A 55,071-nucleotide genomic window follows, 5' to 3' on the forward strand; every position below is an offset into this window, starting at 1 on the left:
GTGGGAATCACGCGAGGTCCGATCGGCACCAGACCGCTGTCATCCACCGGCCCTTCCACATTGGGCGTTGGTGTGGGGGTGGGATTGGGCGGCAGAGTGAAATCCTGCGGGTTCTGCTGCGCTGCCAGCGGGGTGGCAGCAAGGGCGAACACAATCGCGGCAAGGGGCAGGTTGGGGCGGGTCATTATCGGCACATGGTGGGCAAAGCGGGAGCGGCGCTGAATAGGCACTTAACCTGCGGCGTTCCAGTCAATAGCTTGCGCTGGGCGTAACTTCGCGGCAACAGCGCTGCATGAGCGACACACCATCCCCTCAGTTCCTGGGCAAGCAAAGCGAACTGCCCGCTTCGCCCGAACAGGCTCAACTCGATTACGTGCCCAACCCGCGCGAGGGCGCACTGTATCTGGTGCGGTTTGCCGCGCCCGAGTTTACCTCGCTATGTCCGGTGACGGGGCAGCCCGACTTTGCGCATCTGGTGATCGACTATGCCCCAGGCAAGACGATCGTCGAATCGAAAAGCCTCAAGCTGTTTCTGGGCAGTTTTCGCAACCACGCCGGTTTTCACGAGGATGTGACTGTGGGGATCGGCCAGCGGCTGACGGCGGAAATGAAACCGATATGGCTGCGCATCGGCGGATACTGGTATCCGCGCGGCGGCATTCCGATCGATGTGTTCTGGCAAAGCGGGCCTGCTCCCCAAGGGCTGTGGGTGCCCGATCAAGGCGTTGCGAGTTATCGCGGGAGGGGTTGAGTCCTGAACTCCTGGCCCCGTGAAGCAAATGGTGCCGGCTGGAGGATTCGAACCCCCGGCCTGATGATTACAAATCAACTGCTCTACCAACTGAGCTAAGCCGGCACGTTTCTTTTCGCCCTATCGCTGCGCTGCTTGAGGGCGCTTCTTGTTGCCCTATCGCTTCGCTGCTTGAGGGCGTTTCTTGTTGCCCTATCGCTTCGCTGCTTGAGGGCGAGCGCCCGCTAGCCTTAAAGCGCACCAAATGTCCAGCCTTCAGTGCGCGCGATGTCAGGCGTCAGGTCCCGCGGCTGCCAATAGGCCGGCTTGTGTGCAACGTGCCGCAGCCAGGCGGCGGTAACCAGCGCATCGGAGGAATGATCGTCAATCGGGCCATGCCCGGGTACAGGCGGCGAATCGAGTTGGCCCAGCGCGGCGTTGAGTTCGGCATAGCTCCTGAGCTTGGTTTTGCCCCCGCCAACACTTCCACCCCCAACACCGCAGGCACGCGCGGCAATGGAGGTGTACATCTCTACCAACACGGGGCCTTGAGATGGCAGCGGGTCAACCGGCCACACAGACACGTGCCCGCGCAAACGGTGCAGCATGCGCATTCCGGTGAGCGAGCTCTTGCCGACCTGTGCCGCACCAACGAGGTTGAAATTGCTCACCGGGCGCACACCCTGCTGGCGCTGGGCCGCCTCCGCTATGCGGAAGCGCCCTTCGCGGGTTGGCGCATCGGGCAGGTGGAACCGGTCACCAACATGGTCCCTGGAATGGCGGAAATAGCGCGCGGCCTGCGGGTGGCTGACGAAGCTGCCGCATTCGAGATTGGGATCATGGGCGCAGATGTCGTCAATCAGTGCCCACAGAGCCTTTGCGTGTTGTGGGCTCCCTTTCCAACCGGGAAAGAAGGCACCCGCGTCGGCATGCGGCAATGAAATGCCCAGATCCATGCCCACCAGCGTATCTTGCGGGATGCCGTCGCGCAGCAGCACCAGCACATCCTCGCGGGCCCAGCCGTGCGGCGGCGGCTCAACCAGAACCGGCGGCCCGCCACCTGCATCGGCCAGCGAAAGTGCGATACCCCTGTGCCGTTCACCCTTCGCGCCCGACCAGTCGATGGCGAGGAAGTGGGTGAGGCGTTGGGGGCTCACTCTTTGTGATCTCCTGCGCAAGCAGGAGTCCAGGGCAGCTCGAGCGCAGCCCATCTGGGTTCCGGCTTTCGCAGGAACTCACAAGTCATCTTTGCGCTCCGTCCGCAATCGTTCCCAATAGGCAATCCGTTCGCGTACCTTTCGTTCGAAGCCGCGCTCGACCGGCTCGTAATAGCTCTGCGGCTGCATCCCTTCGGGCCAGTAATTCGCGCCGGAAAAGCCTTCGTCCGCATCGTGATCATAGGCATAGCCCGCGCCATAGCCGATATCCCTCATCAGCTTGGTTGGCGCGTTGAGGATGCTCTGCGGCGGCATCAGACTGCCGGTCTCCCTCGCGCTGCGCCATGCAGCTTTCTGCGCGGCATAGGCCGCGTTCGATTTGGGCGCGGTGGCGAGGTAGAGGCAGGCCTGCACGATCGCCAACTCGCCTTCGGGGCTGCCCAGAAACTCATAGGCTTCTTTCGCTGCAAGGCATTGGGTCAGCGCCTGCGGATCAGCCAGGCCGATATCCTCGCTGGCGAAGCGTACCAGACGGCGCAGCACATAGAGCGGTTCCTCGCCTGCGGTGAGCATCCGCGCCATGTAATAGAGCGCGGCTTGCGGGTCAGACCCGCGCAGGCTTTTGTGCAGCGCGCTGATGAGGTTGTAATGCCCCTCGCGGTCCTTGTCATAGACTGCAACGCGGCGCTGGAGGAATTTGCCCAGAGCCGCCGGGTCAAGCGGCCCGGACCCATCCGCGCCAATCTTCGCGTTATAAAGCGTTTCGGCCTGGTTGAGCAGGAATCGCCCGTCGCCATCGGCGCTGGCGATCAGCGCCTGCCGCGCTTCGGGTGTCAGGGGCAGGGGGCCTTCCAGTTCCTCGGCCCGGCCGAGCAATTTGCCCAGTGCCTCGTGATCGAGCCGCTCCAGGATCAGCACTTGCGCGCGGCTGAGCAGTGCGGCGTTGAGTTCGAAGCTGGGGTTTTCGGTGGTCGCGCCCACCAGCGTCACAGTCCCGCGCTCGACAAAGGGCAGGAAGCCATCCTGCTGAGCGCGGTTGAAGCGGTGAATCTCGTCCACGAACAGCAGCGTCTTCTGGCCTGCGCCCGCCAGCCGGTCAGCTTCGGCGAAAGCCTTTTTAAGATCGGCGACGCCGGAAAACACCGCGCTGACCGCAACGAAGCGCATGCCCACCGCATCGGCCAGCAGGCGCGCTATGCTGGTCTTGCCGGTGCCGGGCGGCCCCCACAAGATCATCGAGGAAAGCTTGCCCGCGGCGACCATCCGCCCGATCGCACCTTCAGGGCCGGTCAGGTGCTCCTGCCCGATCACCTCGCTCAATGCGCGCGGGCGCAGGCGGTCAGCCAGCGGCGCATCCGCGCGCGGCTCAGCCGGCACGGAAGCGGTTGGGGCAGGGTCGTCAGCGAACAGATCGGCCATTGGTCGAGTTTCATAGGACGTTCGTCGCTCAAATCCATCACGCACTTGCAAAGATACGTCTAAGATATATCATAGAGCTATCTAGACATAGCAGGAGATACAAGATGACCTGGAGCAAGCACCGCCGCTTTAGCGGTTCGTATGCCATGCCGTGGCTGGCCATGATGGCTGCGAACAGCGGCAATTGGGGCGCCTCACAGCGCGGCGGCTGGGATGACGAAGACGAGGACTTTAACGGCGGACACCGTCGGCGCAGGCGCCGCATGTTCGCGCAGGGGGAGTTGCGTTTGGCGCTGCTGGCGCTGGTGCGAGACGAGCCGCGCCACGGCTATGAACTGATCAAGGCGATCGAAGAACTGACCGGCGGCGAATACGCGCCAAGCCCGGGCGCGGTCTATCCCACGCTGCAGATGCTTGAAGACGAAGGCATGATCGCCGAGGCCGAAGCCGAGGGCTCTAAGAAGCCCTATGAAGCCACGGTTGACGGGATTGCCGAACTTGATGGCCGCGCGGATGAAGTCGATGAATTGATGCGGCGCCTTTCCGGCATGGGGGAGCGGCGTTCGCGCGTGCGTTCGCCCGACCTGTTCCGCGCCATGGGCAATCTCGCCAGCGTGCTCAAGAACCGCGCCAAGGCTGGCAAGCTGGACAAGGCCGCGATGGACGAGATCGTCGATATTATCGATGAAGTTGCCAAGCGCATCGAACGCATGTGAACTCTTAACGCATTTGCACGGCGCAGGATCACATTATAGTTTCCCTCCATTGATCTGGCCTTGTGCCAGACTGGGAGGGGAGACGGAGAATGAACGAAGCAACCAAGGCGCCGTGGCATCTTTGGGTGGTGGGCGTAGTCAGCCTGCTGTGGAACGGAATTGGTGGCTGGGACTATACGCAAACCCAGCTGCAAAATCGCGAATACATCGCTTCGATGACCGAGCCTATGGGCATTTCGGTTGATGACGCCATGGCATATTACAACGCCTTTCCGCTCTGGGCAGATGTTCTATGGGCATTTGGCGTGTGGGGATCAGTGGCCGGATCGCTGCTTCTGCTGCTGCGCAGCCGGTTTGCATTTCACGCGTTTGCACTGTCGCTGGTGGGCCTGGTAGGCGGGATGTTCTATCAGTTCACCAACCCGATGCCGGGCTTTACCGAGACTGCGACGCCGATGATCTTCACTGCGGTGATATTCGCCATCATCGTTGCATTGATCTACTACTCCCGCAGGATGACGGCCAAAGGCGTGCTACGCTAATTCGATCGCGGCCTTGATCCGGGCTGCGTCGGCGGCACGTTCTTCCTCGCGCCGTTCGACCAGCCGGATATAGGTTTCGGCAACTACCTGGTTGATCGCGTCCCAGCTGTATTCGCGCGCCTTGCGCTCGCCTGCTTTGCCGTGCGCGCGGCGCAGGGCATGATCGGTACAATAGGGTGCGATCGCCTCGGCAAAGGCGGCTGTATCGCCGGGCGGGACGAGTTGCCCGGTCTCATCCGGGTCGACCAGCGAAGACGCGCCGGTTGCTCCTGCGGCGACCACCGGCAATCCGCTCGCCATCGCCTCCAGCGTCACATTGCCGAAGGTTTCGGTGATCGAGGGGTTGAGGAAGATGTCCCCGCTGGCGAGAGCCTGCCCAAGGCCAGCCCCGGTCTTGAACCCGGCAAAAATGCCGCCGGGCAGCGCCTGCTCGAACCATCCCCGCGCCGGCCCATCGCCGATTACGAGAACCTTGTGCGGGACCTGGCGTTTCCGCAGCTGGATGATGGTGTCGGCAAAGACATCCAGCCCCTTTTCCATCACTAGCCGACCCAGGAACACCACCGCCACGTCGTCATCTTCAAGTCCGTGCGCGCGGCGCCACTCCATGTCGCGCTTTGAGGGATCGAATATCGTCCGGTCGACACCGCGCGACCAGATCGTGATATCGTCATGCATGTCCTGTGCGATCAGGATTTCGACCATGCTCTGCGATGGTGCGACCAGTGCATCGCAGCGGTTGTAGAACCGCCGTAAAATCCATTCGATCGGCCGTTCCAGGAAGCCGAGCCCGTAATAACGCGGATAGGTTTCGAAGCGGGTGTGAACCGAGGCGAGCACGGGAATATCGTAATCCTGCGCCCACCGCAGTCCAGCATGGCCCGATGGATCGGGAGAAGAAAGATGCACTATATTGGGCTCGAACCGCAGCAGATCATGCTTTACGCGCCGCCCCAGCCCCAGGGGCAAACGGTATTCGCCGCGGCCCTTCACCGGCATGCGGACATTGGGCACACCCACCAAATCGCCTGTCGGCTCGAAATCGGGATTGGCAACCTTGGGCCCATAGACGCGCACTGCGGCGCCCTGGCGCAGCAGATACTCAACCAGCCGGTTCAGCGCCTGGTTGGCGCCGTCGCGCGTATAGTTGTAATTGCCGCTGAACAGGGCAATGCGTAGATCGCTTGTTTGCATATTCGCGTGTGACATAATGAGACTGCGCCCGCTTGGCGAGGGGGCATGTTGTTTCGCCCCTTTCTCCTGCCAGCCAGCGCGCCTTGCCGCAAAACAGGAATGGCGCGCGGACATGCCGCGCGCCACCTTACCTCAGACCTGAGTTTTGCCCTGCGCTCCCGGCATGGCCGGGAGTTTGGGCCCAAATTCAGCTTCCTGACATTCCTTTCACACCGCCCAACACCATCTCGTAAAGGCGGCGCGCGACCAGCGAAGCCGAAGCGCCCGCTGCAAGAATGGCAAGATTGCCGAAGATTGCCGCAAGATATCCACCAACTACCGGCACACCTGAAAGCACTGCGCCGATTGCAGGGAATACCAGCACGGCCAGGAACATCCTCACCGCACTGTCTTGCGATGCGGTTATTCCTGCCACGATACCCAGCAAAAGGATTACAAGTGCGACGTCCAGGCCAGGAATGTTGACCACTCCCGCAACGATTGCCAGTATTATGCCAAGGGCAGATACCAGTCCCCCAATTTTCTCCATTAGTCACTCCTCTCCGTTTCCCATAGAGGCCTGCGAGACTAGCCGAGAATGCGCCGTGCACAAAATTTCATGCTGCGCGGTAAATAATTGTATTTACGCACGTAATCGTGATTTCCACTGCTTTCTTTCGGCGCTTATGCTGCAGGCAGCCCGGGATGGACCGACTTTGGGCTGCGACGAATCGTTGCGGATTGGCCCTCTCCGCAGATAAATGCACGGCTTGACTTGCTGCGCCGCAGCACTAATGGGGCCAGCGGGCCACGCGGTCCCAACGCCGCGCGAGCTCTCTGCAAGGAGAGTCTTAAATGACTGAATGCCAAGTACCCGCACGCAAACCCGTGCGTCCGCAATTCTCTTCCGGTCCCTGCGCCAAGCCGCCGGGCTGGTCCCCTGACAAACTCGCCACTGAATCGCTCGGCCGCTCGCATCGTTCGAAGCTCGGCAAGGCGCGCCTGGCCTATTGCATCGATCTGATGCGCGAAATTCTGCAGGTGCCCGATACGCACCGCATCGGCATCGTCCCCGGATCTGACACCGGCGCTGTGGAAATGGCGATGTGGACCATGCTGGGCGCGCGCCCGGTTACCACGCTGGCGTGGGAAAGCTTCGGCGAAGGCTGGGTGACCGATGCGGCAAAGCAGCTCAAGCTCGACCCAACCGTGATCCGCGCCGATTACGGCCAGCTGCCTGATCTTGACCAAGTCGACTGGGGCAGCGATGTCATCTTCACCTGGAACGGCACCACCTCGGGCGTGCGCGTACCCAATGGTGACTGGATCGCTGCTGACCGCGAAGGCCTGTGCATTGCGGATGCGACCAGCGCGGTGTTTGCGCAGGACATCGCCTGGGACAAGGTCGATGTGCTGACTTTCAGCTGGCAGAAAGTGCTGGGCGGCGAGGGTGCGCATGGCGTGCTGATCCTTGGCCCGCGCGCGGTCGAGCGGCTCGAAAGCTATATTCCGGCCTGGCCACTGCCCAAGGTATTCCGCCTGATGAGCAAGGGCGCGCTGGCTGAAGGCGTGTTCAAGGGCGAGACAATCAACACCCCCAGCATGCTGGCAGTGGAAGACGCGATTTTCGCGCTTGAATGGGCGAAATCGGTCGGGGGCCTTGAGGGTATGAAGGCGCGCGCCAATGCCAATGCCGCCGCGCTCGACGCGATCGTGCGCGAGCGAAACTGGCTTGGCCACCTGGCTGCCGATCCGGCGATCCGTTCGAACACCAGCGTGTGCCTGACAGTCGAAGGCGCGGATGCAGATTTCATCAAGAAGTTTGCCGGCCTGCTCGAAGCGCACGACGCGGCCTATGACATCGCGGGCTACCGCGATGCACCGCCCGGCCTGCGCATCTGGTGCGGCGCGACCGTCGACACCGCCGATATCGAAGCGCTTGGCCCGTGGCTCGACTGGGCCTGGGCAAGCCTGGAGGCCTGATCCCTTGTGCGTTCCTGCGGAAGCAGGAACCCATTTCCAGAAATTTCCTAGGCTCCCGCTTTCGCAGGAGCTCACCCAAGGACCGCAACCATGACCAAACCCAAAGTCCTCATTTCCGACAAGATGGATCCCAATGCCGCGCGCATTTTCGAAGAGCGCGGCTGCGATGTCGATGTCATAACCGGCCAGTCACCTGAAGAGCTGAAGGCTATCATCGGCCAGTATGATGGCCTGGCGATCCGTTCGGCGACCAAGGTGACCAGGGAAATCCTTGATGCGGCGACCAATCTGAAGGTGATCGGGCGCGCCGGGATCGGGGTCGACAATATCGATGTCCCCTATGCCAGCGCGCGGGGCGTAGTGGTGATGAACACTCCGTTCGGCAATTCGATCACCACTGCCGAACATGCCATCGCGATGGTTATGGCGCTCGCTCGCCAGATTCCTGCTGCCGATCGCCGCACTCAGGCGGGGGAATGGCCCAAGAATGATTTCATGGGCATTGAAGTGACGGGCAAGACTCTGGGCCTGATCGGGGCAGGCAATATTGGCTCGATCGTGGCCAGCCGGGCGTTGGGGCTGAAGATGAAGGTGGTTGCCTATGATCCGTTCCTGACCGAAGAGCGCGCGATTGATCTGGGTGTGGAAAAGGTTGATCTCGATACGCTGTTGAGCCGGGCGGATTTCGTTAGCCTGCACACGCCGCTGACCGATCAGACGCGCAATATCCTGAGCCGTGAACGGCTGGAAAATGCCAAGCCGGGCATACGCATCGTCAATTGTGCGCGCGGCGGGCTGATCGATGAAGTGGCGCTCAAGGACCTGCTCGACAGCGGGCATGTTGCCGGTGCAGCACTGGATGTGTTCGAAATTGAACCCCCGGCCAAGGATCATCCGCTGTTTGGCGCGAAGAATTTCATCTGCACGCCGCATCTGGGCGCATCGACCAACGAAGCGCAGGTCAATGTGGCGTTGCAGGTGGCCGAGCAGCTGTCCGATTATCTCGTCAATGGCGGCGTCACCAATGCGCTCAACATGCCATCGCTCAGCGCGGAAGAGGCACCCAAGCTCAAACCCTATATGGCGCTGGCGGAAAAGCTCGGCAGCCTGGTGGGGCAGCTGGCGCATGGCAATCTTGAAAAGATCAGTATCGAGCGCGAAGGCGCTGCCGCACAACTTAACGGCAAGCCCATCACCGGCGCGGTGCTGGCTGGCCTGATGCGGTGCTATTCGGACACGGTGAACATGGTCAACGCGCCCTATCTGGCCAAGGAACGCGGGCTCGACGTGCGCGAGGTGCGCCACGACCGTGAAGGCGTTTATCACACGCTTATCCGGGTAACGGTCGAAACCAGCCAGGGGCCGCGTTCGGTCGCGGGCACGCTGTTCGGCAATACGGCGCCGCGCCTGGTCGAGATTTTCGGCATCGGGATCGAAGCCGATCTTGCCGGTCACATGCTTTACATCGTCAACGAAGATGCGCCGGGCTTTATCGGCCGCATCGGTACGCTGCTGGGCCAGGCTGGCATCAACATCGGCACCTTCCACCTTGGCCGCCGCGAAGCGGGCGGCGAGGCCGTGCTGCTGCTGAGTGTTGACCAGCCGATCAGTGACGGCATCGTCAAGCAGGCCTGCGCTGTCGATGGCGTAAAAATGGTCAAGGCGCTGGAATTCTGATGCAGGATCGGGCAAGCGCCCGCTTGCGATGACTCATGCTGACGACCTTCTGCCCGAAGGGCTTGAAGATCGCCTGCCGCCGGAAGCGGAGGCGATCACCCGCGCCATGCGGGCTTGCCTGGATGTGCTGGCGAGCCACGGCTATGACCGGGTTCGGCCGCCGCTGGTCGAATTCGAGAAGTCGCTGGCGGGCAGAATGGACGGTGTGCAGCCGCGCCGCATGTTCCGCTTCGTCGATCCGTCGAGTCTGCGCACGCTGGCGCTGCGGAGCGACATTACTCCGCAGATCGGCCGTATAGCCGCCACCAGCCTGGCGGGGGCCCCGCGCCCGTTGCGCCTGGCCTATTGCGGCGAAACCACGGTGATCAAGGCGGACCAGCTCGAGCCAGCGCGAGAGCGCCTGCAGCTTGGTGCCGAACTGATCGGTTCAGATACAGTCGCCGCAGCGAGCGAAGTGGTGGGCTTGGCGGTAGAGGCGCTTGCTGCTGCGGGGCTCAGCGGCATTTCGGTCGATTTCACTCTGCCGGATCTGGTCGACACGCTGGCCGAAAAAGCCATGCCGCTGGCCGAAGGCGCGCGCGATGCGGTGCGGCGCGAGCTCGATACGAAGGATGCCGGCGGGCTGGTCGCGGCAGGGGGCGAAGCTTATCTGCCGCTGCTCTATGCCACCGGGCCATTTGACGAAGCGGTTGCGAAGCTGCGCGAGATAGATGCGGGCGGGGCATTGGCGAGCCGGATCGCGGGGCTGAAGCAGATCGCTGCGCGCATCGGCAATTCGGCGCGGGTCACGCTCGACCCCACCGAGCGCCATGGCTTCGAATACCAGAGCTGGTTCGGCTTCACGCTTTATGCAGAGGGGGTGAGGGGCGCGCTGGGCCGCGGCGGTACCTATCTGATCAAGGGCAGCGACGAGGCAGCAACCGGATTTTCGCTCTATCTTGACCAGCTGGTTGGCGCGGTGCCCGCCCCGGCGCAGCGGGATGCGATTTATCTGCCGCTGGGGCATGATGCGCAGGCCGCAGCGCGGCTGCGCGCTGAAGGCTGGCGCACGATAGCCCAGATCAGCGACAATGAAGATCCGCGCGCGCTTGGCTGCACGCACCGGCTCGATGGGAACGACGCGGTAGCTCTCTAGCCGCGCGATCGCACCCGCGGGCCGATCCATTCGCCTGCCTTAGTGACCTTTTCCATGCCAAGCTGCGCGGCAACGCTGCGGCTGAGTGTCGCCAGATCGATTTCGGCCAGGCTGGCACGATAGGCCTGTTCGGCGCGGGCGAAACCTGCGGCGATATTGCACGGCAATTTGCAGTCCTTGGGCTTTGACCCGCATGGCCCCTGCTGGCGGATTTCGGTGCAGCGGAACATCGGCTCATCACCATCCACCGCCAGCAAGATATCTAGCAGGGTGATTTCGGCAGGCGGCCGGGCAAGCTTGTAGAAACCGCTGCGCCCGCGCCCCCCTTCGACCAGCCCGGCGCGCGAGAGCGCCTGCATCTGCTTGGCCATATAGGGTTCGGGCACCGCATGGAATTCGGCCAGCGCCGCCAGCGACAGCCCGCGGTCAGGCCATAGCGGCACCAGCACGGCGCAGGCGTGTGCAGCCCATTCGACGCCCTTGTTGATCCGCATGCCAGCAATTCCTCTTGTTCGACCCCAAATAAATGGATAACAAATATCCAAATTAAAGGAGTCATATGATGTTTGGCAAGTTTGATGGCCTCGACCGGCTTGTGCAAGCCGTGCTTGGATTCGCCGCACTGTTTGCATTGGCAAACGGCGTTTTCATGCTGACCGATCCGCTCGGCTGGTATGATTTTGTCGACACGGTGAAGGCGTCAGGCCCGCCCAACGGCCATTTCATCCAGGACATCGGCATTGCATTCGCGATTTCGGGGCTGGTGCTAGCCTATGCCGCGATCAACCCGGCGCTGCGCTGGGGCAGTGCAGTCGTGGGGAACCTGTTCCTGACGCTGCACGGCATCCTGCATATCTATGAAGTGCTGACGGGCATCTGCAGCCCGGACATTTTCTGGCGAGATGCACCGGGTGTGCTCGGGCCGGCGATTGCGGTGTGGATCGTGCTGGGGGTCCAATTGGCCCGCCAACGAATATCGCCAGCGCCATTGCCCAAACCGATGTTCCTCAAGTTCGCGCGCCGGATCGCTGCCCCCGCCGACGCCTATCTTGACGACATCTCTAATGCGGGCGGATTTGCCACCGAAGCGTTCCAGCATTTCATGGTGCTTTCAGGACACCATTACAGCGCGCCGCGCGAGACGATGTTGATGACCATGCTCGGCTCGACCCGTGCGGAAGATTGCGGGCCATGCCTGGAGATCGTGCGCCGCTTTGCCCTGGCCGAGGGCTTTGATCCCCAAAGGATCGAGAATGCGTTGCATGGGCGGCCTGACAGCGAGGCGGATGCGGCGGCCTATGATTTCGGGGCTGCCATCGCGGCGGGCGATATCGCGGCCGCGGCGGAGCTGGGCGGCCTGCTGGAGGCGCAATTCGGCCGCTCTGTGCGCACCGAGCTATCGCTGGCGGCGGCCTCGTCGCGGGTATTCCCCGCGATCAAGCGCGGACTGGGCCATGCCTCCGCGTGTAAAATCCCAAGGACGGGGTAGAGGCGCTTGCCCAATGTCTAGGATTGGGTGGGGAGCCGAACGGCGGCTATCCGCTCTGACCTTCACCATCCATCATTCTAGGGGTCAGGGCTAGGAACAGCAAACCAGCAGCGCAGAGCCCAATCCCCGTTGCTGATATATCGTGGGGGTCGAAGACAAGCCTGTCACCCGTCAGCTGCACGAATTCCCAAGCGGCGAGCCCGAAACCGCTCATTGTCGCGCATACCAGAAAGCGATGGCAAGCCACTGGAAAGGTCAACGGTTCATCTCGGTCCGTCCAAATGCTTAAAAGCACGAAAGCGATGGCTATGGCGGCAGCGAAATTTGGGAGCACACCCAGTAGATATTTTCCGGGCTGTCCGACAATTGCCCCAATTTCCCTAAGCCAGTGCCCAAAGGACAGAAGCGCAAGCCCACCGATCCCTGCCAATCCATAGCGTGTCGCCAATTTCATGACCGGCCTCCGACTGTGCACATTAACATCGCCCACACAATGGCCGCAACTGGTCGCAAGCGGGCTTTCCAATAGCTGCGCTTTTCGGGCGACTCCGGCAGCTCAACAATTTGTCTGAAGCTTTCCTACATCGGGCGTTTCATGCCAAGCCGGTTGAATGCCTGAAAATGCCCTGCAACCCCATGAATTAACGCTAAATTATACGGCATCGCGTGCAAAGGCTTTTCGGTCCATGGACAGTGTTCCATGTGTTCCATCCTGCAGGATTTGGGAGACGGCCTCGACCTGCTTGACTGGATGCCGCCGCCGCTCTAACCCGCGCGGCGCATTCGAGGCACCGTTGCCTCTCTATTTCCATCCCGTAGTCGAGTCCTGTCGAAGGACTGCGAGGATCACCTTGGCAGGTGAGGAAGCACAAGCATGGCCAACGTAACCGTGATCGGTGCCCAATGGGGCGATGAAGGCAAGGGCAAGATCGTTGACTGGCTCGCCAGCCGCGCCGATGCCGTGGTCCGTTTCCAGGGCGGCCACAATGCCGGCCACACGCTGGTGGTCGATGGCACGACCTACAAGCTCAGCCTGCTTCCATCCGGCATTGTCACCGGCACGCTGTCGATAATTGGCAACGGCGTGGTGCTTGACCCGTGGCACCTCAAGTCGGAGATCGAGAAACTCGAAGGCCAGGGCGTCACCATCAATGACGACAATTTCGCCATCGCTGACAATTGCCCGCTGATCCTGCCGATCCACCGCGACCTCGACGGGTTGCGTGAGGCTGCCGCAGGCAGCGGCAAGATCGGCACCACTGGCCGCGGGATCGGCCCGGCCTATGAGGACAAGGTCGGTCGCCGCGCGATCCGCGTGTGCGACCTGGCGCATCTCGATCACCTAGAGCCGCAGCTTGACCGGCTGTGCGCGCATCACGATGCGCTGCGTGCCGGTTTCGATCAGCCGCCGGTTGACCGCGAACGGTTGCTGGCAGATTTGCGCGAGATTGCGCCCTTCGTGCTGCAGTTTGCCCAGCCGGTGTGGAAGCGATTGAAGAAAGTGCGCAAGGCCGGCGCGCGCATCCTGTTCGAAGGCGCGCAGGGCGTGTTGCTCGATATCGATCACGGCACCTATCCTTTCGTCACCAGCTCCAACACCGTCAGCGGCACCGCCGCATCGGGCAGCGGGCTTGGCCCCAATGCGACTGGCTTCGTACTCGGCATCGTCAAGGCCTACACCACCCGCGTCGGCAGTGGGCCGTTCCCGACCGAGCTGAATGACGAGGTGGGCCAGCGGCTGGGCGAACGCGGCCATGAATTCGGCACCGTCACCGGGCGCCAGCGGCGCTGCGGTTGGTTCGATGCGGTGCTGGTACGCCAGAGCTGCGCCATCAGCGGAGTGACCGGCATCGCGCTGACCAAGGTTGACGTGCTCGACGGGCTGGAAACGGTCAAGATCTGTACCGGCTACCGGCTGCGCGGCAAGATCATGGATTATTTTCCCTCGCATGCGGCGGATCAGGCCGCGGTCGAACCGATCTACGAAGAGCTGGAAGGATGGCAGGAATCGACCGCTGGTGCGCGCAGCTGGGCCGACCTTCCCGCCAATGCGATCAAATATATCCAGCGTGTGCAGGAATTGATCGAAACTCCGGTGGCGCTGGTTTCGACCAGCCCCGAACGCGATGACACGATCCTGGTGCGCGATCCCTTCATGGATTGATGCAATACGCAGGCAGAGAGTTAAATTCTTGACCTGATCCGTATTTGTTCTTATCCTGTTCCAGTCAATTCAACAGGTTGAGGGCCAGGCCGCATGCACACGCCAGCCGATTTTGCGTATGTTCCAGCCAGCGATGCGGCCGGGCTTGCTGCCTCGGCAGCGATCTTTTCCGATCGAGATGGTTTGCGCCAGCAATTGGCAGGGGACCTGACAGGGGCCGGCCTGCGCGTGGTGCACCAGGGCAGGTTGCCGAAGCTGCTTGATGGCGAAATCGCCCTGCTTGGCGATGTGGTGATGCTCGATTGCCCGGTGGTGGACGCAGCCACCATGGCCGCGCTGGCACGGCTCGATATGCGGATAGCGCGATCCGGCGCGCAATTGATCGTTTCGACATCGCTTGAGGCGCTGGACGATGTGTTCGCCTGTTTCGACCAGTCGGCACCGCAGTTGCTCGTCGATCCCACGCGCGCGGACTGCGTGGTGGCGATGGGCCGCGTGATGGCGAATGTTTCGGGCGGGCGGGTGCGCGAATTGTCGCAGGATGACCGCGCGGCGCTGCTCAGCCTGACCCAGCAGGTCGAAGCGATTGCGCGGCAACTGGAAGGGTTTTCGCGGAGCTCCCAGCCAATCGCCGATGATCCGGGCAAAGTAAGCGATGCGAGGAGCGCGTTTCGCGGGTTCGATGACAATTCGCTGCGGGATCCGTCGGCCAAGCCCCGATTGCCCGATCCGCAGCTGGTCCGCCAGATTATCCGCCACCGCCAGGCGCGCGGAAAATTTTTCGACCCCTCACTGTTCGGCGATCCGGCGTGGGACATGCTGCTGGATCTCACCGCTGCCTATGCCGAGCGGCGCAAGGTTTCCGTTACCTCCCTCTGCATTGCTTCGGGCGTGCCGCCCACTACCGCGCTCAGGTGGGTGCGGCAGATGACCGAAGCGGGACTGTTCGAGCGCGTCGAGGATTTGGGCGACAGGCGCCGCGCCTTCATTTCGCTGACGGATAAGGCCCGCGATGCGATGGCGCGCTATTTTGCCGAAGTCGGGCCTGGAACGATCTGACCGGGTGCAATGATCACCACGGTCAGGCCGTGCAACTGTGCAGCAGGCGCCTGATCGAGCCCGTATCGCGCCGCATCGGCGCGGGCGCGGGCCAATACCGCTTCAGGCACATCGCCATCGATCAGCAGCGTGTCAGCCTCGCCCAGAAGGCGTGCCTGGCGCAGCGTAAGCTCCTCAGGGTCGGTGCTTGAAAGCTGCACGATCTCGCGCCGCCCGCAAACATCTGGGCGGGTTTCGCCCAGCCATTGATCGACCTTTGCGGCTGCATCTTCACGCAGGGGATCGAGCATGCCCCCTTCGCGCAGCGCATCGTCAAGCGCGCGCCGCCGGTTGGCGCCATCCGGGAATATCTTGCGCAGCCTCGCCCGCGATGCGTTGAGAGCGCTGGCAAGTTCGCCCAGCCTCTGGGGAAGGATGCGCTCGAGCCGCAAGCGCAGATGCTTTGCCAGGCCCGCTGAAGCACCGCCCGTTCCGATGGCCAGCAGCACGGGATTGCGGTCGAGAATGCTGGGCGTGGTAAAGTCGCACAGCTCGGGCATGTCGACCACATTCACCAGCATGCCCGCGCAGCGTAGGTTGATCGCTGCATTCTCGCAGGCGCGCGGATCGTCATAGGCGATGAAGGCCAGCCGCACACCCTCGTCGATGGCGCGCTGCATGTCATGCTCGACGATGCCCCCCGCTCGCTCGACCAGCCGCTTCTTGGGCTCTGCCGCTTCTCCATCGCCCAGCACCAGCACCTTCTGGCCCTGGATGCGGTGGAATAGTGGCAGCGAGTTTATCATTGCCGCTCAGAGCCAGTCGGGGACGCGCTCGGCATCCATGATCGCCGCAGCCGCGATCCGGTCAGCCACCACGGCGTAGCGATCGCCGTCAACCAGCACTTCGGGCACGAACCCCCGCGAATTGTAGCTGCTTGCCATGGTCGCGCCATAGGCGCCCGCAGTCCGGAACACGGCAAGATCGCCCGCGACCAGCGCATCGCAATCGCGATCGCTTGCGAAGGTGTCACCCGTCTCGCAGATCGGCCCGACGATGTTTGCGGTCATGCGCTCGCCTGAAGGCTGGACCGCGTCGAAATCGTGCCATGCGCCGTACAGCGCCGGGCGCGCGAGATCGTTCATCGCTGCATCCACGATCACGAAGGGCGGGCCATTGCCGCCGCGCTTCACCCGCACCACACGGGTCAGCAGCACCCCGGCATTGCCCGCGATCACACGGCCCGGCTCGAAGGTCAGGTGCACGCCCCAGTCTTTCGTCACTCGCGCCACCATCGCGCCATATTCGGCCGGGGAGGGCGGATGTTCGCCCGCCTTGTAGGGTACGCCCAGCCCACCGCCCAGATCGACATGGGTGATGGTGTGCCCGGCTGCGCGCAGGTCTTCCACCAACTGGCCAACCTTGGCGAAGGCAGTTTCGAGCGGCTCGAGATCGAGCAGCTGGCTACCGATATGTACCGCTACTCCGCGCAGGTTCAGCCCGTCAAGCGCGGCCAGTTCGGCAAATGCCTCGCGCGCGTGCACCAGCGGAATGCCGAACTTGTTCTCGGCCTTGCCGGTGGAGATCTTTTCGTGAGTCTTCGCGTCGACATCGGGATTGATGCGCAGGCAGACGGGTGCCCGCTCGCCGCGGGCCGCCGCCAGAACGGCCAGCTCGCGGCCTTCCTCACGCGATTCGATGTTGAACTGGCCGATATGCTTGTCGAGGCCAAGTTCAAGCTCGGCGCGGGTCTTGCCTACGCCTGAAAACACGATCATTTCGGGCGCCATGCCGGCTGCGAGCGCGCGCATCAGCTCGCCGCCCGAGACAACATCGGCGCCAAAGCCTTCGCGTTGCAGCACCTTGAGCACGGCAAGATTGGGGTTTGACTTGACCGCGAAGGCGATCAGCTTGTCGGGAACACTATCCAGGCCTTCACGGAACACCCGCGCATGGCGTTCCAGCGTGGCGCGCGAATAGACATAGACTGGGGTGCCGACATCATCGGCGATGCGTGGCAGCGGCATGTCCTCGGCGTGAAGCACGCCATTCTTCAGTTCGAAATGGTCCATCTTCGTTCCGGTCTGGCTCACTCGGGCGGAAGATCGAAAGGATCGTCCTGGCGTTCTTCAGAGCGCCGCCTCAGCTCGACGCTCCGCTTTGGCGCAGCGAGCGTTTCCATTTCGAGCAGTTCCTCTGCCTCAGGTGCGGTTTCGCTGCCATAGGGCGCGGGCGGCAGGGTCTGGCCTGCCGCCGGCTCGAGATTGGTGCGCTTCCCGCACGCGGCAAGCGCCAGGCAGCACATCAAGACGGCGATGGGAAAGCGGGCGCGCATTGTCATTCCTTGTCCAGGCGCGACTTTGCACGCGCCACTTGCGCCTTTACCTGATCGGGCGCGGTCCCGCCATAGGAGGCGCGCGAGGCAACCGAGGCATCGACCGAAAGTGCCTGATAAACGCGTTCGTCGATCCGGCTATCAATCGCCTGCAGCACTTTGAGCGGCAATTGATCGAGCGCTACGCCATCTGCCTCGGCACGCTTCACCGCCGCACCGGTTATGTGGTGCGCCTCGCGGAAGGGAATGTCGGCCTCGCGCACCAGCCAGTCAGCAAGGTCGGTCGCGGTGGCATAGCCGAGCTCGGCAGCCTGGCGCATCCGCTCGGTGCGGAACTCGCTCTCGGCGACCATTCCGGTCATAGCCGCAATGCTGAGCGCAAGCAGGCCGGCGGCCTCGAATACTGGCGGCTTGTCATCCTGCATATCCTTCGAATAGGCGAGCGGCAGGCCCTTCATCGTCACCATCAGCGAAGTCGCGCAGCCGATCACGCGCCCGGCATGGCCGCGCACCAGTTCGGCGGCATCGGGGTTTTTCTTCTGCGGCATGATCGAGCTGCCGGTCGAAAGGCTGTCAGGCAGGCGGACGAAGCCGAAGGGCTGGCTGGCCCAGATGATGAATTCCTCGGCCAGCCGCGAAAGGTGGAGCGAAACCTGGCTTGCCGCCATCAGGTAATCGAGTGCGAAATCGCGGTCGGATACAGCATCAAGGCTGTTGGCGGTCGGCCCGTCAAAGCCCAATGCCTGCGCGGTCGCATTGCGGTCTATCGGGAAGCCTGTGCCGGCCAGCGCCGCGCTGCCCAAGGGGCATTGGTTCATCCGCACGCGGGCATCGGCAAGGCGCGAGCGGTCGCGCGCGATCATCTCGTAATAGGCCATCAAATGGTGGCCCAGCGTCACTGGCTGCGCAGTCTGCAAATGGGTGAAGCCGGGCATGATGCTGGCGGCGTGTTCCCCCGCGCGCTCCACCAGTGCCAATTGCAGAGCCTTGAGCCCGGCATCGGCCTGGTCGATCGCATCCCTCACCCACAGGCGGAAATCGGTGGCCACCTGGTCATTGCGGCTGCGTGCAGTGTGCAGCCGGCCTGCCACCGGACCGACCAGCTCCGCCAAACGTGCCTCGGTGGTCATGTGGATGTCTTCAAGGTCCCAATCCTCGGGCACGCCGTCGCGGGCGTATTCCTCGGCAACATGGTCCAGCCCCTCGCTGATCGTTGCCGCATCACTCGCCGACACGATGCCCTGCGCGCCCAGCATGGCGACATGCGCCTTCGACGCCGCGATATCCTGCCGCCACAGCGCCTTGTCGAAGGGAATCGAGGCATTGATTTCACGCATGATCGCGCTAGGCCCCTGTGCAAACCTTCCGCCCCACATCTGATTGGAGCCTGCATTGCTGTCATTCCGCCCGGTATCTTGGTGCTTGCCGCTCATTTGTGCCTCGGCGCTGTTTCTGGCCGCTTGCGATAGTGGCGCTGAGGGCGGCGCGCAACAGCAGGAGCAATTGGGCGCGGCCAAGCAGGAGTTGACCGGCGAGATTGATCGCAGCTTTGCTGGCGAGCTGATGCCGGCGGTGAATGTCAGCGATCCCGATGGCAATCAGCTCAACCTGGGCGCGCTACAGGGCCAGCCCGTGCTGCTGAACCTGTGGGCGACATGGTGCGCGCCCTGCGTGGTGGAAATGCCCATGCTCGATGAGCTGGCGGCGATGAAAGACGGGCAGCTGCGCGTGATCACGGTGAGCCAGGATATGCGCGGCGCAGATGCGGTGGTGCCTTTCTTCGCGGCGCGCAAGTTCACCCATCTCGAACCATGGCTCGATCCCGCGAATGAATTGGGCTTTGCCTATGGCGGCACGCTGCCCACCACCGTTCTGTTTGACGCTGAGGGCAAGGAGGTGCTCCGCGTAACTGGCGGCTACCACTGGGACAGCGAGGAAGCGCTCGCCGCGATTGACGAGGCGCTGGCCGCGCGCTGACTTCAGTTCACCGCGCCAATATAGCCCAGCTGGCAGGCGCGGAAGATCGACTGCGCGCGATTGACCGCGCCAAGCTTATCGCAGGTCCGCTTTATGTGGTAGCGCACGGTTGCATGGCTGCATTCGAGGATCATGCTGATCTCGAAATCCGTCTTGCCGAAAGCCGCCCAGCGCAGGCACTGGATTTCGCGATTGGTGAGCACATTCTCGGTTGGCAAATAAGGGTTGTCGCGCATTGCGTTGACATAACCGGCCACGAACCTGCGGGCGAGGTCCGAGAGCATTTGCCCATATTGCGCAAATTCGCCGGAAAGATCCTCTCGCGATTGGTCGAGGCTGGTAAAAACGACAGCGGCGATCTGGCCGAACGGCAGATGCAGCGGCACCACGATCGCAGCCTTGACCAGCGAACGCGCCTCAAAATCTTCGAGATCGATCTCGGCGAGAAATTCATTCTGCCAGCGGGTGCGGAATCCATCGCGGTTGACCCAGAACGGTTCGCTTTCCACCCGGCAGGCACGAATCAATTGTGAACGCAGCGCCTTGTCATAGTCTTCCCACAATGCGCCATCCTGTGCATCGCATCCGAACACGCGGGAATTGAGCGCCTGACCATCGGCATCGACCATTGGCTCTTGCGACGAAATATCGTGCCACATCGTGATCCGCATGCCCCGATTCCTCGCAATGCAATCAAACGCAATCGCGGCATCAAGAACATCGGGCTTGCCGCGCATGGATACCGATTCGAGCATCTCTGCCGGTTCGGCGAGTTGATCCGGTCTGCGCAGTTTCAGTACGTTGCTGGCCATGACAGAATCCCTTTCTTTGCAAGTCAGATGCAGGCGCTGCCGGATCGGGCGGCGGTGTGGCCGCGCTCCAGTCCTGCAAGGCCGAGGGGCCCCGCCGTATCCGGCAAGCCACCTCTGGCAATCGGTTGGATGCAGAAAAGGAAATTCACCGTCCAATGTTAATTTGCAAATTTGCAAAGTCAGACTTTGCAAAGTATCCATGCCCCATGGTCCACAGGCGCAGACTCTTTGCCGGCACGCAATTGCATAAGATCCGCGAGGATCGTGGTCTCATGCAGGCAGAGCTGGCGCAGCAGCTTTCGATAAGTCCATCATATCTCAGCCAACTTGAGCACGATGACCGGCCACTCACACCAAAACTGGTCGAGCGGCTGGCGCGCTTGTTCCCGGTCGAGTGGCAGGATTTCTCAAGCGACGATACCGAACAGCTGGCCGTCTCGCTGCGCGAGGCGGTGGGTGATCCGGTCTTCAGCGAGCCATTTTCGCCCGACGCCATTGCCAAGCTGGCCGAACAGCAACCGGCATTCGCGCGCCGCTTTGTCGAGCTGCATGAGGCATTCCGCAGAGCCAGCCAGCGACTCGAGATGGTGGATGAGGCGATCTCGGTCGATACGCCGTCAGGCTCGCGGTTGCCGTGGGAAGAGGTGCGGGACTGGTTCCACCTGTCGAATAACTATGTTGATCAGCTGGATCGTTCCGCAGAGCTGCTGGCCCGTTCGATTGGCGGGGAAGAGGGCCTGCTGACCAGCGAATCGATGCGTCGGCACCTGATGGAGCGGCACGGGGTCGAGGTGCTGGTTGAACGTGGTGAAACGCTCCGCAATTTCGATGCCAGTGGCAAGAAACTGCATGTCGATTCGGGCCAGCCGGCTTCGGGAATTCGGTTCCAGATCGCCTATCACGTGGCCGCGATGTCACTGGGTGGGACGATCCGCGAGATCGCCAATTCCGCCCGGCTCAGGACCGAGGCGGCGCGCGAATTGCTGACGATCGGTCTGGCGAATTACGCGGCGGGCGCGGTGCTGATGCCCTACGAGCACTTCCGCCGCTCGGCGCGCGAGTTCCGACATGACATTGATCGGCTATCGTTGCTCTATCGGACCAGCTTCGAGCAGACCTGCCACAGGCTTTCGACCCTGCAGCGCGATGGCGCCCGCGGGCTGCCGATATTCTTCTGCCGGGTCGACATGGCGGGCAACATTACCAAGCGGCACAGCGCCACGCGCTTCCAGTTCGCCCGCTTTGGTGGTGCGTGCCCATTGTGGATCGCGCATGAAGCGGCCGCCATACCTGACCGGGTGTTGGTCCAGTTGGCCGAGACCCCCGATGGCGTGCGGTATGTCTCGATCGCCAAGGGGCTGGTCAAAACATCGGGCCGATTTGACCGTAACCCGCGGCGCTATGCCGTGGCGCTCGGCTGCGAAGTGCAACATGCCAGCGAGTTCATCTACGCCGATACGATCGATGTCGATGCTCCCGGTGCTGCCACGCTTATCGGTGTGTCGTGCAGGATTTGCCCGAGAACCAATTGCGACCAGCGAGCCTATCCGCCGAGCGACCAGCACATCGAAGTCAACCTGTTCCGCCGCGGCGTGGTTCCTTACGAGCTGCGTGACTGACGCACTGCTGCCTCGCTTCGAAGGCTGGCCGAGCGGCTGCGCGCGCGCCAGCCTGGGAATGGCTATGGAAAGGGGTGGTGGACGCAGTTCTGAGCGAACGCGTCTCATGTGACAATTTTTCGTTTTGACGAGAGTCTGACGGGAGCGCTTTTTAAGATTTGCGATGTTTGACGCGAGCCAAGCTAGCGGCCCACACACTCAGTGCTAGCTGCTACGATCTCAGCTCTGCCGACGGTGCGATGAAAACCGCGTAGGAGAGATATTTCCGCATCGGCCTTGCGAGTGAACTCGGTTTTTGATTCATCAGCTTAATCAGGAAATGGAAATACGACCGGGTGGGGATTTCATGGAGATCACCACCTTTTGGAAGGAGCCAAGGTCGACCCTGTCGCCTGCGCTGACCTTCACTTCATGGCCGGAGTGGCCGTCATGGACATGGTGACATTGGGCGTGATCGGTCATGGCTTCACCTCTGAATCCAGCATTTCGCGGCTGGCCGTTGAAAGTACTCCCGCAAGCGAAATCGCATTGGTGACATGCGGTATCGAGTCGGTTGTGACGACTCGCGCAGCGCCCGCTGCAAGGATATCGGCACAGGCATTACCGGCAAACACCGCGTGGATCACGAGGCAGACCGGCGGGCTGGTCCCCGCTGCCCGCAGCCGCTCGATTGTCTGGATCAATGTCCGCCCCGACGATGCAATATCGTCTAGGATCACCGGCGTTCCGGTGAGGAGCGCTTCGCTATGCGGAACGCTGACTTCTACGTTGCGGTCGCCGCTGCGGCGCTTCTCCAGGACCTCAAAGGGCCGATCCGCCAGGCGGGCGACTTGCGCCACCCACTGCCGGCTCTCGCTGTCCGGGCCGAGCAGCACGGCATCTGGCACATTGGCGGCGATCCATTCGGCTAGCAGAGGTGCAGTTTCAATTCGATGCGCCGGAATCCGGAACAGATCGCTCAGGGAATGGATCCGGTGCAGGTGCGGGTCCGCCGTCACCAGCCAGTCGAAGCTTTCCTCAAGGAAACGGGCGAACAGCGGCGCGCTGACCGCCTGCCCCGGTGAAAAGCGCCGGTCCTGCCGCATATAGGCGAGGTAGGGCGCGATCAGCCCGACGCTGCGCGCGCCCAGTTCCTTTGCAGTCTCCGCAGCAAATCGCAGCGGCAGCGCCAGTGGATCGGGATTGTTCAGCGTGGCGAGTATGGCGACATCCTGCCCGGCCATGCCGTCGGGCAGCGTGACCAGACTTTCGCCATCGGGAAAGCGATGAATATCGATTGGCTGAGCTCGCCCACCTGACGGCGCTGCAATGCGCTCGGCCAAGGGGAGTAACTCGGGAAATGCCAGAATTCGGATCATGGCGTGTCGCCGATTTGGAACGGTGAAGCGCCGGACCGGGCATAATCCTGCGCCCAGGAAAGTTCGCCCCGGGTTTCCGCATAGATCTCGTACAACGGCTGGCCGGTTTCGATTCTGTCGCCAGGTTTTGCAAACAGGAGCACGCCGGCACCTTTGCGTCCGGGCGCACCGGCCAGCTTTGCGATTTTCGCAATGCGCCGGTTATCGATCGCTGTGATCCTTCCACCCACCGCAGCGACCTCGAACGCATGATGCGGCGCAATCTTCGGCTCCCGAAAACCGCCTTGAGCCTCGCAGATCGCCAGAAACTTTGCCTCCGCCGCGCCGCTCTCAAGGATTTCACGCGCTATGTCGCGGCCATGGCCGTGGTTGGCCTGCGCAAGGTTGAGCACCGCGCCAGCGAGATCGAGCGCCCGTTCGCGCAGGTCGACTGGCGCATCGAAATCCCGCCGCAGCACGGCGAGCACGTCCTGCGCCTCGAGCGCGGGGCCGATGCCGCGCCCCACCGGGGCCGATCCGTCGCTGACAGCAACGCGCAGGCCAATACCCACGGCCTCGCTCACGGCCAGCAGCCGGTCGGATAGCGCCTTCGCGGCTTCCTTGTTTCGCACCTTAGCGGTCGGACCGACCGGCATGTCGATCAGCACATGGCTCGATCCGGCGGCAGCCTTCTTCGAAAGAATGCTCGCGACAAGTTGCCCGTCGCTGTCGAAATCGAGCGGCCGCTCGACCCGGATCAGGAGATCGTCGGCGGGGCTCAGATCGAGGCCGCCACCCCAAACGATGCAGCCGCCTTCGCTTTCGACGACGCGGCGCATGGCCGCGATGTCGAGCGCGACCGGCGCCAGCACCTCCATCGTATCGGCGGTGCCGGCAGGCGAGGTGATCGCACGGCTCGATGTCTTCGGTATCCGGTATCCGGCGGCGGCAACAATCGCCACGACAATCGGCGTGGTGCGGTTGCCCGGCAGCCCGCCGACGCAGTGCTTGTCGAGCACCAGACCCTGGCCCCAGTCGATCGTCTTGCCGGCCCCTTGCATGGCCCGGGTCAATGCAATCGTTTCGGCGAGGTCGAGGCGGTCCCCGGCGCATGCGGTAATGAAGGCGGCCAGGTCGAGGTCGGACAGGCGGCGAGCGACGATATCGCCAACGATCGTGCGGCACGCCTCGTCATCGATCCGCCCGCCATAGACCTTGGTCCGGATGGCCGAGGCGGACGCCGGTGGCTCAGGGTGCGCGAACATTGCGATTTCGCCAGTGCTGGCGCCCAGCAGATTCCACGCGGCATCGCTGAGCGCGGCGGTTTCGGGCGGCAACCAGTCCGCCCCGGTTACCACGTTAAGAGCCGCAATGATCGAGCGGTTCCCGATGGAGATCGCGACCTGCGTGAGTACTGAAAAGCCCTCCGCCCGGCACAGGTGACAATCTTCGCGCATGTAAACAACCGGTTGCCGGTAGGTGTCGATACCGGCACGCACGACGGGAAGCGTATGAAAATTGCCGGTCAAATCGGCCGCTCCAGGCTGATCCGTTCGAGATGTTCGGGCACACGGACATGCCAACCGAGTTCATGGTCGATGCGGAATCGCAACGCGTCGGCGCTGTCGGGCTCGCCGTGAGTGATATATGTCATTTCGGGAGGCTTTGCCTCACCCATCCAGGCGATCAGTTCATTGGCATCGGCATGGCCTGACATGCCCTCGAGCTGAACCACCTCGGCCAGGATTTCGACGTCGCGGCCAAACAGCCGCAAGTGCCGCTCACCCCTCGCCAGCAGCGCGCCGCGTGTACCGCCCGCCTGAAAGCCGCTGAGCACGATAGCGTTTTTCGGATCCGGTCCGAAGCTGGCAACGTGATGCATCACGCGGCCGCCGGCAAGCATGCCGCTTGCTGAAACGATGATCATCGGGCCATGGCGGCGATTGAGTTCCTTCGATTCCTCGACCGTTCGCACCCGTTCCGCCAGATTGAACATCGCCATGCAGTCTTCGCGGCTGACATGGTGCTCGTCGTGATGGTCGTGATAGGTTTGAGTGGCGTCCGTGCCCATCGGAGAGTTGAGATAGACAGGGATGTAGGGAATTTTGCCTCGCTCGCGCAGCCGGGCGATTTGCAGCATCAGGCCCTGGATTCGGCCTACCGCGAAAGCGGGGATCACGATCACGCCGCCGCGACGGGCCACTCGGTTGATGACCTCCGCCAGCTCGGCTTCGGCATCGCCGCGCGGATGAACCCGGTTTCCGTAAGTGGATTCGCACACGAGAATGTCGGCGCCAGTGAATGGCTGTGGCCCGCGCATCAATGGATCGGAATCGCGGCCGACATCGCCGCTGAAATGCACCGTTCGCCCTTTCACGGACAGACGAATCTGCGCCGCTCCCAGCAGGTGCCCAGCAGGAATGAAGCGTGCCGAAATGCCGCCGCCAAGGTCGAGGTTGCTATCGAATGCGACCTGCTGGAAATGTCCGAGCGCGGCCACGGCATCCTCCTTCGTGTAGAGCGGCTTGGGGATGGCGTGGCGTGAATAACCCTTGCGCTGGGCATAGCGCGCTTCCTCTTCCTGCAGGTGTCCGCTGTCGGGCAGCAGCAAACCGCACAGTTCGAATGTCGCCGGAGTACCGTAAATCTTGCCGCGAAAGCCGTTCCTGACCAGCGCCGGCAAATAGCCGGAATGATCGAGGTGAGCATGCGTGAGCAGCACGCTGTCGATAGATTTCGGGGGAACCGGAAACGGCTTCCAGTTGCGTTCCCTGAGTTGCTTGTAGCCCTGGAAAAGGCCGCAATCGACCAGAATGCGCCGCCCGTCGGCCTCGATCAGGTAACGTGAACCCGTTACGGTTCCCGTCGCGCCAAGAAATCTGAGTGAAGGCCTCTCTGACATACTCATAGTGTCCCTCCATTCCCAATCCCCAGCGGATCAGTGTTGAGTCGATTGCGCGCTATTCACTCATCTGGAGCTGAAGAAGCGGTGCAGCGGAACCAGCAGAACTGCCGCATACCAGCCGTAAAGGAAGCTCCCGATGGCGCCTGCAATGAAACCCGGCAGGTTCCCAAAGTTGCTTCGGCCATCATCGGTCTCCTGCTGCTCCTATTGTAGAATATACCTGGGAGGAGCATGGTATAGCCATCAACTGAACCATCCCGGGATTGCTGGAGGCCATTTGGATTAAGTTACGCAGCTATGGGGGGTTCGTCTAGCATGGCGTAATAGCGCTCTTGGGCTTCGGCAGGCGGGACGTTGCCGATGGGCGCGAGGAGCCGCCGAATGTTAAACCAGTGCAACCAGGTTTTGAGCCTGCACCTTGTTGCTTCCTCACCCGGGCCGGGTAATGCGTGAGCTTGCTTTCGACCATCAGCAAAAATTCAAATAATTGCTGGCGACGGATTAAACCGCGAGGCCGCTTCGTTTCTCCTGTGACCGGCACGATCACGCCGGGACAAACAGGAGAACGATGATGAAGACTGTCGCGAAGCTCACCGCCTTTGTTGCCCTGACCATCGGGGCTGCAGCGCAGGCGGCGCTGCCAATACTCCATGAAGAGGCGTTCGCCCGCGAAGAGGAAAAGCTGATCATTACAAGCCCGATCGCCGGTATCCAGAACCGTCACTGGTTCGATTACCGGATCGACGTGATTGAAGCGCAGAAAGAACTTTCACGCGATCTTCGAAAGGCATCTGACATCGAGGACCAGCGCGAAGCTTGGGAAGAATACGGCGTCGAACTGCGCAAGGAGCGCTTCGATTACATCAAAATTATGGCGAAGAAGGGCTATCGCCAGGGCACCGTCACGGTAGCCAACTGACCTTGGGGCGAGCGGGCATGACCCCTTGACCCTCCTCTCGCCACGCCCGTTCGCTCCGAAGGGTCGGCCATGCGCCGGCCCTTCTCTTTGGGCGGTCGGCATTTGAATGTGGTTGCCTGATCGCTAGCGTCTGGCGTGAGCTCAGTCGCGCCAGCCAGCGGAACTGGCAGCCTGTTCCTCGTCCGCCGAAAGCGCCGGTCCGCGCGCCATGTCCTGCGCGGCGGCGAGCAGTTCGGCTTCGCTCCCAGCCATGCGGTAATCGTTCTGCTGCCCGCCCGAGGCAGCGCCGCGAGTTTCGACGCGCCAGCCCTGCTGGTCGCGGCAGGCGATCCCGCCACCGCCATCGGCCGAATAGGCGCGGCAGTATTCGCCATCCTGGTTGCGGAAGCTCAGCAGGATCCGGGTTTCGGCACTGGCCGGCTGCTTAGAGGTCAGCTGGCTGTCGAGCATGCCGGCGAGTTGCGGTTCGGCATAGTTCGGGTGGTTCGGACCGGCGACGGTGAAGACCAGTGCGGCAACCAGTGAGGCTGCCAACGCACCGCCGGCCCAGGCCCAGCCAGGCAGACGGCTGCGCGCCTCGCGCCGGTCACGCGCCGCAGCGAACTCGACCACTTGTCCCTTTCCGCCGTCGTCGCTCTCGCTGGCCAGCAATTTCGTCAGGCGGTCGGGCACCGGCTGATCGAGGATCGGGGTAAAATGGCCTGCCAGCCTCGCCTTGAGTGCGCGGTGCGCCACCGCCTGCCGCGCCAGCGCAGGATCGGCAGCGACCGCGGCGGCAACGCGGGCTTCGTCCGCGCCCGACAGCTCGCCATCGGCAAAGGCCGCGAGTTCTTCCGGCGTCACACTCATGACTCGTCTCCCAGCAGTTTCATCAGCGCGTCGCGCCCGCGCACCAGCCGCGAATTGAGCGTCCCGACCGGGCAGCCGACCACTTCGGCGGCTTCCTTGTAAGAATAGCCTTCAACCATCACCAGCAGCACTGCCTCGCGCTGTTCATGGGGCAATTGCGCCATGGCGCGATCAACATCGCCCAGAGCCACCATTGCTTCCTGTCCACCGTCACCGCCAACAGCCAGCCCCGCTTCTTCTTGGAAAAATGTCTCGGATCGTCGTTTGCGGGCCCTGTTTTCATCGATCCAGATATTGCGCATGATCCGATACATCCAGCTGTCGAGGCGCGTTCCCTCCTGCCACTGGTCGCGGCGGGCGAGCGCGCGCTCGATTGTCATCTGGCAAAGGTCGTCACCATCGGCAGGATGACCCGCCAGCCCGATCGCGAAGCGTCGCAATCGGGGCAGGAGTGCCAACACGTTTTGCTCGAACGAGGTGCTCAGTGCCTTTGCCTTCCATGGATTAAACGGATGGCCATGCCCGTTTCATCCATGCTTAATACAAATTGATGAAGAGGTGCCACATGCGCTTGCGGATTTTCCTGATTTCGATTGGCCTGGGCCTGTTGGCGGCGCCGGTAACCGCACAGCTGGGATTGCCACAGGTGCGGATACCACAGGCCGGGACTGTGCTCGATCCGGTGACTGGTCAAGTGCTTGATCCGGTTCAGGAAGTAGGACGAGGTATTGCTCGCGAAGCGCAGCGTCTTCTCGATCTGCGCAACGCACGTATCGACCGTTTGGTGCGCCGCAATCGCGATAAGATCGAGCTCGACGCGCAGGGCGAGCCTGCGCGGCGCGGCGAGATCCTGGTGTTGGATGCCAACCAAGCGGCGATTGAGGCCGCCACACGTGTCGGCTACCGTATGCTGGATTCGGAACAGATCGAAGGGCTCGATCTGGCGGTGATACGATTGGCGCTGCCTGATGGGCGCAAGCTGGCCGATGCCGAGGCCGAATTAGTTACACTTATGCCCGGTGTGACGATCAGCGCGGACAATCTTTACTTCGCGAGCGGCGCAGGCGCCGCGCCGCTGTCGGCGATGGTGCAAGCGGCTGCAGGCCCGATTGCAGCGCCAGTTGGCGTGATCGATGGTGGGGTGGGACCAGCCCAGAAAGTGCTCGCGACGCGCGGCTTTGCCGAAGGGGCCCCGATGCCCAGCAATCATGGCAGTGCGGTGGTATCACTGCTCGACCACGTGGGCGCAAGGAACATCAGGGTGGCCGATGTATATGGTGCTGATCCCGCTGGCGGCAATGCGCTGGCAATCGCGCGAGCGTTTGGCTGGCTGGTTATGCAGGGCAGCAAAGTGGTCAATGTCAGCCTGGTGGGCCCGCCCAACGCTGTGGTGGAGCGCGCCGTCGCCAGCGCACAAGCCAAAGGCGTAGTGGTGGTGGCGGCAGTCGGAAATGACGGGCCGGCAGCGCCGCCTGCCTATCCCGCTTCTTATGAAGACGTTGTTGCCGTGACCGCGGTTGACGGGCGCAATCGCCCGTTGATCGAGGCCGGTCGCGCGCTGCATCTTGATTATGCCGCACCCGGCGCAGACCTTCGCGGGCCCAATGCGACCGGCAAGAAGGTTTCGCTGCGCGGCACCTCCTTCGCCAGCCCCCTCGTTGCCGCCCGGCTGGCCGCCGCGCTCGACGGGGGCAACAACTGGCGCAGGCAACTCGATCGCGAGGCGAAGGATCTCGGCAAACCAGGGCCGGACGCGAGCTACGGCCGAGGGCTCGTTTGCGATTCCTGCCGCCCCCGCTGAATTTTTTCGCCGATCGATGAATTAAACCTCCGCGACGATCCGTTTCCTTGTTGAGCGGGCAGCAACTCTGCTCGCTGAAAAGGAAAGGATACTCAGTCATGAAAAAGCTTCTGATTGCCGCCACGGCACTTACCCTTTTTACCACACCGGCGCATGCCCAGCTGCTTGGTAGTGGTAGTCTCACCGGTGGGCTTGGCTCGGCGCTTGATCTGAACAGCACAATCTCTCGCACCACCGACACGTTGCGAAGCACCACTCGCGGTGCGGCGAGCGGTGATGCTGCCACCGAAGGCAGCCAGTCGGTTGATCGCCGCTCTGGCCGGGTCGAAGCGCGGCGCAGCGCCAACGTTAATGGAGCCGCCAGCGTAGCACAACTTGCCGAAACCCCGATCGGCGCGATCGCCGGTTCGGCCGGCGGCACCGGCAACGCCGCTGGCAATGGCGAAGCGCAAGCACAGCTGATTGGCACCGATGCGCTCGGCTCGGCCGCTGGTAATGCCGTGGGCCGCGCCCGCGACACCGCCGGAAACGCACGCACCCTGGTCTCGCCAATGGTCGATCAGGCGCGCAATGCGGTTCCCGCGCAGCCGGGCAGCGTGCCCATGTTGGGCGCTTCGGCCAATGGCGAAGGTTCGGGTGAAGGGCAGGGATCGGCGAGCCTGGTCACCAACCCCATCCCGAACACTCCAATTGCTCCGTTTGCGGCGAGCACTACAGGTAATGGCAATGCTTCGGGCAACGGCGCTGCTTCGGCACAGTTGATCGGAGCCGACACGGTGAGCTCGTTCGTGACAACCACGGAAGGACAGGCGGCAGGCGCAGCCCAGCTTGCTTCTTCAGTTCCAGGACGTCTGCCTACAGCTCCTGCACTGCCTACCGCTTCGGTTACAGGCGAAGGCTCGGGTGACGGCGAGACTACCGCCAGCTTCATGTCCACCCCACTTGCCGTTGCCGGCTCTGTTGCTGGCGCTGCACAGGGCATGACCGCGATCTCTCCGGGCATGGCGGTTGTTTCACCTGAAGGCGTGCCGATGGGTCAGGTCAAACAGATCGTTGCGAACAATCGCGGTGAAGTCGAGCGGGTGCTGGTCTCAGATGGCGATACCCAGCATTTCATCCCGGCCGGCGATCTTTCTGCCAGTGGGAATGCTCTGGTCGCTGCACAAGATATGGCGACGGCCATGACTGAATAAGGACAGAAGAACCGCCTACTGAACTGCAACGCAGTGATAGGACGAGGTGCTGGATCGCCATGGCTGCTTTCCGGCGCCTCTCTCTTGATACTCAGGGCAAGGCAAGTCGGCCGAGCTTCGGTCCTACGATCTTCACGTCCGCTTTCCACCCAGGTTCGGACTGTCCGCCTTTCGATGGCGAGCCAAGTGAAGCAGCCGCTGAGGCGCGGCCCGCGCTTGCATAAGCGGCAAGCTTCTTTCAAAACTCTTAGGCGACCTGTATCCCATCAGACCCTGAAAGCATTTCTAGTTAGGCCCATGAGCGACACGCGCACCGAGATCGATTCCATCGGAACAATAGAAGTTCCGGTTGCCGCCTATTGGGGCGCTCAGACCCAGCGCAGCATTCAAAATTTTCCCTTTCCCTCACATCAGCGTATGCCGATCTCTATCGTTTACGCCCAAGCGGCGGTTAAACAGGCTGCGGCACGGATTAATCGAAAGCACGGCCTTGATGCGAAGCTAGCTGATGCGATCGAGAGCGCGGCGAAGGCGGTTCGTGTTGGCCATTATGACGACCAGTTCCCGCTCACCATCTTCCAGACTGGCAGCGGCACGCAGACCAACATGAACGTAAACGAGGTGATCGCAGGTATCGCCAACGAGAGTCTGGCCGGCACCCGCGGGGGCAAGAACCCGGTCCATCCCAACGACCACGTGAACAAGTCGCAAAGCTCGAATGACAGTTTTCCAACGGCGCTTCACATCGCGGCGGTGCTGAGAACGCGCCAGCTGCTGTTGCCCGCGATCGATAAGCTAAATTCGGCACTCGTCAGTAAGGCGCACGCTTTCGCTGACATCGTCAAGATCGGACGGACTCATACGCAGGATGCGACGCCGCTAACGCTAGGACAGGAATTTTCCGGCTATGCGGCGCAGATCGCAAGCTGCAAGGAGCGGCTCGAGGATTCGTTAGAGCGTGACCTAATGGTCCTTGCAATTGGCGGCACGGCGGTTGGCACCGGGCTGAACGCGCCCAAGGACTGGCGAGATGATATGGTAGCGGAGCTGTCCAAGATCACCGGCGAGCAATTCCGGCCGGCCGGCAACGCTTTCGAGCAACTCGCCGCCAAGGACGGGCTGGTCTCCTTCTCGGGCGCGCTAAACACCCTCGCCGTCGCGTTGAACAAGATTGCCAATGACATACGTTTGCTCGCCTCTGGTCCGCGCGCGGGGCTGGGTGAATTATCGCTACCAGCAAACGAACCAGGCAGTTCGATCATGCCGGGCAAGGTCAATCCGACGCAAGTGGAGATGCTGACGATGGTCGCCGCGCAGGTAATCGGGAACCACCAGGCAACCACGGTAGGCGGAATGCAGGGACAATTCGAATTGAACACCTTCATGCCGCTGATCGGTTCGAACGTACTGAATTCTATCGAGCTGCTCGCTGTCGGGATGGATAGCTTCGCGCACCGTTGCATTGAGGGAATTGAGGCAAACGAGGAGCGGATCGCCGAACTGGTCGAGCGCTCCCTAATGCTAGTCACCGCTCTGGTGCCCGAAATCGGCTACGACAACGCCGCGACAATCGCGAAGCACGCGCTGAAGAACGGGCAGACACTGAGAAAAGCCGCGCTCGAACTTGAATTGGTTGATGCCGATACCCTTGATCGCCTCCTAACGCCGCGTAACATGGTATAGAAATTTCCCGCGACAGCCATTGGGCCGCTTGCTGCCCGCCTGTTCTGAGGTTCCCAGCGGCGCATGGTGGGCCTCGATGTACCAGCCGAAAAGATTCTCACGCTGTTCGCGAGACGACCGGGTTCAGGTACGCTTAGCGACGAGGAATCGGTCGATCCGTTCAGCTACCGCCACGTCATGGCCCAGCCAGATATGCCCGCCATCGGGCAGGATGGTGATTTCAGCCTTCGGGACAATCGTCGCGATCCTGCGCGCGGTGGCGGCTGTGCCAAAACGGTCGTCCTCGGCTGAGATCAAAAGGACCGGCGGTTCGATCTTGGCAAAATCCAGCTCCGCCGGATGCCCCGCCTGATACGCATCGTTGAGCATACCCTTCGCCCGTGCAGCTATCGGCATCATGGTCGACAGGATCGCAAAGGCGCGGGCGCGTTCGCTGGCATCGACTCTGTGCAGCAAAGCAGGATCGGTCGCCAGCAAATTGCCAATCAGTGTTTCGGGCGCAGTATGCAGCAAGGACCAATAGAGAAAGTCGGAAGCGAGAAGCGCGCGCACTGCCTTTTCCTGCGCCGCGCCCATCGTCACCGGATCGCGCCCGTCGACATTGCAGGCTGGCACCAGCAGTACGAGCGCCGAACAGCGCGCCGGATGGCGCAGCGCAAAAGCACTTGCGGACAAAGCCCCCGCCGATCCGCCGATCACTGGCAATCGTTCGATACCGAGATGATCGAGAAGATGGGCAAAGCTATCGGCCTGGTTGGCAAACGATGTGTCGGCGGGAAAGCCGCTTCGCAGATAGCCGAAGCGTGAGGGCGCAGCGATCCGGTATCCACGCCGCATCAACGCGCCAGCAAACAGCAGCCCCTGATCGAACCCGCCGCCAGTGCCGTGAATCATGAGCAATGGCGGACCGTCCCCCGCGACGGCATATTCGATCGGGCCGGATGGTGCGGAGACGACCATACTCTTTCCCGCGATCCGCCGTTCGGCTGCGGACAGGGCCTGCCGGTATTGCGTCCAGGCATAGCCGCCGCCCAACAAGGCCACCGCTCCGGCTCCCAATAGCCATTGTCGTCGGGCCAGATTAATCATCGCCGGTCGGACCGGTCGACGAGGAAAACAAAGAGCGCCGAAATAGTCTGTGCTGCCAGCCCTGCAAGCCCGGACGGAGTGGCAAAAGCAGCAGCTTGTTCGGTCGCGGTCCGGCCCATTAGGGTCAGCCCCAACACCGCTTCGAACAACAGCATTAGGAGCAGAAAGCTGAGCGCCATTGCCGCACGAGTGCTTGCGCGCTCTGCCACCCGCCAACGCCGCACAATCCAGCGGCACATTAGATAAGCGGCAGTCAGCATCAACGGCAGCTCTATCAGTGTTGCTGCGAACTCACCGAGCATCGGTACCACCAGCATGACCCGCAATGTGCCGAGCAAAAAGCCGAGCGCGAAAAGCGCAACCGCATAGAGAGCGCCCGCTGCAAGTGCCCGCTTCACGGCCTGTCACCCCGCACCAGATAGCGCCCATCAATCCTGATGGGCACCGGCTGCCCCGAAAAGGGCGCTGCGTCGGTCCCGGGGCGCTGGGCGTGAATGTGAAGGTGCGGCATATCCGACGCGCCGCTATTGCCGAGGAGAGCCAGCGGCTGCCCGGTCCGTACTTCGTCGCCCGCCTTGAACTTCAGGCTGCCTTGCCGGAAATGTGCGAGCAATATGTCAAAGCCTCCGCAGCGGATCAGCGCATGGTTGCCCGCGCGTGCGGTGGGACTATCCAGATGCACGGGGCGGCCATCAGCGAACTCCTTTTCGGCACGTACCACACGCCCGTTACATGGGCTCAGGATCGTCGTGTCGCCGTTCGCCGGGAAACCCCAGCGATCGATGGCAATGATATCGATGCCATAGCTTTGCCCCCAATAATTTCGCTGCCCCGCGGTGCTGCGCGGCAAGGTGCGTATATGTGCGTTCACCATCTCGCGCGAACCGCCGCTTGCGACCAGATAGTGGCCTCGAGGCAACGGCAAGGCGAGCTCGACCATCTCGCCGGTAGGCGGAGTTCGCCCCCTATAGGCGTCAAGCGCGAGCCATCCGCCTGCACCAAGCACCATCGCCCAGAACAGCGCAATGGCGGCATCTGCGGCGTTAAAACCGGTGCGATTGGTAGTCCCCCAACCGCGCCAAAGCGCCAGAGCGAATAGGGCCCAATAGACCCAGGGCGTCCACCAAGGGGGAATGATCCAGAAACCGGCGAGGTGCAGTGCCAACAGGATCGCGGCGGTCCCTGCAATCTGGCACGTTCGTGTCACCGAGTGTCGCGCTGGGCGCAAGGCCAGCAACAACAACAGTGCCAGCGGCAATACAAATTGGATCAACCAAAGCATATCATTCGCTTGCCTGCGTCATCACCGCGGCAACGGGTCGCCGCATCGAAAAGGGCATATCAGGGCCGTAGCCGAACCGCACAATCAAATCGGGTCGTTGTCCGCTGATGCCAAGCAATGCAGCCAGTTGCGGGCGAAAACGCACAACCTCGACGGGTTGGTTGAGGAAGGCGTGCTTCAGTCCCAACAATGTCGCCTCTAGGGCAAAACGCTGGTAACTACGCCCGGCCTGTACCCAGTGTTCCGGGTCGTCGCTGTCGGAGACAAAGATTGCCAGGCCGGCCGAAGAGCGTACCTGGCTGATGCATTTCGCATTCTCGCTCTCCGCAGTAAGCACATAGGGTAGCAGCATGTTGCCGAGCCAGCCTGGCAATGTCGGGTTGCCCGAACAGGCCGCATACAGGCCGTCGCCGGTCGCCGCCGCGCTTGCCGCGTTGAAGCGGATCCATGATTTCAGCTCGGTGACGAACGCTGGATCCTCGATTTGGGCGGTATTGGCGGCGACAATGAGGCCAAGGATCTTGTCCATCGCTGCCTTGTCGGTCACCAGCTGCACACTGCAGCCGGGGACAGCGGCGGCCTTGTCCAGCTGCGCCAATGTGGCTGGATCGACCCGGCGACCATCGAAATTGGCGCGCGTGCATTGGCGGCGGCGGATCGCGGCGTAGCGTGGATCGACGAGTGCCTCCCTCGATTCAAGATCAATCCGCAGTCCGGCGGATTCGCTGACGAAGCTGGCTTCGGCCTGCGCGCCTGCTGCGGCTGCGGCGAGCGACAGATTTTCAAGCGCGCAGCCAAGGCTTGCGAAAAGATGATGGTCGTCGGGATCGACTACCGGTGTTGCCCGCGTCTTGTCTGGAATAATCTCGATATACCGCTCACCCGTCAGAAACCGCCAAGGCTGGGTGTTGTGGCTGTTGGCTGCGAGCACCGCATGATGCACCAGATAATGCATGTCGGCATTGTTCCGCGCCGCCATTTCGGCACGGATCGGGGCCACCACCTTGGCATAATCGGGCCCACGTCCAGCCAGATAAAGACCCGTGCCAACAGCCACGGTCGCGCTGGCACCTGCCAACATCGTCCTGCGGTTCATGATTAATATCCTACCGGTACTTGAGACGTTACCGCATTGGCGAACTTACCAGACTGCCGCATTGACGTCGATCAACGCTGACAAAGCGGTCATGCCCAGCGTCAAATGCGTTGATCGAGAGATGTCCTTCACTCAGCGCGAAACCTGGGGTGGCGGTTGAGCCATGCCTGGACATGGAATCGCTGCACTAACGTTGCATAGCGGCCAGTCTGCCCTCAGGCGATCTCAGAAGTGTCCCTAGCGTCTGGAATTGGGGCGCAGAGCGGAAATCGGCACACGAAATTTGCCTCTGACCCTGTTTCCGGCCACGATTCGCTAAAGGGCGCTGTATATACGGTGTATACACAGCCTCCGCGGCGCATCCTGGCAGCATGCGCTGATATGACGTCTTGTGGCGGAAAACCGCGGTCTTTCGCGGGTTTGCGTGGTGGGCGATGACAGGCTCGAACTGCCGACCCTCTCGGTGTAAACGAGATGCTCTACCAACTGAGCTAATCGCCCGCTCCGATGTGCGGAATGGCGCTATCTAGCGCCGAATTTCCTAAAATCAATTGCCGATTGGTCTTGCGCGGCGCTAGGCGAGCGTCGATATGAACAAACACGTCAAAGTATTCGCCACCGGCGGCACGATTGCGGGCATTGCCGGCTCGGCCATCGCCAGTGATTACCGAGCGGGCCAGATCGGGATCGATGACTATCTCGACCGCGTCGGCGGGCTGGGCCTGGAAGCCGAATTGTCAGGCCGCCAGATCGCCAATGTCGATTCGGCAAATATCGGCCCGGCGGTGTGGAACGAACTCCATCCCGCGATCATGGGCGCACTGACGGATGATTCCTGCGACGGGGTGATCGTGACCCACGGCACCGATACGCTGGAAGAAACCGCCTTCCTGCTCGACCTGACGCTGCCCGCAAGCAAGCCGGTGGTTGTGGTGGGCGCGATGCGGCCCGCCGATGCGGTAGGCTATGACGGACTGAGGAACTTCGCCAACGCGGTACGCGTGGCGAGCGACACGGAGGCCGCCGGGCGCGGCGTTCTGGTGGTCATGGGCGACCGCGTGTTTGGCGCACGCGACGTGCGCAAGGTGCGCACGCGCGGCACCGATGCGTTCCGCGGCTTCCCGCGCGAATCGGTTGCGCTGGTCACCCCTGCCACGCTCGACTGGTTCGGCGCGCCGTGGCGCAGCGATGCGGCGGCGCAATTGGGCTGGGAGGACGCGCTACCTCAGGTTCCGATCCTCTATGCCTATGCCGGGATGGAGCCGGGCGCGCTGGCTTGCATCACCGGCCCGGAAACGCGCGGGATCGTGATTGCCGGCCTGGGCGAAGGGAACATGCCCGACATCGTTCGACAAGCGCTTGTCCGCTTGCGCCAGAACGGCCTGGCCGTGGTGCGGGCAAGCCGCGCCGATGAGGGGCTGGTCGATCGCGAGCCGGAAGATGACGCCAATGGCTTTGTGGCTGCGCGGGCGCTCAACCCGCAAAAGGCGCGGATACTGCTGCAATTGCTGATCGCGAACGGGATCACCGATCCCGGCGCGATCCAGGCAGCGTTTGACAACCGGTGACAATCAACTCCAGGGCGTGACGAGGTATTTTTCGCCCGTCTTCATCGCGCGATAATCGATCACTGCATCCTTTGTCAGCATCTGTTCCAGATTGACCTTGCGCTTGTAGCTGCTGGCAAAGGTGGTGGTGAGATTTTCGAGCACCCGCTGGCGCATCCGCAGCACGGTTTCCATGCCCGCATTGGCGAGGAAGGGCGTGAGCAGCCAGCCCGACAGCGTCCAGCCAAAGCCATAGCTGGGCGTCAGGATCGTCGGCCCCATATCGAGCCTGCCATAGATGAACATCCGCTTGGGCTGGTTCGAACCATAGCGGCTGTATTCGGTCATCTTGCCGACCGCGACCTGCTCCATCGCCTTGAACACATTGTCGACTGCTTGCCCGCCGCCGATCGGATCGAAACCGTAGAAGGCATTGGTCGCATCGATCGCATTGCGCAGCTGCGCCATGAAATCATCGTCAGATGAATTCACGACATGCTTCGCGCCAAGTCCCTTGAGCATGTCGACATGCTCCGCCTTGCGCACGATGTTGACCAGCTCGATCCCGTCTTCCTGGCAGATCTTGATCAGCATCTGGCCAAGGTTGGAGGCGGCGGCAGTGTGCACGATCGCCTGCTGGCCATCCATCTTGGCATTTTCGGCAAAGCCCAGCGCCGTCATCGGGTTGACGAAGGCACTGGCCCCGTCCTCGCAAGAATGATCGCCCAGCGGCAGACACATCGCGGCATCGGCAATGCAATACTGGCTATAGGCATTGCCCGGCACGCAGGCGACGCGCTGGCCCATCAGCGCCTTGGCCATATCGCTGTCACCCGCGGCAACCACCGTGCCGGCACCCTCATTGCCTGCGGGCAGCTTCTGCCCGTGGCGCGCCTTGGAACCGGTGTTGAAAGGTTCGGGCATGGTGGCGACATACTTGCCGGGCGAATATTCTGCGTTCTCGAGATCGGCCGCTCCAGTCAGGATCGCAAGATCGGAAGGATTGATCGGTGCCGCTTCCATCTTCACCAGCACCTGATTTCCAGTGGGATCTGGAAAACTGACCTCCTCGATCGCGACGGTAAGCGTGCCGTCAGCTTCGAGCGTGGTGAAAAGCTGTTTGCCGGTTGTCATGTCATTGTTCCCTTCGTCATCGCGAGCGGCAGCGAAGCGATCCATCAACCGGCATGGAGTCCGGATCAGGCGTCGGAAGATGGATTGCCGCGTCGCCTCTGCCGAGGCTCCTCGCAATGACGAGGTCAAAGGTCAACCATGATAAACCGCCTCAACGAAATAGAGCCCTTGCGGCGGGGCGTTGAGGCCCAGTTGCTGCCGGTCGCGCGCGGCCAGCGCTGCGGCGACCTGTTCCTCTCGCCACCGGCCCATGCCCACCATGGCGAGACAGCCGACCATGCTGCGCACCTGGTGATGCAGGAAACTGCGCGCGGCGGCGTGGATGCGAATTTCTTCGCCCCAAACTGTTCTGACGCGCTCGACATCGAGCCGGTCAAGCGTCTTGATCGGGCTTTCGGCCTGGCAGTGGACCGATCGAAAGGTAGTGAAATCGTGCTGCCCCACCAGCGCTTGTGCCGCGCGGTGCATCGCCTTCTCGTCAAGTTCCTGCGGGACTTGCCAGGCGCGATTGAGTTCTATTGTCAGCGGTGCGCGGCGGTTGACGATACGATAGACGTAACGCCGCCCGATACAGGAAAAGCGCGCGTGCCAATCGTCCGGCACCACCTCGCAATGCGTCACGGCGATCGGATCAGGCCGAAGATGCGCATTGAGCGCCTCCATAAGGCGGAACGGCTCGATCGGCTTTTCGATGTCCAGATGGCTGCGCATCGCCAGCGCATGAACGCCGGTGTCGGTGCGCCCCGCGCTGTGCAGCCGCACCTGCTCGCCGGTCACTGCAAATGCGGCCTCTTCCACCGCCTGCTGCACGCTCGGCCCGTGGCTTTGGCGTTGCAGCCCCATGAAGGGCGTGCCGTCGAACTCGAGCGTGAGCGCGAAACGGGTCATTCTACTGCGTCATTCCAGCGGAAGCTGGAATCTCCATCGATCGGGCGCATGGCCGAACCAGATCCCAGCTTTCGCTGGGATGACGGGATGAGGATAGAGTCACGGCAGGATCGTGCCCTTGGCCACCGCCCGCCCGCGCAGAAAGTCCGCCCGATCCATCGCCGGCTTGCCCGCGCGCTGGAGCCGCAACGGGCGTATGGCGCCGCGCGAATCATTGGCACCGCAGGCGATAGCAAGATCGTTGTCCAGAACTTCGCCAGGCCTGCCCGAGCCTTCGGTGATCTCGGCGCGCAGCAGCTTTACCCGCTCGCCTTCCAGATCGAACCACGCGCCGGGGAAGGGCGCTAGCCCGCGCGCGAGCCGTTCGGTTTCCTCGGCGCTCTTTCCCCAGTCGATCCGGCTTTCCGCCTTGTCGATCTTGGGCGCATAGGTCGCCTCGGCCTCGTCCTGCGCCACCGGCTTGTGGATCGCTAGGTCGCGCAAGGTGCCAACTATCAATTGCGCGCCGAGCTCGGCCAGTTCCCCGGTCAGCTCGCCGGTGGTTTTGGCATCGATCGGCGTGCGCGCGGCGGCCAGCATCGGCCCGGTGTCCAGCCCGGCCTCCATCTGCATGATGGTGACGCCGGTTACGGGATCACCCGCCATCACCGCGCGGTGGATCGGCGCCGCGCCGCGCCAGCGCGGCAGGATCGAGGCGTGGATGTTGAGGCAGCCATGCCTGGGCGCATCCAGCACCGGCTGCGGCAGGATCAGCCCATAGGCCGCAACCACCGCCACATCTGCATCGAGCGCGGCGAATTCTGCTTGCGTCTCGGGGCTCCTCAGCGAGGCTGGACAGCGCACCTCGATCCCCAAACGTTCAGCCACCTTCTGCACCGGCGAGGGCTGCAATTTCTTGCCCCGGCCCGCCGGGCGCGGCGGCTGGGTATAGACGCAGACCAGCTCATGCGCTGCATGGTGCAGCGCTTCCAATGCCGGCACGGCAAATTCGGGCGTTCCCATGAAGATTATGCGCATGACTTGGGGTGTGGGCCTTTCTCGAACACGATGATGCCCCTATCTGTCGCGCCATGGCATCGCAAGAGATCGAAGCACTGGCAAACGCATTGGCGCGGCTTCCCGGGCTGGGTCCGCGCAGCGCACGGCGCGCAGTGCTGTGGCTGGTGAAGAACCGCGAGCAGGCGCTGCCTACCCTGCTCAGTGCGCTCGATGCAGTGCGCGAAGGCCTCGTCGAATGCGACACTTGCGGCAATGTCGATACGAAGAACCCTTGCGGCATTTGCGCCGATCATCGGCGCGACGCGAAGTCTCTCTGCATCGTGGAGGATGTTGCTGACCTGTGGGCGCTTGACCGCGCGCGGCTGTTCACCGGGCGTTATCACGTGCTGGGCGGGCGGCTCTCGGCGCTCGACGGCGTGCGACCGGAAGACCTCAACATCGCCAGCCTGCTGGAACGAGTGGAGCAGGGCGGGATCGACGAGGTGGTACTGGCGATGAACGCCACGCTGGAGGGGCAGACCACCGCGCATTACCTTGCCGAGCGGCTTGAGGGCTTTCCCCTGCGTATAACCCAGCTTGCGCACGGCCTGCCGGTAGGCGGCGAGCTCGACTATCTTGATGAAGGCACACTGGCGCAGGCCTTGCGTGCAAGGCGGCCGGTGGGGTGATCGTCATTGCGAGGAGCCGCGCCAGCGGCGACGCGGCAATCCACCGACTGCCATTGCGGCTAATCGGGGCGGTTGGCCATGGATTGCTTCGCCTTCGGCTCGCAATGACGAATGCTTGAAGGAATGGCATTGAACACCTAGATTGCGCATCCATGGCTATCCGCGAAATCCTTGAAGTGCCGGACCCCCGGCTGAAAACCGTGTCCGAACCCGTGACTGTGTTCGATGACGAACTGCGTACGCTGGTCGAGGACATGTTCGAGACAATGTATGACGCGCCTGGCATCGGCCTGGCCGCGATCCAGGTGGGCGTGCCCAAGCGCGTGCTGGTGATCGATCTGCAGCCAGACGATCCCGATGCACCGCCGATCGAGTGCGATCACAACGGGCACAAGCACACCCATCCGGCGACGAAGAAAGAGCCGCGCGTATTCGTGAACCCGGTGATCATCGATCCGGCGGAGGAACTCGCGACCTATCAGGAAGGCTGCCTGTCGGTGCCCGAGATCTATGCTGATGTCGATCGCCCGGCGACTTGCCGGGTCAAGTATCAGGACCTCGACGGCAACCATCAAGAAGAGGCGATGGAGGGGCTGATGGCCACCTGCATCCAGCACGAGATGGACCATCTGGAGGGCATTCTGTTCATCGATCATTTGTCGCGATTGAAGCGCCAGATGGCACTGAAGAAGCTGCAGAAACTGCGCGCTGCGTGAAGTTCGTCACCCCGACGCAGGCCGGGGTCCAGCCGATCATGTGCGATCATCCTGGATTCCGGCCTTCGCCGGAATGACGGTGCAGGGGATAGTCCACAAACAACCTCTTCCGTTCTCGCTCCGTTCTGCCTAATATGACGCGATGGATCCGACACTTCTGGTAATCATCGCACTCATTCTCGGCCTCGCTATCGGTGCGGGGGCGGGGTGGTTCATCGGCTCGCGCCCGGCGGCGGAGTTGAGGGCCCGCGCCGAAGAACGCGAGAGCGAATTCAAGCGCGCCGTAACAGAGTTGGGCGAGGCGCAGATCAGAATTGCCACGCTCGAAGCCAATGCCGCCAATTTCGACAAGCAGATGGCGCAGATGCGTGAGGCGCGCGAGGAAATGCTTGCGCAATTCAAGGCGGTCGGCGGTGAGGTGCTCTCCCGCAGCCAGGACGAATTCCTCAAGCGCGCCGAGGAACGCTTCAAGCAATCCGAAGAGGCGGGCGAGCAGAAGATCAAGGCACTGCTCAATCCGGTGGGCGAACGGCTCAGGAAATACGAAGAGCAGGTCGAAACGCTGGAAAAGCGGCGCGTCGATGCCTTCGGCCAGCTCACCGGGCTGATCCAGTCGATGCGCGAGGGGCAGGAACAGGTTCGGCGCGAGGCGCAGCGGCTGGGCAATTCGCTTACCAATGCCCCCAAGGCGCGCGGGCGCTGGGGCGAACGAGCGCTGCAAAATGTGCTCGAGCAATGCGGGCTTTCGCAGCATACCGATTTCATTCTCGAGCAATCGGTCGAAACCGATGGCGGGCGGCTGCGCCCCGATGCAATCGTCAATGTGCCGGGCCAGAAGCAGCTGGTGATCGATGCCAAGGTCTCGCTCAACGCCTATCAGGCGGCGTTCGAGGCTGACAATGATGACGAGCGCGCGCGGCACATGGACATGCACGCCAAATCCATGCGCGGCCATGTGCAGACGCTGGGTTCGAAAAGTTACCAGAGCCAGTTCGACGATGCGCCCGATTATGTGGTGATGTTCGTGCCGGGTGAGCATTTCGTCGCCGCTGCGCTCGAACATGATCCCGAGCTGTGGGACTTTGCCTTCAAGAACAAGGTGCTGCTGGCAACGCCGACCAATCTGGTTGCGATCGCGCGCACCGTGGCGCAGGTGTGGCGGCAGGACCAGATGGCCGCCGAAGCCAAGGAAATCGGCAAGATGGGGGCTGAGCTGTACGAGCGGCTTCGCGTCGCGGCCGAGCATATGAAGCGTGTTGGCGGAGGGCTGGAAACCGCAGTGACGAATTACAACAAGTTCGTCGGCAGCTTCGAACGCAACGTGCTGACATCGGGCCGCCGCATGGCTGAAAAGGGCCTCGAAATCTCGCGCGAGATCGAGGACGTCCCGCTGGTCGAGGGAACGCCGCGCTACACCTCGGGCGATTTGCTGAGCGATGGCAGCAAGGACGCGGCGGAATAGCACGGAAATTGAGGCTGCTGACCCATCTGCCCGATTGCGATGACCGCGAGGGCCAGCCATACATCTGCCCATGGACATAGCCTTGATCGCCATTGTGGCGGCGCTCGCATCGGCGCTGACGCTCTATTCGGGGTTCGGGCTCGGCACGATACTGCTGCCGGTCTTCGCGCTGTTCTTTCCCGTTCCGGTGGCGGTCGCGGCCACTGGCGTGGTCCACCTGCTCAACAATGTCTTCAAGGGGGCGCTGTTGTGGCAGCGTGCCGATTGGGCGACGGTGCTGAAGTTCGGACTGCCAGCCATTCCGGCGGCTATCGCCGGTGCTTGGCTGCTCGCGCTGCTGGGGGACACGCCGCGCCTGTTTGCATGGTCCGCGTTTGGCCGCAGCTTTGGCCCGACCGGGGCCGGTCTGACGATCGGCTTGCTGATGATCCTGTTCGCAGTGCTTGAGCTCCAGCGATGGTTTCAGGAACTGAAAGCGCCGCCTCGCTTGATGCCGGTTGGAGGGCTGGTGACGGGCTTCTTCGGCGGCCTGACCGGGCAGCAGGGCGCGTTCAGGTCGATATTCCTGCTGCGGTCTGGGCTGTCTGCCGAGCGGTTCATCGCGACCGGCACGATGATCGCTATCCTCGTCGATCTGTCGCGCCTCACAACCTATGCCGCCTCGTTCACCGCAGCGGGGCTGGACCCCGCGGGAAGAGAGGCTGTGCTGGTGCTGACAGGCACATTGGCCGCGTTTGTCGGGGCCTATGTGGCGACGCGGCATCTGGAGAAGATCACGATCGGTACCGTGCGCTACGGCGTGGCAACGTTGATGTTGGCGATAGGCTCGGCGTTGGCAGTGGGAGTGCTGGGCTGAAACTCATCCTTCAAGGCTTGCCAGCACCTCATAGGCCAGCACTGCGCCCGCCATCGCCGCATTTAGCGAATCGGCGCGCCCGCGCATCGGCATGGTCACCCGCAGGTCGCAGGCCGCTTCGTAATCCTCCGGCAATCCCTGCGATTCGTTGCCGACCAGGATGAAACACGGCGCCTGATATGGCGCGCCGCGATAGGGCACCGCATCGCGTAGCGAAGCCGCCACCAGCTGACCGTTCCCGGTGCGGAGCCAGCCGATAAACTCCGGCCAGGCCGCACGGGCGAGTTTTTGCGTAAACACCGCCCCCATGCTGGCGCGCACCGCCTCGACGCTGAACGGATCGGCGCAATCATCGAGCAAGATCAACCCGCCCGCGCCCACGGCGTCTCCGGTGCGCAGCATGGTGCCCAGATTGCCTGGGTCACGCAGCGCCTGCGCCACCAGCCAGATCGGTGCGGCGCTCCGGTCAAGGCTCGCCAGCGAGGTATCGAATTCGGCGAACACGCCCGCCACCGCCTGCGGATTGGCCTTGCCGGTGATCTTGCCGAGGATGTCGGGGGTAGTTTCGATCACCTCGCCGCCCGTCGCCGTAACGTCGCGTTCAAGTGCGTCCAGCAGTGGATGATGATCGCGCCCTGATGCCATCACCAGAATTTCGGGCACGTGGCCGCATTCGCGCGCATCGGTCAGAAGGCGCAGTCCTTCGGCAAGGAATTTGCCCGCTGCCTTGCGGTGCTTCTTGTCGCGCAGGCTACGCAGATATTTCACCGTGGGGTTGGAAAAGCCGGTGATCTGGCGGCGGTCGGACGGCGGGTTCACTCTTCCCCGAACCCGTCTTCGATCATCGCGCACAGGTCAGCAAAAATTGCCTCGGCATTTTCGCCAGTCACGATCAGTTCCACCTCGTCGCCCTTGGCCGCCCCCAGCATCATCAGCCCCAGGATCGATCCGCCTTCGGCTTCATGGCCGTCTTTGGCCACACGCACCTTTGTGCCGTTTGGCAGAGCGGCAACCGCGCCGACGAATTTGGCGCTCGCCCGTGCATGCAATCCGCGCTGGTTGACGATGGTAATCGCCCGCCGGACTTCATTCACGCCCTGGCCTCCGCTGCGGCAGTATCTTCGCTCAGGAACTCGCTGGCGACGGTGATGTAATTGCGCCCGGCCTTCTTGGCTGCCGCAACCGCATCCACCACATTCATCGATTTGCGTGCACCGGCCAGCCGGATCAGCATCGGCAGGTTGATTCCGGCGATCACTTCCACCCGGCCGCGCTCGAGCAGCGAAATGGCGAGATTTGACGGCGTTCCGCCGAACAGGTCGGTCAGCACAATCACACCCTGTCCTTCATCCACCCGGGTGATCGCGTTGGCGATGTCCTTGCGCCGCAATTCCATATCGTCGCTGGGGCCGATACAGACCGTCGCGATCGACTGTTGCGGGCCGACTACATGCTCCATCGCGTCGACGAAATGCTCAGCCAATTGGCCATGCGTGACCAGGATCAATCCAATCATGAGAGAGTGCCAGATCCGTTCATTCCTGCGGCCCGTGGCCGCGTTGATCCATCCAGGCTTGTCACCGCTTTTTCCCCTCGATCTCGTCGGACGCGCGCGATGCCAAATTGCGGTGGCGGACAGTGGGCGAAAATCCTGCGTCGCGCAAGCCTCGCGCGATTTCTTCGGCAGTAAATACCGAACGATGCTTGCCGCCGGTGCAGCCGAAGGCAATGTGGACATAGCCTTTACCCTGCGCCTGGTAACGCGGCAGCAGCGTGGCCAGCAGGTCAAGGATACGCTCGAAACTCTCGCCAAAACCCGGGTCGGCGCGAACATGCTCGGCCACCTCGGGGTCGAGCCCGGTCAGTTCGCGCAGTTCCGCAACCCAATGCGGATTGTCGAGAAAGCGCATGTCGAAAACCAGATCGGCCAGCGGCGGGGTTCCGCGCGCAAACCCGAAGCTGGAGACGGTGACCGTCATCGGTGCGCCGGGTTCCTCAGCGAACAGTTCGCGGATGTGCTGTTGCAGGTGGTTGACCCCGAAAGCGCTGGTGTCGATCACGATCTCCGCCCATTGGCGCAGCGGTGCGAGCAGTTCGCGTTCGGCCCGGATCCCTTCAGAAAGCGGGCGTCCTTGCGCCATCGGATGGCGGCGGCGGGTCTCGTTATAACGGCGCTCAATCTCTTCGGTCGAACAATCGATAAACATGGTTGTCAGCGCGATATCAGGTCGGCGGGCAAGGCGGCCGACCAGCGCGATAATGTCCTGCGGTTCAAAGCCCCGCGTGCGCGAATCAAAACCGATCGCCAACCGTCCGGCGGATGTGCCCGGATTGGCCACCATACGTTCGAGCAGGCCCACTGGGAGGTTGTCGACGATCTCCCAGCCCAGGTCTTCGAGCACTTGCAGCGCGGTGGATTTGCCTGCGCCAAGCATACCCGTGACCAGCAGGATGTGCTGGCATGGCGGGTCTTGCGCAGCGGAAGAATCGTGGTGGATGGCGGGCTCGGTCATGTTTGCCATTGTCGCGCGCCCGGCCGCGGATTGGAAGGGCAAGCAAGCCTGCGCATGTGCTTATTCCTCAACCGGCGAAAGCCCGTGCAGCCGTACCGCCCACTCCGCCCGCAAGGCAATGAGCGGGGTATCGAAGCGAAACGGAAGCACCGGGATTTCGCAGCCCAGAATCTTGCGGTGTTCAAGCGGCTGGGGATAGCGCGGCGCGTTCGGATCAAGCGACAGGATCAGCGCGAGCGGGGCGCTGGTTGCAGGCAGTTCTGCGATCCCCACCCCGCGAATCTCCAGCTTTCCGGCAATGTTGGGCGGCGGTGCGGCGATGATCTCCCCACCGCTTCTTTCCAGCCGCACACCGTCATCACCGATGAGCCCCGCGCCGCGATCGATCAATGCCAGCGCCAGGCTTGATTTGCCGCTGCCGGGCGGCCCCTCGATCAGCAGCGCGCGGCCATCGATGGCAACCGCGCTGGCCTGGACGATTTGCCCGCTTGTGCTCATGCGGCGGCGGGCAGTTCAAGGCGCAGACAGGCGCCGCTCTTGCCATCGGGACGCGGATGAGCAGTCAAGGTTCCATCATGCGCTTCGGCAATCGCGCGAGCGATCGCAAGGCCAAGCCCTGAGTGATTGCCGAAATCCTCGGCTTCGGGGCGGACCGAATGAAACCGTTCGAATACTTTCTCGCGCGAATCTTCGGCGATTCCCGGCCCGCTATCGCAGACGGTCAGGATCACCCGCTTGCCTGCGCGGCCTAAAGTCACCTCGATGGGCGCGTCAGGCGGCGAAAAGGATACCGCATTGTCGAGCAGGTTTTCGATCACGCGTTCAAGCCGCGGCGGCACGCCTGACACGATTGCCTGGTCGCTGCTGGTGATAATCGTGATGGGGCGATCGGCATTTTCCGCGCGGTCCTCGCGCGATCCAATGATGGCCGTTACCAGTGCGTCCAAATCGATCCGTTCCAGCGTTGCGCGGGACATTTCAGCATCGATCCTGCTGGCATCCGAAATCTCGGTCACCAGGCGGTCAATCCGCCGCACGTCATGGGTTGCGATCTCTGTAAGCTTGCGGCGCAAATCCGGATCCTCGACGCGTGGCAGCGATTCGATCGCGCTGCGCAGCGATGCGAGCGGGTTCTTGATTTCGTGGGCGACATCGGCGGCGAAGCTTTCGACCGCATCGATCCTTTGCCGCAGTGCGCCGGTCATGTCCGATACGGCGCGGGCCAAAAGGCCGATTTCGTCGCGCCGCTCGGGCAGGCGCGGCACCTCGACATCGCGGTCACGCCCCTGACGCACCTTGATCGCGGCGTTGGACAGCAGCCTGAGCGGAGCAATGATGGTGCGGGCCAGGAACAGCGAAAGCAGGATCGAAGCGGCCAGTGCCAGCAGCACCGCGATGCCCAGGGTGGTGCGCGCTTCGCGCACTGCCATGGTGATATCGATCGCGTTGCGTGTGGTCAGCAGGGTCGCACCATTCAGGCCGACGGGGGCTGCAGCGTTGATTACCGGAGAGCCATCGGGGGCATCGCGCAACTGGATCTGCGAAAGACGTTGTTCCCGCGCGCGCCGCAACTCGGGCCAGGCATCTGCGGAGGCATCTTCCGGTTCGAAATAGTCCGGGATCGGATCGGCGCCCACGATCTTGTCGACGGCGCGATCAAGCGCGCGGGCGAAATCCTCCGCAAAGCGTTCGTCGCCAGGCACGTCGAGCGCGAACGAGGGTTCGGCTAGCGCAAAACTGTCGGCCCACAGGCGGCCTTCGGCGTCGAACATGCGCAGCCGCATGCGCTGTTCCTTGCCGATCTGCACCAACAGCGCTTCCTGCCGCGTGCGCGAGGCACCGGCTAGCGCCTCGGCGGTGATCTGCGCCTCGATTCGCGCCAGCTTGTAACGCTCATTGAGCAGCTGCGTGCGATAGGAATCGAGGTAGAAAATTCCGCCGCCGAGCATGGCCAGCGGCAAGATATTGACCACCAGGATACGCGAAGTGAGCGAGATTCGCCCGCTCCAGCCGAGCCGGTCGACCTGCTGGATGACCCGCGAAGATTCGCCGTTTTCAGTCATCGGTGAAGCAGTATCCGGCGCCGTACAGAGTATCGATTGCCCCGAACTCTGGATCAACCTGGCGGAACTTGCGCCGCATTCGCTTGATGTGGCTGTCGACCGTGCGATCATCAACGAACACGTCATCGGGATAGGCCGCATCCATCAACTGGTTACGGCTCTTGATTACGCCGGGGCGCAGCGCCAGCGCCTCAAGGATCAGGAACTCGGTTACCGTCAGTGATACCGGCTCGCCGCCCCAGGTCACCTGATGGCGCGCCGGGTCCATGAACAGGCGGCCTCTTGTGACCGAATGGCTCGCCGGTTCGCGCGCCTCTCCCAGCTCCGCGCTGTTCGCACCCGGCGTGTCGAAACGGCGCAGGATTGCGCGGATCCGGGCCATCAGCAAGCGCAGGCTGAAGGGTTTGGCGATGTAGTCATCCGCGCCCAATTCCAGCCCGACTTCCTCGTCGGTCTCGTCATCCTTGCTGGTCAGGAAAATCACCGGCAGCGCGCTATGCGCGCGGACCCGGCGCAGCAATTCGAACCCGTCCATTCTGGGCATCTTGATGTCGAACACCGCGAGGTCCGGGGGATTTTCGATCAGGGCCTTCAAGGCCGTTTCGCCATCCGAATATACCCGGGTCACGAAGCCTTCGGCCTGCAGTGCGATTGATACTGTGGTAAGAATGTTGCGGTCATCGTCGACCAGCGCGATCACGGTTTCGCCGTGTTTTACCGTCGGCTCGTTTGCCGGTTCGATCATCGCGGGTTCCTTGAATGACATGGTGCCTGACCGATTAGCGCTTTGTGGGCCGCGAAACAACGAGTCGCCGCTGCTGTGCACCATCACAAGCCCAGCTGCATTTTGTGCGTTTGACGGGCTGGGTGCCGTAAACTAAGGGGCGGGGGCGAATCCGTGCATTCGTATGCATTATGTGCTCTCATACGCAGTATGTGCTCTCGCATAGACCATGCGTTCGGCGGGTGCATGGGGCCTGGCCCCAGTCGCTCGCCAAGAAATTCAGGAGAATTGCGTGTCCAATCCGCTTGCCGTTCCCTTGTCCAGCCAGGGCATAGAGACTGTCGCCGAAATCCATTCAAACCTGGGTCCTGCGCAACTTGTCGAACATGCCATTGCCAATCGCGAGGGCGAATTGTCGCGCCATGGCGCGCTGGTGGTCAAGACCGGCGCGCACACTGGCCGCAGCGCGAAAGACAAGTTCATCGTGCGCGATGCCGAAACCGAAAACACGGTGTGGTGGGGTAAGGTCAACGTTGAGATGACGCCTGACCATTTCGCTGCGCTGAAAGCAGATTTTCTTGCGGCGCTGAAGGACAAGTCGCAGCTCTTTGTCGCTGACCTGTTCGGCGGCTCGCAGGCGGAGCACCGGGTCAATGTGCGCGTGATCAACGAACTGGCCTGGCACAATCTTTTCATTCGCACGCTGCTGGTCCGCCCCACGGCTGACGAGCTGCGCGATTTCGTGCCCGAGTACACGATCATCGATCTGCCCAGCTTCCGCGCCGATCCCGCGCGGCATGGCTGCCGCAGCGAGACGGTGATCGCGGTCAACCTCAGCGAAAAGCTGATCCTGATTGGCGGCACCGCCTATGCGGGCGAGATGAAGAAGAGCGTCTTCGGCATTCTCAACTACCTCCTGCCGGCCAAAGGCGTGATGCCGATGCATTGTTCGGCCAATGTCGGGCCTGATGGCAAGACGGCGGTATTCTTCGGCCTGTCAGGCACGGGCAAGACCACGCTTTCCGCCGATGCCAGCCGCACGTTGATCGGCGATGACGAGCATGGCTGGTCTGACACGGCTGTGTTCAATTTCGAAGGCGGCTGTTACGCCAAGATGATCCGCCTGTCGGAAGAGGCCGAGCCCGAAATTTACGCCACCACGCGCCGCTTCGGTACTGTGCTGGAAAATGTGGTGATGGACCCGGACACGCGCGAGCTCGATTTCGATGACGCCTCGCTCGCTGAAAACAGCCGCGGTGCCTATCCGATCGACTTCATCCCCAATGCGTCGGAAGAAAACCTGGGCCCGGTGCCGGCCAATGTCATCATGCTTACTGCCGATGCGTTTGGGGTGCTGCCCCCGATCGCCCGGCTCACGCCCGATCAGGCGATGTATTACTTCCTTTCCGGCTATACCGCCAAGGTGGCCGGAACCGAGATTGGCGTGACCGAACCGGAAGCGACCTTCAGCACCTGCTTCGGCGCGCCCTTCATGCCGCGCCATCCCAGCGTCTACGGCAATCTGCTGAAGGAGCGGATCGGCCGGGGCAGCGTGCAATGCTGGCTGGTCAACACCGGCTGGACCGGCGGCAAATATGGTGCGGGCAGCCGCATGCCGATCAAGGCCACTCGCGCGCTGCTCAATGCTGCGCTTGATGGCAGCCTGAACGATGCGGAATTCCGGGTAGACCCCAACTTCGGCTTCGAAGTTCCGATCAGCGTGGATGGTGTCGACAGCCGGATCCTCGATCCGCGCACGACCTGGGCGGACAAGGAAGAATTCGATGCCACCGCGGAGAAGCTGGTGCGCCTGTTCAACGATAATTTCGCGCAATTTGCGGATCACGTCGATCAGGGCGTGCGAGACGCGGCACCACGAGTAGCGGTCGCCGCCTGATTACTGCCAGGGTTTGGAGAGGAGGGCCCCGTTTCCGATTGGGAGCGGGGCCTTATTTGTGTCACGAGTTGCCGCTATGACTCATTTCTTTCAGCAAGGAGCCAGCGCAATGAGCCTGTTTGACGGAATCCTGAAGAACATTGCCGGTGCGCCCGACGATGTGCGCAATCTTGCCCATGCAGTGGGGATCGAACCGGCCATGGCTGAAAAGGCAATCGCCGCGCTGGGCCATTCGCACCAGATGCAGGGCGATACGGTGGAACTGGCTTCAGCCCGGACCGGGCTCGACACCAGTGTGCTTTCGCAGATTGTCGAGCACATCGGCGGTGAGGGATCGCTGATGGAATTCAGCAACCTGCTGAAGGAGCACCCGCAGGCCAAGGGGCTTCTTGACATGCTTGATCGTGACGGTGACGGCAATCCGCTGGGCGATATTGCCGGAATGGCCAAGGGTCTGTTCCGCAAGCATTGACCGCGCGGCCCACAGCGGCCGCCGCTGCGTCAGATCAACCCTTTATAACGCCTGACATTCTTCGTCACACTCGGGAGCGGCAGGCACAACAACCTTTTCAAGTCTGAATGGCTGCCCTTCCGGCGCATTTTCCAGCGCTGCGATATAAGCTTGCGCCTGACGGGCCATGCCGCCACCATGTGGATTGTTTGCAACCGATGACAGGCTATTGACCGCATTGGCGATCTTGCCTTCCGAAGCCTGCATGTAGCCCACACTCATCCATAAGCCCTGGTCGAACGGAGCGATCTGCGCCGCGCGCTCAAGGGCATGGCGGGCGATTTCGGGAGGCTCGACGCCCCGATCAACAAAGCTGCGGTAGTAATACCACAATGGCAGAGGATGATCGGGTTCGAGGCGATTGAGTTGGGTGAAAGGCGCTACAGCATCAAGGACGGCAGCATTGGTGTCCTCTGCATCGCCAGCAAGCTTGAAAAGCGCATAACCCTTCTGGATATAGGCATTCTTGCTTGCCGGATCGATTGCCAGTGCGCGATCAGCTGCAGCGATCGCCGCAGTGTAGTTGCCAGCATCATGTTCAGCTTCGGCCAAGGCAGCAAGTACGGCTGCATTCTGAGGGTATCGGGCAGCAATATCGCGAGCCTCGACCACCAGCGCCTCAGCCTCTTCACGCGTTACCCCGCGCTGCGACTGGATTACAATGGGCATGATGGCGGCTTCACCCGCTGACAGCGTGCTCACCGTTACCGGACTGGGACTGATCAGGTCTGGACCGACGCGGTAAGAGTACATGCTTCGCGACTTGAGATAGCGGTTCATCTCCTTGTCCAGAATCGCGAGGTCGCCAAACGCCTGCCGGGCTGCTTCAAGCGAAGGTATGCCCTGCGCGACCTTGAACCAATAGTCGGAAAGCTGACCCTTCCTCTCTTCGGAGAAGACCAAATAATGATAGAGCGTCCAACTGCGGCCGTAAAAGGAATCGTGCCTTTTTGATTTTCGCTTCTCATAGAGCCCCTGGTCGAGCAATTCCTCGATCGTGACCTTGTCGGAAAATGCCAGTTCGCCCGCGCGATGCACGGCAGGTCGACCGATCGAGACCGTTCCATCCTTCATGAATTGTGCCGAAGCGAAGAACTCTGCTGCGCCTTCGCTCAACCACCGCGGCATTGCGAATCTCGATGTCGAAATCAGATAGTGATGCGCGTACTCGTGGAGGAGGACCGTCGCGGAAAAATCGAGTTCGCCGCCTTTCATCCGGATATCGGGAATGAATGCGCGCGAACCTCCCGCACGCGGCACATAAAAGCCTGCGATGAACTTGTTATTGCCGCCTGCCAGCGCTTTCAGATCGCGGATACTGCCGACCGCAAAGATCGTTACCCTGTTCGAGGGGCTTGGTTTTTCAGCCTTTCTTTGAATTATATATGCGATTGCTTCATGATAGCTTTCCAGCATCTCGGCAAAGCGCCTGATGTCCTTCTCACTATCATCTGCGTACACGACGAAATGGTCGCTCGATGCCATGTGCCAGTCCGCCCGTGAGGGCGCTGCCCAAACAAATGTTGTGAACAGCACTGCAATCCAAGCGAGCCTGGTCAGCATAATTTGCGCCCCCGTTATTCTAACCAAGTAATGGTATTACTTGCGATACTATACGTATCTTGCTTTGCTTGGCTAGCCCTACAATCGCTGAAAGTCTTTCTTGGCCAGGGCCGCTAAGCTTGGCCTTTTGCTCCCGCGATATAACGCTCGACATTCTTCGCCATCACGCTGAGCGGTGAATTGCCGCCCAGGATCACCGCGTCGTTGAAGGCCTTGAGATCATAGGCATCGCCCAGTTCGCGCTGGGCATTCGCGCGCTGGCGCACGATTTCGGTGTGGCCGATCTTGTAACCGCAAGCCTGGCCCGGCCAACTGCAATAACGATCGACTTCGCTGGCCACTTCATCGGGTTTCGAACCGTTGCGCTCGACGAAGAACTGGCGCCCCTGTTCACGGGTCCAGCGTTTGTGATGCAGCCCCGTATCGACCACCAGGCGGCAGGCGCGAAACGCCAGCGATTGCAGATAGCCCAGCCGGCCGACCTGGAAATCATCATATGCGCCCAGTTCGTCTGCCAGCTGTTCGCCGTAGAGCGCCCAGCCCTCGCTGAATGCGCTGAAGGCGAGGATCGAGCGGATGAGGGGTAGGCGGTTCGAGAATTCGCCTTCCCATACATGGCCCGGGATGGTTTCGTGGAAAGTGAGATCGGCCAGGTCATATTTGCGGTGCAAATCGGTAGTGTGGAGGTTGATCCACATCCGGCCCGGGATGCTACCGTCCTTGCTGCCTGCGCCGCCATAGGCGCCCGGCGCGCCGGGTTCCTCGGCCAGCGGCAAACGGCGCACCTCCAGTTTGGGATCGACCAGCGTATTGAAGGCGCGCGGCATCTGCGCCCTGATCCAGTCGATCCGTTCATGGATGAAATCCATGATCTGCTTGCGGCCCGGATCGCCCGGTGCAAATTTGTAACGCGGGTCCTCGCTCAAGGCCTGCATCCGTTCACCCACAGTGCCGGTGGCATAACCGATATCCCTCAGGATCGGGTCCATCCGCCCGTGCAGCTCTTCCAACTCTTCAAGCCCCTGTTGGTGGATTTCGTCGGGTGAGAGGTCAGTGGTGGTCGCCGCCTTGATTGCCCAGGCATACCATTCATCGCCCCTGGGTTGGGCCCACATGCCAGCCTCGCTTTTCGCCGCGGCCCGCTGTGCTTTCAACTCTTCAAGCTGACGCTCGAGCGCCGGAACGATCCCCGTGGCCAGCGCCTTTGCGACCGCTTCCTGCGCAAGGGCAGTATCCAGCTCTTCGGCGCGGCTGAGCGGGCCGGTATAGCCTTCCGCAGCATTGGCAATGCTCTGCTCCATCTGGGCGATCGCCCTGTCGAGCAGGAAATCGGGCGGCACCACGCCCAATGCGCGTGCCTGGGTGATGCGTTCCAGCTCGCCGTCGAGTTGCGCCGGAAAGGCCTTGACC

56 protein-coding genes and 2 tRNA genes (2 of these 58 only partly in view) are annotated in these 55,071 nt (G+C 62.2%); 22 read left to right on the top strand and 36 right to left on the bottom strand.

What is annotated here, in order from left to right:
• A protein-coding gene (locus ACX2DJ_RS06185; RefSeq protein WP_462571582.1) for a hypothetical protein crosses the window boundary here: on the bottom strand, positions 1-185 show its 5' end (the start). It extends 937 nt beyond the left edge of the window; 185 of the gene's 1,122 nt are visible here — the first part of the coding sequence; its start codon is at positions 183-185; its stop codon lies beyond the left edge, outside the window.
• A gap of 107 nt (positions 186-292) precedes the next feature.
• Here ACX2DJ_RS06185 and queF point away from each other — a divergent pair, with 107 nt between their 5' ends.
• A complete protein-coding gene (queF, locus tag ACX2DJ_RS06190; RefSeq protein ID WP_462571584.1) occupies positions 293-751 on the top strand; it encodes a preQ(1) synthase in 459 nt (152 codons plus the stop codon).
• 29 nt (positions 752-780) lie between these two features.
• Here queF and ACX2DJ_RS06195 read toward each other — a convergent pair.
• The 3 genes from ACX2DJ_RS06195 to ACX2DJ_RS06205 all read right to left on the bottom strand — a co-directional run bounded on the left by ACX2DJ_RS06195 (position 781) and on the right by ACX2DJ_RS06205 (position 3,306).
• Positions 781-856, bottom strand: a tRNA-Thr gene (locus ACX2DJ_RS06195).
• 125 nt (positions 857-981) lie between these two features.
• Positions 982-1,887: a hypothetical protein gene (locus tag ACX2DJ_RS06200; RefSeq protein WP_462571585.1), complete on the bottom strand. Its 906-nt coding sequence runs from the start codon at positions 1,885-1,887 to the stop codon at positions 982-984.
• A gap of 78 nt (positions 1,888-1,965) precedes the next feature.
• A complete protein-coding gene (locus ACX2DJ_RS06205; protein ID WP_462571586.1) occupies positions 1,966-3,306 on the bottom strand; it encodes a replication-associated recombination protein A in 1,341 nt (446 codons plus the stop codon).
• 104 nt (positions 3,307-3,410) lie between these two features.
• Between ACX2DJ_RS06205 and ACX2DJ_RS06210 the strand changes: the two genes are divergently transcribed.
• Together ACX2DJ_RS06210 and ACX2DJ_RS06215 are read left to right on the top strand one after the other, a co-directional pair.
• Positions 3,411-4,022, top strand: a complete 612-nt coding sequence (locus tag ACX2DJ_RS06210) for a PadR family transcriptional regulator (RefSeq protein ID WP_462571587.1) — start codon at positions 3,411-3,413, stop codon at positions 4,020-4,022.
• Positions 4,023-4,111: 89 nt separating this feature from the next.
• Entirely contained in the window at positions 4,112-4,564 is a 453-nt protein-coding gene (locus tag ACX2DJ_RS06215; protein ID WP_462571588.1) for a hypothetical protein, read from the top strand.
• On the opposite strand, the gene ACX2DJ_RS06220 is transcribed toward ACX2DJ_RS06215, so the two are convergent.
• Both ACX2DJ_RS06220 and ACX2DJ_RS06225 read right to left on the bottom strand, forming a co-directional pair.
• Positions 4,556-5,758, bottom strand: coding sequence for a glycosyltransferase family 4 protein (locus ACX2DJ_RS06220; RefSeq protein WP_462571589.1), 1,203 nt, complete (start codon positions 5,756-5,758; stop codon positions 4,556-4,558). The genes ACX2DJ_RS06215 and ACX2DJ_RS06220 overlap by 9 nt on opposite strands.
• 187 nt (positions 5,759-5,945) lie before the next feature.
• Entirely contained in the window at positions 5,946-6,287 is a 342-nt protein-coding gene (locus ACX2DJ_RS06225) for a hypothetical protein (RefSeq protein WP_462571590.1), read from the bottom strand.
• A 305-nt stretch (positions 6,288-6,592) separates the two neighbouring features.
• Here ACX2DJ_RS06225 and ACX2DJ_RS06230 point away from each other — a divergent pair, with 305 nt between their 5' ends.
• From ACX2DJ_RS06230 to ACX2DJ_RS06240, 3 genes are all read left to right on the top strand, one after another.
• The gene (locus ACX2DJ_RS06230; RefSeq protein ID WP_462571591.1) at positions 6,593-7,720 is read left to right on the top strand and encodes a phosphoserine transaminase; all 1,128 of its coding nucleotides are present in this window, start codon (positions 6,593-6,595) and stop codon (positions 7,718-7,720) included.
• A 90-nt stretch (positions 7,721-7,810) separates the two neighbouring features.
• Complete coding sequence (serA, locus tag ACX2DJ_RS06235) at positions 7,811-9,397, top strand: phosphoglycerate dehydrogenase (RefSeq protein ID WP_462571592.1); 1,587 nt, start codon at positions 7,811-7,813, stop codon at positions 9,395-9,397.
• A gap of 28 nt (positions 9,398-9,425) precedes the next feature.
• Positions 9,426-10,532: an ATP phosphoribosyltransferase regulatory subunit gene (locus ACX2DJ_RS06240; RefSeq protein ID WP_462571593.1), complete on the top strand. Its 1,107-nt coding sequence runs from the start codon at positions 9,426-9,428 to the stop codon at positions 10,530-10,532.
• Here the strand turns inward: ACX2DJ_RS06240 and ACX2DJ_RS06245 are convergent.
• Entirely contained in the window at positions 10,529-11,026 is a 498-nt protein-coding gene (locus ACX2DJ_RS06245; protein ID WP_462571594.1) for an RrF2 family transcriptional regulator, read from the bottom strand. The genes ACX2DJ_RS06240 and ACX2DJ_RS06245 overlap by 4 nt on opposite strands.
• Positions 11,027-11,094: 68 nt before the next feature.
• On the opposite strand from ACX2DJ_RS06245, the gene ACX2DJ_RS06250 reads away from it, so the two are divergent.
• Complete coding sequence (locus ACX2DJ_RS06250; RefSeq protein ID WP_462571595.1) at positions 11,095-12,021, top strand: hypothetical protein; 927 nt, start codon at positions 11,095-11,097, stop codon at positions 12,019-12,021.
• 46 nt (positions 12,022-12,067) lie between these two features.
• Here the strand turns inward: ACX2DJ_RS06250 and ACX2DJ_RS06255 are convergent, their stop codons facing one another.
• Entirely contained in the window at positions 12,068-12,475 is a 408-nt protein-coding gene (locus ACX2DJ_RS06255) for a hypothetical protein (protein WP_462571596.1), read from the bottom strand.
• Positions 12,476-12,895: 420 nt separating this feature from the next.
• Here ACX2DJ_RS06255 and ACX2DJ_RS06260 point away from each other — a divergent pair, with 420 nt between their 5' ends.
• The gene (locus tag ACX2DJ_RS06260; protein WP_462571597.1) at positions 12,896-14,185 is read left to right on the top strand and encodes an adenylosuccinate synthase; all 1,290 of its coding nucleotides are present in this window, start codon (positions 12,896-12,898) and stop codon (positions 14,183-14,185) included.
• Positions 14,186-14,278: 93 nt separating this feature from the next.
• Complete coding sequence (locus ACX2DJ_RS06265; RefSeq protein WP_462571599.1) at positions 14,279-15,244, top strand: winged helix DNA-binding protein; 966 nt, start codon at positions 14,279-14,281, stop codon at positions 15,242-15,244.
• Here the strand turns inward: ACX2DJ_RS06265 and ACX2DJ_RS06270 are convergent.
• Genes ACX2DJ_RS06270 through argH form a run of 4 tightly spaced genes read right to left on the bottom strand, consistent with a single transcriptional unit; the run spans position 15,211 to position 18,934 of the window.
• Entirely contained in the window at positions 15,211-16,029 is an 819-nt protein-coding gene (locus ACX2DJ_RS06270) for a precorrin-2 dehydrogenase/sirohydrochlorin ferrochelatase family protein (protein WP_462571600.1), read from the bottom strand. The two genes, ACX2DJ_RS06265 and ACX2DJ_RS06270, sit on opposite strands and share 34 nt — an antisense overlap.
• A 6-nt stretch (positions 16,030-16,035) precedes the next feature.
• A complete protein-coding gene (gene lysA, locus ACX2DJ_RS06275) occupies positions 16,036-17,295 on the bottom strand; it encodes a diaminopimelate decarboxylase (protein ID WP_462571601.1) in 1,260 nt (419 codons plus the stop codon).
• Positions 17,296-17,312: 17 nt separating this feature from the next.
• Entirely contained in the window at positions 17,313-17,558 is a 246-nt protein-coding gene (locus ACX2DJ_RS06280) for a hypothetical protein (RefSeq protein WP_462572560.1), read from the bottom strand.
• Between the two features lie 2 nt (positions 17,559-17,560).
• Positions 17,561-18,934, bottom strand: coding sequence for an argininosuccinate lyase (argH, locus tag ACX2DJ_RS06285; RefSeq protein ID WP_462572561.1), 1,374 nt, complete (start codon positions 18,932-18,934; stop codon positions 17,561-17,563).
• Positions 18,935-18,980: 46 nt separating this feature from the next.
• On the opposite strand from argH, the gene ACX2DJ_RS06290 reads away from it, so the two are divergent.
• Positions 18,981-19,535: a TlpA family protein disulfide reductase gene (locus ACX2DJ_RS06290; protein WP_462571602.1), complete on the top strand. Its 555-nt coding sequence runs from the start codon at positions 18,981-18,983 to the stop codon at positions 19,533-19,535.
• A gap of 2 nt (positions 19,536-19,537) precedes the next feature.
• Here ACX2DJ_RS06290 and ACX2DJ_RS06295 read toward each other — a convergent pair whose 3' ends face one another.
• Positions 19,538-20,347 carry a helix-turn-helix transcriptional regulator gene (locus tag ACX2DJ_RS06295; RefSeq protein WP_462571603.1) on the bottom strand — a complete coding sequence of 270 codons (810 nt, stop codon included), beginning with the start codon at positions 20,345-20,347 and terminating at the stop codon, positions 19,538-19,540.
• A 206-nt stretch (positions 20,348-20,553) separates the two neighbouring features.
• Between ACX2DJ_RS06295 and ACX2DJ_RS06300 the strand changes: the two genes are divergently transcribed.
• Positions 20,554-21,966 (top strand): helix-turn-helix domain-containing protein, encoded by a 1,413-nt coding sequence (locus ACX2DJ_RS06300; RefSeq protein ID WP_462571604.1) that lies wholly within the window; start codon positions 20,554-20,556, stop codon positions 21,964-21,966.
• Between the two features lie 312 nt (positions 21,967-22,278).
• Here the strand turns inward: ACX2DJ_RS06300 and ACX2DJ_RS06305 are convergent, their stop codons facing one another.
• Genes ACX2DJ_RS06305 through ACX2DJ_RS06320 form a run of 4 tightly spaced genes read right to left on the bottom strand, consistent with a single transcriptional unit; the run spans position 22,279 to position 26,211 of the window.
• Complete coding sequence (locus ACX2DJ_RS06305) at positions 22,279-22,428, bottom strand: hypothetical protein (RefSeq protein WP_462571605.1); 150 nt, start codon at positions 22,426-22,428, stop codon at positions 22,279-22,281.
• The gene (locus tag ACX2DJ_RS06310; protein WP_462571606.1) at positions 22,425-23,324 is read right to left on the bottom strand and encodes a ribose-phosphate diphosphokinase; all 900 of its coding nucleotides are present in this window, start codon (positions 23,322-23,324) and stop codon (positions 22,425-22,427) included. Before ACX2DJ_RS06310 ends, ACX2DJ_RS06305 begins: the two co-directional genes overlap by 4 nt.
• Positions 23,321-24,832, bottom strand: coding sequence for a thymidine phosphorylase family protein (locus ACX2DJ_RS06315; RefSeq protein ID WP_462571607.1), 1,512 nt, complete (start codon positions 24,830-24,832; stop codon positions 23,321-23,323). Before ACX2DJ_RS06315 ends, ACX2DJ_RS06310 begins: the two co-directional genes overlap by 4 nt.
• Complete coding sequence (locus ACX2DJ_RS06320; RefSeq protein WP_462571608.1) at positions 24,829-26,211, bottom strand: MBL fold metallo-hydrolase RNA specificity domain-containing protein; 1,383 nt, start codon at positions 26,209-26,211, stop codon at positions 24,829-24,831. The genes ACX2DJ_RS06315 and ACX2DJ_RS06320 overlap by 4 nt, the downstream gene beginning before the upstream one ends.
• Before the next feature lie 565 nt (positions 26,212-26,776).
• On the opposite strand from ACX2DJ_RS06320, the gene ACX2DJ_RS06325 reads away from it, so the two are divergent.
• A complete protein-coding gene (locus ACX2DJ_RS06325; protein WP_462571609.1) occupies positions 26,777-27,127 on the top strand; it encodes a hypothetical protein in 351 nt (116 codons plus the stop codon).
• 141 nt (positions 27,128-27,268) lie between these two features.
• Here the strand turns inward: ACX2DJ_RS06325 and ACX2DJ_RS06330 are convergent, their stop codons facing one another.
• Both ACX2DJ_RS06330 and ACX2DJ_RS06335 read right to left on the bottom strand, forming a co-directional pair.
• Complete coding sequence (locus ACX2DJ_RS06330) at positions 27,269-27,976, bottom strand: transcriptional regulator (RefSeq protein WP_462571610.1); 708 nt, start codon at positions 27,974-27,976, stop codon at positions 27,269-27,271.
• Positions 27,973-28,416, bottom strand: coding sequence for an RNA polymerase sigma factor (locus ACX2DJ_RS06335; protein ID WP_462571612.1), 444 nt, complete (start codon positions 28,414-28,416; stop codon positions 27,973-27,975). Before ACX2DJ_RS06335 ends, ACX2DJ_RS06330 begins: the two co-directional genes overlap by 4 nt.
• Positions 28,417-28,526: 110 nt before the next feature.
• Here ACX2DJ_RS06335 and ACX2DJ_RS06340 point away from each other — a divergent pair, with 110 nt between their 5' ends.
• From ACX2DJ_RS06340 to ACX2DJ_RS06350, 3 genes are all read left to right on the top strand, one after another.
• Positions 28,527-29,777 carry a S8 family serine peptidase gene (locus tag ACX2DJ_RS06340; RefSeq protein WP_462571613.1) on the top strand — a complete coding sequence of 417 codons (1,251 nt, stop codon included), beginning with the start codon at positions 28,527-28,529 and terminating at the stop codon, positions 29,775-29,777.
• Between the two features lie 98 nt (positions 29,778-29,875).
• Positions 29,876-30,970: a hypothetical protein gene (locus ACX2DJ_RS06345; RefSeq protein WP_462571614.1), complete on the top strand. Its 1,095-nt coding sequence runs from the start codon at positions 29,876-29,878 to the stop codon at positions 30,968-30,970.
• A 297-nt stretch (positions 30,971-31,267) separates the two neighbouring features.
• Positions 31,268-32,653 (top strand): class II fumarate hydratase, encoded by a 1,386-nt coding sequence (locus tag ACX2DJ_RS06350; RefSeq protein ID WP_462571615.1) that lies wholly within the window; start codon positions 31,268-31,270, stop codon positions 32,651-32,653.
• Between the two features lie 123 nt (positions 32,654-32,776).
• On the opposite strand, the gene ACX2DJ_RS06355 is transcribed toward ACX2DJ_RS06350, so the two are convergent.
• The 5 genes from ACX2DJ_RS06355 to ACX2DJ_RS06375 all read right to left on the bottom strand — a co-directional run bounded on the left by ACX2DJ_RS06355 (position 32,777) and on the right by ACX2DJ_RS06375 (position 36,621).
• Positions 32,777-33,697, bottom strand: coding sequence for an alpha/beta fold hydrolase (locus tag ACX2DJ_RS06355; protein WP_462571616.1), 921 nt, complete (start codon positions 33,695-33,697; stop codon positions 32,777-32,779).
• A 41-nt stretch (positions 33,698-33,738) separates the two neighbouring features.
• Positions 33,739-34,140 (bottom strand): hypothetical protein, encoded by a 402-nt coding sequence (locus ACX2DJ_RS06360; protein WP_462571617.1) that lies wholly within the window; start codon positions 34,138-34,140, stop codon positions 33,739-33,741.
• Positions 34,137-34,949: a M23 family metallopeptidase gene (locus ACX2DJ_RS06365; protein ID WP_462571618.1), complete on the bottom strand. Its 813-nt coding sequence runs from the start codon at positions 34,947-34,949 to the stop codon at positions 34,137-34,139. Before ACX2DJ_RS06365 ends, ACX2DJ_RS06360 begins: the two co-directional genes overlap by 4 nt.
• 76 nt (positions 34,950-35,025) lie before the next feature.
• Positions 35,026-36,120, bottom strand: coding sequence for an Acg family FMN-binding oxidoreductase (locus ACX2DJ_RS06370; protein ID WP_462571619.1), 1,095 nt, complete (start codon positions 36,118-36,120; stop codon positions 35,026-35,028).
• A 425-nt stretch (positions 36,121-36,545) separates the two neighbouring features.
• Positions 36,546-36,621, bottom strand: a tRNA-Val gene (locus ACX2DJ_RS06375).
• A gap of 89 nt (positions 36,622-36,710) precedes the next feature.
• Here ACX2DJ_RS06375 and ACX2DJ_RS06380 point away from each other — a divergent pair.
• A complete protein-coding gene (locus ACX2DJ_RS06380; RefSeq protein WP_462571620.1) occupies positions 36,711-37,688 on the top strand; it encodes an asparaginase in 978 nt (325 codons plus the stop codon).
• A gap of 3 nt (positions 37,689-37,691) precedes the next feature.
• Here ACX2DJ_RS06380 and ACX2DJ_RS06385 read toward each other — a convergent pair whose 3' ends face one another.
• The 3 genes from ACX2DJ_RS06385 to fmt form a co-directional block, all read right to left on the bottom strand.
• Positions 37,692-38,801 (bottom strand): zinc-binding dehydrogenase, encoded by a 1,110-nt coding sequence (locus ACX2DJ_RS06385; protein WP_462571621.1) that lies wholly within the window; start codon positions 38,799-38,801, stop codon positions 37,692-37,694.
• 132 nt (positions 38,802-38,933) lie between these two features.
• Positions 38,934-39,689, bottom strand: a complete 756-nt coding sequence (truA, locus tag ACX2DJ_RS06390; protein WP_462571622.1) for a tRNA pseudouridine(38-40) synthase TruA — start codon at positions 39,687-39,689, stop codon at positions 38,934-38,936.
• Positions 39,690-39,788: 99 nt separating this feature from the next.
• Positions 39,789-40,706 (bottom strand): methionyl-tRNA formyltransferase, encoded by a 918-nt coding sequence (fmt, locus tag ACX2DJ_RS06395; RefSeq protein WP_462571624.1) that lies wholly within the window; start codon positions 40,704-40,706, stop codon positions 39,789-39,791.
• A gap of 53 nt (positions 40,707-40,759) precedes the next feature.
• On the opposite strand from fmt, the gene recR reads away from it, so the two are divergent.
• From recR to ACX2DJ_RS06415, 4 genes are all read left to right on the top strand, one after another.
• Positions 40,760-41,356 (top strand): recombination mediator RecR, encoded by a 597-nt coding sequence (gene recR / locus ACX2DJ_RS06400; RefSeq protein ID WP_462571626.1) that lies wholly within the window; start codon positions 40,760-40,762, stop codon positions 41,354-41,356.
• 152 nt (positions 41,357-41,508) lie between these two features.
• Positions 41,509-42,072 carry a peptide deformylase gene (def, locus tag ACX2DJ_RS06405; protein WP_462571627.1) on the top strand — a complete coding sequence of 188 codons (564 nt, stop codon included), beginning with the start codon at positions 41,509-41,511 and terminating at the stop codon, positions 42,070-42,072.
• Positions 42,073-42,214: 142 nt separating this feature from the next.
• Positions 42,215-43,534 carry a DNA recombination protein RmuC gene (locus ACX2DJ_RS06410; protein ID WP_462571628.1) on the top strand — a complete coding sequence of 440 codons (1,320 nt, stop codon included), beginning with the start codon at positions 42,215-42,217 and terminating at the stop codon, positions 43,532-43,534.
• Positions 43,535-43,604: 70 nt separating this feature from the next.
• Positions 43,605-44,390: a TSUP family transporter gene (locus ACX2DJ_RS06415; protein ID WP_462571629.1), complete on the top strand. Its 786-nt coding sequence runs from the start codon at positions 43,605-43,607 to the stop codon at positions 44,388-44,390.
• Positions 44,391-44,393: 3 nt separating this feature from the next.
• On the opposite strand, the gene ACX2DJ_RS06420 is transcribed toward ACX2DJ_RS06415, so the two are convergent.
• The 7 genes from ACX2DJ_RS06420 to ACX2DJ_RS06450 all read right to left on the bottom strand — a co-directional run bounded on the left by ACX2DJ_RS06420 (position 44,394) and on the right by ACX2DJ_RS06450 (position 49,711).
• Complete coding sequence (locus tag ACX2DJ_RS06420; protein WP_462571631.1) at positions 44,394-45,209, bottom strand: TrmH family RNA methyltransferase; 816 nt, start codon at positions 45,207-45,209, stop codon at positions 44,394-44,396.
• Positions 45,206-45,484: an HPr family phosphocarrier protein gene (locus ACX2DJ_RS06425; RefSeq protein WP_462571632.1), complete on the bottom strand. Its 279-nt coding sequence runs from the start codon at positions 45,482-45,484 to the stop codon at positions 45,206-45,208. Before ACX2DJ_RS06425 ends, ACX2DJ_RS06420 begins: the two co-directional genes overlap by 4 nt.
• Positions 45,481-45,906: a PTS sugar transporter subunit IIA gene (locus ACX2DJ_RS06430; protein ID WP_462571633.1), complete on the bottom strand. Its 426-nt coding sequence runs from the start codon at positions 45,904-45,906 to the stop codon at positions 45,481-45,483. Before ACX2DJ_RS06430 ends, ACX2DJ_RS06425 begins: the two co-directional genes overlap by 4 nt.
• A gap of 61 nt (positions 45,907-45,967) precedes the next feature.
• Entirely contained in the window at positions 45,968-46,903 is a 936-nt protein-coding gene (rapZ, locus tag ACX2DJ_RS06435) for an RNase adapter RapZ (RefSeq protein ID WP_462571634.1), read from the bottom strand.
• Positions 46,904-46,963: 60 nt separating this feature from the next.
• On the bottom strand, positions 46,964-47,401 hold the full coding sequence (locus tag ACX2DJ_RS06440) for an HPr kinase/phosphorylase (RefSeq protein ID WP_462571635.1): 438 nt from the start codon (positions 47,399-47,401) through the stop codon (positions 46,964-46,966).
• A complete protein-coding gene (locus tag ACX2DJ_RS06445; protein WP_462571636.1) occupies positions 47,398-48,966 on the bottom strand; it encodes a sensor histidine kinase in 1,569 nt (522 codons plus the stop codon). The genes ACX2DJ_RS06440 and ACX2DJ_RS06445 overlap by 4 nt, the downstream gene beginning before the upstream one ends.
• Positions 48,959-49,711, bottom strand: coding sequence for a response regulator transcription factor (locus ACX2DJ_RS06450; RefSeq protein ID WP_462572562.1), 753 nt, complete (start codon positions 49,709-49,711; stop codon positions 48,959-48,961). The genes ACX2DJ_RS06445 and ACX2DJ_RS06450 overlap by 8 nt, the downstream gene beginning before the upstream one ends.
• 271 nt (positions 49,712-49,982) lie before the next feature.
• Here ACX2DJ_RS06450 and ACX2DJ_RS06455 point away from each other — a divergent pair, with 271 nt between their 5' ends.
• A complete protein-coding gene (locus tag ACX2DJ_RS06455; protein WP_462571637.1) occupies positions 49,983-51,587 on the top strand; it encodes a phosphoenolpyruvate carboxykinase in 1,605 nt (534 codons plus the stop codon).
• Positions 51,588-51,696: 109 nt separating this feature from the next.
• Positions 51,697-52,059 (top strand): hypothetical protein, encoded by a 363-nt coding sequence (locus ACX2DJ_RS06460; RefSeq protein WP_462571638.1) that lies wholly within the window; start codon positions 51,697-51,699, stop codon positions 52,057-52,059.
• A 42-nt stretch (positions 52,060-52,101) separates the two neighbouring features.
• On the opposite strand, the gene ACX2DJ_RS06465 is transcribed toward ACX2DJ_RS06460, so the two are convergent.
• On the bottom strand, positions 52,102-53,583 hold the full coding sequence (locus tag ACX2DJ_RS06465; protein ID WP_462571639.1) for a DUF1570 domain-containing protein: 1,482 nt from the start codon (positions 53,581-53,583) through the stop codon (positions 52,102-52,104).
• 191 nt (positions 53,584-53,774) lie between these two features.
• Positions 53,775-55,071, bottom strand: the 3' portion of a protein-coding gene (locus ACX2DJ_RS06470) for a DUF885 domain-containing protein (protein ID WP_462571640.1). Its footprint extends 533 nt past the window's final position; the window shows 1,297 of its 1,830 coding nt (coding positions 534-1,830); its start codon lies beyond the right edge, outside the window; the stop codon is at positions 53,775-53,777.

The organism is Altererythrobacter chaiwopuensis (assembly GCF_054957755.1).

What these genes read in the sequence shown, in the direction of transcription:
- queF (WP_462571584.1), top strand. Translation starts at nt 293, where the DNA reads ATGAGCGACACACCATCCCCTCAGTTCCTGGGCAAGCAAAGCGAACTG.
- ACX2DJ_RS06205 (WP_462571586.1), bottom strand. Translation starts at nt 3,306, where the DNA reads ATGGCCGATCTGTTCGCTGACGACCCTGCCCCAACCGCTTCCGTGCCG.
- ACX2DJ_RS06210 (WP_462571587.1), top strand. Translation starts at nt 3,411, where the DNA reads ATGACCTGGAGCAAGCACCGCCGCTTTAGCGGTTCGTATGCCATGCCG.
- ACX2DJ_RS06215 (WP_462571588.1), top strand. Translation starts at nt 4,112, where the DNA reads ATGAACGAAGCAACCAAGGCGCCGTGGCATCTTTGGGTGGTGGGCGTA.
- ACX2DJ_RS06220 (WP_462571589.1), bottom strand. Translation starts at nt 5,758, where the DNA reads ATGCAAACAAGCGATCTACGCATTGCCCTGTTCAGCGGCAATTACAAC.
- ACX2DJ_RS06225 (WP_462571590.1), bottom strand. Translation starts at nt 6,287, where the DNA reads ATGGAGAAAATTGGGGGACTGGTATCTGCCCTTGGCATAATACTGGCA.
- ACX2DJ_RS06230 (WP_462571591.1), top strand. Translation starts at nt 6,593, where the DNA reads ATGACTGAATGCCAAGTACCCGCACGCAAACCCGTGCGTCCGCAATTC.
- serA (WP_462571592.1), top strand. Translation starts at nt 7,811, where the DNA reads ATGACCAAACCCAAAGTCCTCATTTCCGACAAGATGGATCCCAATGCC.
- ACX2DJ_RS06240 (WP_462571593.1), top strand. Translation starts at nt 9,426, where the DNA reads ATGACTCATGCTGACGACCTTCTGCCCGAAGGGCTTGAAGATCGCCTG.
- ACX2DJ_RS06245 (WP_462571594.1), bottom strand. Translation starts at nt 11,026, where the DNA reads ATGCGGATCAACAAGGGCGTCGAATGGGCTGCACACGCCTGCGCCGTG.
- ACX2DJ_RS06250 (WP_462571595.1), top strand. Translation starts at nt 11,095, where the DNA reads ATGTTTGGCAAGTTTGATGGCCTCGACCGGCTTGTGCAAGCCGTGCTT.
- ACX2DJ_RS06255 (WP_462571596.1), bottom strand. Translation starts at nt 12,475, where the DNA reads ATGAAATTGGCGACACGCTATGGATTGGCAGGGATCGGTGGGCTTGCG.
- ACX2DJ_RS06260 (WP_462571597.1), top strand. Translation starts at nt 12,896, where the DNA reads ATGGCCAACGTAACCGTGATCGGTGCCCAATGGGGCGATGAAGGCAAG.
- ACX2DJ_RS06265 (WP_462571599.1), top strand. Translation starts at nt 14,279, where the DNA reads ATGCACACGCCAGCCGATTTTGCGTATGTTCCAGCCAGCGATGCGGCC.
- ACX2DJ_RS06270 (WP_462571600.1), bottom strand. Translation starts at nt 16,029, where the DNA reads ATGATAAACTCGCTGCCACTATTCCACCGCATCCAGGGCCAGAAGGTG.
- lysA (WP_462571601.1), bottom strand. Translation starts at nt 17,295, where the DNA reads ATGGACCATTTCGAACTGAAGAATGGCGTGCTTCACGCCGAGGACATG.
- ACX2DJ_RS06280 (WP_462572560.1), bottom strand. Translation starts at nt 17,558, where the DNA reads ATGCGCGCCCGCTTTCCCATCGCCGTCTTGATGTGCTGCCTGGCGCTT.
- argH (WP_462572561.1), bottom strand. Translation starts at nt 18,934, where the DNA reads ATGTGGGGCGGAAGGTTTGCACAGGGGCCTAGCGCGATCATGCGTGAA.
- ACX2DJ_RS06295 (WP_462571603.1), bottom strand. Translation starts at nt 20,347, where the DNA reads ATGGCCAGCAACGTACTGAAACTGCGCAGACCGGATCAACTCGCCGAA.
- ACX2DJ_RS06300 (WP_462571604.1), top strand. Translation starts at nt 20,554, where the DNA reads ATGGTCCACAGGCGCAGACTCTTTGCCGGCACGCAATTGCATAAGATC.
- ACX2DJ_RS06305 (WP_462571605.1), bottom strand. Translation starts at nt 22,428, where the DNA reads ATGACCGATCACGCCCAATGTCACCATGTCCATGACGGCCACTCCGGC.
- ACX2DJ_RS06310 (WP_462571606.1), bottom strand. Translation starts at nt 23,324, where the DNA reads ATGATCCGAATTCTGGCATTTCCCGAGTTACTCCCCTTGGCCGAGCGC.
- ACX2DJ_RS06320 (WP_462571608.1), bottom strand. Translation starts at nt 26,211, where the DNA reads ATGAGTATGTCAGAGAGGCCTTCACTCAGATTTCTTGGCGCGACGGGA.
- ACX2DJ_RS06325 (WP_462571609.1), top strand. Translation starts at nt 26,777, where the DNA reads ATGATGAAGACTGTCGCGAAGCTCACCGCCTTTGTTGCCCTGACCATC.
- ACX2DJ_RS06330 (WP_462571610.1), bottom strand. Translation starts at nt 27,976, where the DNA reads ATGAGTGTGACGCCGGAAGAACTCGCGGCCTTTGCCGATGGCGAGCTG.
- ACX2DJ_RS06340 (WP_462571613.1), top strand. Translation starts at nt 28,527, where the DNA reads ATGAAGAGGTGCCACATGCGCTTGCGGATTTTCCTGATTTCGATTGGC.
- ACX2DJ_RS06345 (WP_462571614.1), top strand. Translation starts at nt 29,876, where the DNA reads ATGAAAAAGCTTCTGATTGCCGCCACGGCACTTACCCTTTTTACCACA.
- ACX2DJ_RS06350 (WP_462571615.1), top strand. Translation starts at nt 31,268, where the DNA reads ATGAGCGACACGCGCACCGAGATCGATTCCATCGGAACAATAGAAGTT.
- ACX2DJ_RS06370 (WP_462571619.1), bottom strand. Translation starts at nt 36,120, where the DNA reads ATGAACCGCAGGACGATGTTGGCAGGTGCCAGCGCGACCGTGGCTGTT.
- ACX2DJ_RS06380 (WP_462571620.1), top strand. Translation starts at nt 36,711, where the DNA reads ATGAACAAACACGTCAAAGTATTCGCCACCGGCGGCACGATTGCGGGC.
- ACX2DJ_RS06385 (WP_462571621.1), bottom strand. Translation starts at nt 38,801, where the DNA reads ATGACAACCGGCAAACAGCTTTTCACCACGCTCGAAGCTGACGGCACG.
- truA (WP_462571622.1), bottom strand. Translation starts at nt 39,689, where the DNA reads ATGACCCGTTTCGCGCTCACGCTCGAGTTCGACGGCACGCCCTTCATG.
- fmt (WP_462571624.1), bottom strand. Translation starts at nt 40,706, where the DNA reads ATGCGCATAATCTTCATGGGAACGCCCGAATTTGCCGTGCCGGCATTG.
- recR (WP_462571626.1), top strand. Translation starts at nt 40,760, where the DNA reads ATGGCATCGCAAGAGATCGAAGCACTGGCAAACGCATTGGCGCGGCTT.
- def (WP_462571627.1), top strand. Translation starts at nt 41,509, where the DNA reads ATGGCTATCCGCGAAATCCTTGAAGTGCCGGACCCCCGGCTGAAAACC.
- ACX2DJ_RS06410 (WP_462571628.1), top strand. Translation starts at nt 42,215, where the DNA reads ATGGATCCGACACTTCTGGTAATCATCGCACTCATTCTCGGCCTCGCT.
- ACX2DJ_RS06415 (WP_462571629.1), top strand. Translation starts at nt 43,605, where the DNA reads ATGGACATAGCCTTGATCGCCATTGTGGCGGCGCTCGCATCGGCGCTG.
- ACX2DJ_RS06430 (WP_462571633.1), bottom strand. Translation starts at nt 45,906, where the DNA reads ATGATTGGATTGATCCTGGTCACGCATGGCCAATTGGCTGAGCATTTC.
- rapZ (WP_462571634.1), bottom strand. Translation starts at nt 46,903, where the DNA reads ATGACCGAGCCCGCCATCCACCACGATTCTTCCGCTGCGCAAGACCCG.
- ACX2DJ_RS06440 (WP_462571635.1), bottom strand. Translation starts at nt 47,401, where the DNA reads ATGAGCACAAGCGGGCAAATCGTCCAGGCCAGCGCGGTTGCCATCGAT.
- ACX2DJ_RS06445 (WP_462571636.1), bottom strand. Translation starts at nt 48,966, where the DNA reads ATGACTGAAAACGGCGAATCTTCGCGGGTCATCCAGCAGGTCGACCGG.
- ACX2DJ_RS06450 (WP_462572562.1), bottom strand. Translation starts at nt 49,711, where the DNA reads ATGATCGAACCGGCAAACGAGCCGACGGTAAAACACGGCGAAACCGTG.
- ACX2DJ_RS06460 (WP_462571638.1), top strand. Translation starts at nt 51,697, where the DNA reads ATGAGCCTGTTTGACGGAATCCTGAAGAACATTGCCGGTGCGCCCGAC.
- ACX2DJ_RS06465 (WP_462571639.1), bottom strand. Translation starts at nt 53,583, where the DNA reads ATGGCATCGAGCGACCATTTCGTCGTGTACGCAGATGATAGTGAGAAG.